Origin of the sequence: Kitasatospora sp. NPDC056138 (assembly GCF_042264695.1) — a bacterium.
Classification (GTDB): Bacteria; Actinomycetota; Actinomycetes; order Streptomycetales; family Streptomycetaceae; genus Kitasatospora.
On sequence record NZ_JBHJVK010000067.1, the window covers coordinates 1 to 46,621 of the forward strand.

Below are 46,621 nucleotides of genomic sequence, written 5' to 3' on the forward strand. Positions count from 1 at the left end.
CTTCGGCGCCGGGCCTTCGGTGCGTCCTGCGGACGGAAGCGATCGCGGGGGACGGCTACCCGTCGGCCAGGGTCCGGATCGGTGTCCCGGCGAGGAAGGCGGCGATGTCGGCCACGGCCTCGGTGAAGTACGTGCGGTAGTTGGACTGCGTCACGTAGCCGAGGTGGGGCGTGGCGAGCACGTTGGGCAGCGTGCGCAGCACGTCGTCGTCCGGCAGCGGCTCGGTCTCGAACACGTCCAGGCCCGCACCGGCGATCCGTCCCTGCGACAGCGCCGCGACCAGTGCGTTCCGGTCGACGATGGCCGCCCGCGAGGTGTTGACCAGATAGGCCGAACGCTTCATGAGGTCGAGCTCGGGTGCCGAGATCAGCCCCCTGGTCCGGTCGCCGAGCACCAGGTGGACCGAGACGAAGTCGCTGGTCGTCAGCAACTCTGGTAGCGAGGAGGCCAGTTGGACGCCGGCCTGGTCGCACCGGTCCGCGGTGAGGTTGCGGCTCCAGGCGACCACGTCCATCCCGAACGCCCGGCCGACGGCCGCCACCCTGCTGCCGATCTTGCCGAGCCCGAGCAGGCCGAGCCGGCGTCCGGACAGATCCGCGCCGATCGTGCTCTGCCAGGGGCCGCCGCTGCGCAGGGCGGCGTTCTCGGTGGTGAGGTTGCGGGCCAGACCGAGGATCAACGCCCAGGTGAGCTCGACCGGGGGCGTGGAGGAGCTCGCCGTGCCGCAGACCGTGACGCCGTGCGCCCTGGCTGCGGCGAGATCGATCGACGCGTTGCGCATGCCGCTGGTGATCAGCAGCCTCAAGCGGGGGAGCCGGGCGAACAGGGCGGCGGGGAAGGGCGTCCGCTCCCGCATGACGACCACGATCTCGCAGTCGCCGATGGCGGCCACCAGCTCGTCCTGGCTCCGGAAGTGCTGCTGATGACTCGTCACCTCGACCGCCTCCGCGATCGGGGACCAGTCCGCCGTGGTCAACGCCACGCCCTGGTAGTCGTCGAGCACCGCGCAGCGGATCGTCATCGCACTCCTCCGGCCCCGGCTCCGCGCCGACGGCCCCTCACCCGGACAACCGCCCGTCATCGTAACGGTTCGTCAGTCCGGGTGACGGATCGGGTTGCCGGCGCGGGGGCCGTGCGGCCGGTGGCCGTGACCACGGCCGAGGCGAGCAGCCGCCGGGCGGGTCAAGGTGTGGGATCGCCCGACGGCGGTGCCGGTGCGGGCCGGGAGTCGGTCCGTTCGGTGGCGGGGTGCCACTCTGCCAGGAGGATGGTGGCGTCGTCGGTCAGCCGGTCGTTCTGGTGCTCCAGAATGGCCCGGATGAGGCGGCGGAGCGCTTCCGGCGCCGCCTCGCCCGCGGCGGTGGCCCGGACGACCGTGTCGATCAGACGCGGCTCGCCGAACAGCTCGCCGAGACGGGAACGGGCTTCGGTGACACCGTCGGTGTGGATGAGGATCCGGTCGCCGGGCTCCAGCTGGATGCGGTGGATGGTGCTGGGCGGATGCTGGTAGTCCGGCCCGAGGCCCAGCGGGAGCCGCGCGGTACGGCTCAGGGCACCGGGGACGACGCGGTGGTGGCGGATCAGCAGGGGCGGTGGGTGGCCGCAGTTCACCCAGGTGAGTTCGCCGCGGGCCACGTCGAGATCGGCGAAGACGCCGGTGAGCAGCCGGTCGGGGATCCACTGGTCGAGGGCCGAGTCGATGGCGGCGGTGATGTCCGCGAGGTCGCCGCCCGACCGACGGGTGGCGCGGCAGCACGACAGCGCCAGGGCCGAGCACAGACCGGAGGCGACGTCGTGGCCCATGGCGTCGACGACGGCCAGACGCAGGCTGTCGTCGGTCAGGCTGTGGTCGAAGGCGTCCCCGCCGATCTCGTACGCCGGTTCCAGGACCGCGCTGCACGTCACGTCACGGGTGCCGAGGGTGCGCGGCGGCATGAACGCCCAGGCCAGCTCGGCCTGCAGGCTCATCCGACGGGTGCGCACGGCCTGCAGGATGACGTCACTGAAGGCGGCCTTGGCCGTCACGACCAGGGCGACCAGCGACGCGAGCGCCCGGCAGCGCTCCACGGTGGCCGCGTCCAGCACCGGCGCGGTGACCCGTAGGACGCCGATCCGCTCGACCCCGTCCACCAGCGGCAGCCACAGCACCAGCTCCGGTCCGGGGCTCAGCCGCATCGACTCGGTGCGGTAGGCCCAGCCCGCGAGGGTCCCTTCGACCGCGAGCGCCGCACCGGCCCCGTCTCCACCGCCGTCGCCACTGCGGCGGCCGTCGCTGCGGCCATTGCTGCGACCGTCGCCGCCGACGGCACTCGCGGCGGCGCCCGGCAGGGGAACGAGGTGGGACTGCTGCACGTCCGCCAGGAACACCGTCGCGTCCGTGAGGCCCATGGCCGAGCCGATCCGTCCGACCAGATCCGGCAGCTCGCCCGGAGCGCTCTTGTGGGACCGCTCCAGCAACTCCCCGAGCAACCGGCCGAAACCCGCGTCGTCCACTCTGCCGAAACCCGTGTCGTCCACAGCTACCACCATCGGCCGCGCGTCGCCCGGCCGCCAGCCCGGCCCGGCCGGCCGGACGCCGGGCCGGACGTCCGCCGGACGCTCAGGCGGCGGTCCTGTGGCGGGTGGTCCGCGAGTGCCGCCGGGAGCGCAGGGCGCGACGTTCCTCCACGGTGAGCCCGCCCCAGACGCCGTAGGGCTCGCGCGCCTCGAGCGCGTACTGCAGGCAGGCGGCGCGGACGGGACAGCGCGCACAGACCGTCTTGGCGGCCGCGTCCCGATCGTCGTGGGCGGGGCCGCGTTCGCCGGGCGGATGGAAGAAGAGGCCGGTGTCCGCGCTGCGGCAGGCCGCGTGGAACTGCCACTCCCAGCGGTGTTCGAAGGGACCGGGCAGACGGGATATGTCGGTCACGGAATCTCCTTGTCAGGGGCTGGTTCGGGGGCTGGTTCGGGGGCCCGGGCGCCGCGTGCACCGGGTCGGCCGACGGAACGGCGCGCTGCGGACCACGGTGCGCGGGACCCGGCCTCTGCACCTGCGCGCCATCGGCCACGCGGCGGTGGCTCGGCACGCTCACCCGGACTCCCGGGCGGACGTTCCGGGCAGCCGGCGTGCGTCTGCGGAGAGCCTCCCGACGGCGCACCAGCCGTCCGAAGAGCGGCCGTTCGGTGCCCCGGCTACCCCCGTCGGTCGAAGCTATGCGGATCTCCACCGGTCTTCTGCGGCCGACGGCCGGGGGCCGCGAGGGGGCGGGCCGGGCGCAGGTGGGAGCCGCGCACACCGGCGGTACGGACGGCCGTCACACGGCAGCCAGGTGGCCCCGACAACAGCGGGGCCACCGGGCTGTCGGACCCGCAACGTGCGGGGTAACGGCGCGCGGCCGGGGTAGACGGGCGCCGATTGAGCGGCCTGGCCGACCGGGCCGACCCGGACGGCCCGATCGGGAGGAGATACATGTCCCTGTGGAACCTGCTGACGCCGGTCGCGCTGGTCGGGGCGGTGGTCCTGGCAACCGCGGCCGCCGACCGTGCGGTGCTGCTGGTCGGCCGTCGGACCGCCGGGCGGCTGCCCGACCTGGCGATGAGGCGCATGCTGCGGAGCTGCCGGGTGCCGACGCTGCTGACCCTCGGATCGTTGCTGCTGCTGGTCGCGGAACCGGGGGCGGGCCTCCCGCCGCCGGCCCGGGAGCCGGTCCGGCACGGCCTGCTGCTGCTCGTCCTCGCCTCCGGCGGCTGGCTGCTCACCAGGGTCGTGACGCTGCTGATCGACACCTCGCTGGCCCGGTACGCGACCGAACGCCGGGATCCGGCCAGGATCCGCCGGGTCAGGACCCAGACCGTGATGCTGCGACGGCTGGCGGGTGCCGGAATCGCGGTCGTGACGCTGGCGGCCGCCCTGACGACCTTTCCCGCGGTCCGCTCGGTCGGTGCCAGCCTGCTGGCCTCGGCGGGCGTGGTCGGTCTGGTCGTGGGTGTCGCCGCGCAGAGCACGCTCGCCAACCTGTTCGCCGGGATCCAGGTGGCCTTCGGCGATGTCGTACGGCTCGGCGACGACGTGGTGGTGGCGGGCGACTGGGGCACGGTCGAGGAGATCACCCTGACCTACGTGGTGATCGCGACCTGGGACCAGCGGCGGATCGTGATGCCGGTGTCGTACTTCGTCGGCAAGCCCTTCGAGAACTGGTCCCGCCGGGATCCCGCGATCACCGGTACGGCGCTGCTGCACCTCGACCACCGTACGCCGATGGACGAGCTGCGAGCCGAGTTCGAGCGGCTGTTGAAGCAGTGCCCGCTGTGGGACGGGGTCGGCAGCGCGCTGCAACTCGTGGACACCACGCCCAGCACCATCGTGGTCCGTGCGCTGATGACGGCCCGCAACGCCTCGGACGCCTTCGAGCTGCGCTGCTGGATCCGGGAGCAGCTGATCGCGTACCTGCGGGAGCACGCTCCGGAGTCGCTGCCCAGGATCATTGTCGGCCAACAGCATTGAAACCCGGGAGAACTGACATTCCGTCAGATCCGCTCGCCGGCTCGGGCATGAAGTCGGGTTCCGGGGGCAGACGCCGGTAGCCCCGGGAGACCTTCCGGGCCTTCGTCGAGGATGAGGAGAGGGAGGAAGCATGGCGATCCTCTGGGCCCTTGTGGCCGGTCTGGTCGTGGGTCTGCTCGCCAAACTCGTTCTGCCGGGCCGCCAGCCCGTGCCGCTCTGGCTCACCGTCCTGCTCGGACTGATGGGCGCGCTGGTCGGCAATGCCCTGGCCTCCGCCTTCGGGGTCCGGCACACCGACGGCATCGACTGGATCAGGCATCTGCTCCAGGTGGGCGTCGCGGCCGTCCTGATCTCCGCCGTCACGCCCGCCTACCTCGGCCGCCGTCGTTGATCCCGGAGCACCCCTGTCCCCGCGAACCGACGGACCAGTGAACCGACGTCCCAGCGAACCGACGTCCCAGCGAACCGAGGAAAGGGTGCCATGAGCCGGAGCATCTGGACGCACGGCGAGAACAGCGGATACGAGCACGGCCAGGACCTGGTCGGCTATGCGGTGGAGGCCGTGGACGGTCGCATCGGCCACGTGGACCGGCACTCACCAGAGGTCGGCGCGGCCCACCTGGTGGTCGACACCGGTGCGTGGATCTTCGGCAAGCGGGTGCTGCTGCCCGCCGGCACCGTCGTGCGGATCGACCACCCGGAGAGGATCGTGCACGTCGACCGGTCGAAGGAGGAGATCAAGGCCGCGCCGGAGTACCGCAGTGGGGAGGACGCACTGGATCCCGGTTACTTCCAGCTGCTCGGCGGGTACTACGGGCCGATCCTCTGACCGCCGCCCGACCGTTCACCTGACTGCTCGCCTCGCCCGGGCCGGCCGCGATCTGCGGCCGGCCCGGGCGTCCGTCGTACGGCGTCCGGTGAGCGACGAGCGGGTCCTGCGTTCGCCGGACGGGCTCGGAGCGCCCCCCCTGGTCCTCGCCCTCAGGTGCGGGGGAGGTCGATCTCGGCCCACACGGCCTTGCCGGGGTGATCGGTGCGAGGGGTGTGGCCCCAGCGGCTGGCCAGCAGCGCGACGGTGTGCAGGCCGTGGCCGCCCGGGCGGCCCGGCGTGTGGGGCAGCCGGAGGTGCGGAGCGGTGGCCGCGCCGTCGTACACCTCGACCCGCAGCGTCCGGTCGGTCGCGTGCAGGACGAGCTGGTCCGCGCCTCCCGTGTGCTGGCAGGCGTTGGTGACCAGTTCGGAGACGACGAGCAGGACGTCCTCCGCGCGGGCCTCCTGGTCCGGGTCCTCGGTGGGCAGCCAGCCCCAGTCGTGCAGGGCCTGGCGGGTGTGGTCGCGGCAGCGGCCGACCGTGCCGACGACGCCGGTGAGGATCAGCTGACGACGCTGCCCCGACTCGGGCAGGCCGGACAGCACGGGCCGATCGGTGGTCCGAGAATCACTCGCGCTCATCTGTCCTCACTCTGACGGCTGGTGGACTGGCGGCGAGCCGACCGCCGCAGGCTCGTCTTCCCGCTACGCCCGGGCGAACACGTGCTGCGGGCCGGTCCGCCCGCCGTTGTCCGCTGCCGGAGCCCAGGAGCGTAGGGGTCATCCGGCGACCGCACTGTCGACGTCGGGGCGGATGTCGAACACCGCGTCGGTGCCGGTGAGCTCCAGCACTCTGGCGAATCTTGGCTGGACGTCGGCCAGGACCAGGGAGACCCGGGCCGCCTCCGCCTGGAGCCGTGTGACAAGCAGCACGTTCAGTCCGGTGGAGTCGCAGAACGAGAGGCCCCGGCAGTCCACCACGACGCGGTCGTCGGCGCGCCCGACCGCCTCGGCCAGGCGCTCCTTGAGCAGCGTGGCGCTGTCGTGATCCAGTTCTCCGGAGGGTGAGACGACGACCACACCGGCCTCGGTCCGGATTCCGGCCGTGAGCCGTGCCGGTTCGGGGCCGGTCGTCGGCGGGTTTGCCCCAGCTCCCTCGGGGACGCTGCTGTGCATGGTGCTCCTGTCTGTCGGGCGACGGTCCGGACCCGGGCCACCGGCGATCCGTGCGGGACGCTCGGCACCCCGCTACGACTTTATGGCGACGGATCCTCGGTGGGTAGGGACCCGTTCCCGCAGGGCCGGACGGGCCCGGCGGCCGGGCGAAACGGGCTCCGCCGGCGCCGAGCCGGTGAGGCCTGGTGGAGAATATGTGAACCTTCAGCGTCTTTGCGACTGCTCTGCGCTGGTCGGGGCACCCGAGTCGGTGCCGTGTCCGACCCGCGCGGTTTGTCGCCAGAGGAGAGAGAGCATGCCGGCCACCGTTTCCAGCCCCTCGCCCGCTGTCCGCTGCCCCGACGCCTCTTCGGCGGAGCCCGGAGCGGCGTCCGCGATCACCGGATCGGACGACCTCGCCGCCCTGGCGGCCGAGCTCGGAATCGAGACGGACGACCTGGCGCAGGTCTGCCCGACCGACGCCCGCGAACTGTCCAAGGTCCTCTTCGCCCGGCTGCGCGCGGCGGACGAGGGTACCGCCGAGTACTCGTACGTCCGCGGCACCCTGATCGAGCTGAACATGGCGCTCGTCAAGTTCGCGGCCGGCCGCTTCGGGCACCGCGCGGAACCGACCGAGGACATCGTCCAGGTCGGCACGATCGGCCTGATCAGGGCCATCGACCGGTTCGATCCGTCGTACCAGGTCGAGTTCTCGACCTTCGCGCTGCCGACCATCACCGGCGAGATCAAGCGCTTCTTCCGGGACACCGGCTGGATGGTGCACGTCCCCCGCCGGCTGCAGGAGCTGCGGCTGACCCTCGCCAAGACCGCCGACACGCTGGAACAGTCGCTGGACCGCGCACCGACCTCGGCCGAACTCGCCGAGCACCTCGACCTGAGCGAAGCCGAGGTCAACGAGGGGCTGACCGCCTCCCGCGCCCAGACGGCCCGCTCGCTGGACGCCCCGGCCGGCCCCGACGACCCCGCCGAGACCAGTCCTTCGCTGGCCGACCGGCTGGCGGTCGACGAACCGGCCTTCGACACCCTCCTCGACCTGCAGACGCTCAAACCGCTGATCGCCGACCTGCCCGAGCGTGACCGCAGGATCCTCTCCCTGCGCTTCGGCGGCGAGCTCACCCAGGCCGAGATCGGCCGCGAACTCGGCCTCTCCCAGATGCACATCTCCCGCCTGCTCAATCGCACGCTCACCGACCTGCGCAAGGCCCTGCTCGCCGAGCACTGAGCCGGAACCGGACGTGACCCGGAACCGAACGGCCCGGCCCCCCGACGGTCGCGTCCGGTTCGGCGTTCAGCGTCCGGTTCGGCGTTCAGCGTCCAGTGCCGGTGTCGTCACCGGTGTCACTGCCGGCGGTGGTCCCCGTGCCGGTGGGTTCGGGCTCGTCGAGGAGCAGTTCGAGCAACGGGACGGCCGCCTCCAGCTCCCGGCACTGCCGAGGGGTGAGCCGGCCGCTGCGGTGCGCCAGCAGCGCGGACCGTTCGCGGCGGATCCGGGTGATCGCGTCCAGGCCCGCCGCGGTGAGTTCCAGCAGCTGGGACCGCCCGTCCAAGGGGTCGGGCGTCTTGGCGACCAGTCCGGCGGCCGTCAGCGGGCCGACCGTGCGGATCATGGACGGGACGGCGACACGTTCGCGCGCGGCGAGCTCGCCCAGCCGCAGCGGGCCGTACTGCTCGACCCGGGCCAGCGCGGAGAGCTGGGCGAACGTGAGGTCCTTCCCGCTGGCGGCCTGCGCCATCTGCCGGTTGAGCCGGGCGATCACCAGGCGGAGCCGGACCACGGCGTCCTCGGAGAGGGTGCCGCCGCCCCCGGCCGGCGTCTCGGCCGACGTCCCGGCTGTGGTCTCGGGCCCGGCCGGGTGGCCGGGTTCGGGCACGGCGCCGGTCCGTGCCTCGGGCGTGGTGGCCGCGGGGACGCTGGCGGGCGGCGTGCTGCTGGGGTCGGTCATGATCCGCCGGACTGTCCTCGGTCGGGTCGGCAGGGCTGCACAGGCGGTGTGTCCTGCGCCTCTGCGGCAGCCTGCGTCACGGTGGTGGCCTGCGTCACGGCGGTTCCCCGTGCCGCGGCGGCTCCCCGTGCCGCGGTGGTGGCCTGGGCCACGGTGGCGGGAGCCGTCGGCGGACGCGGACCGCTGCCGGGCTTGCGCCCGCGCAGCAGCGATGCGGCCGCGGCCACCAGGGACATGCCGATCGCCAGCCAGAACACCACGACCAGTCCGTCGTGGAAGGGCCCGGAGATCAGCTCCGGGAAGAACTCGCGTCCGGTGAGCGTCCTGGCGTTGGCGGCCGGGAGCTGGGCGAGCGTTTGCGGGCCCAGGAGCTGCTGGATCGGGTTGTAGCCGAGGAAGGCGGCGAAGAGGGTGCCCACCGGCGGCAGCGACGCGATGGCGTGCGCGTCGGCCGCCGGCACGCCCTGCGCGGTGAGTCCGGAGCTCAGGGTGTGCGGCAGCGATCCGGCCAGCCCGGCCACCATCAGGGAGAAGAAGACCCCGATCGAGAGCACCATGCCGGCGTTCTGGAAGGTGGCGCGCATACCGGAGGCGGCGCCGCGTGCCTCGGCGGGCACGCTCGACATGATCAGCGAGGTGTTGGGCGCGGCGAACAGTCCGCCGCCCAGGCCGTTGAGGAACACCAGGACCGCGAACCACGGGTAGCCGAAGTCGGTCGGCAGCACCAGCAGTCCGGCGAAGGAGGCGGCCATGACCAGCAGCCCGCCGGAGGCGAACAGGTGGGCCCCGGCCCGGTCCGAGAGGTAGCCGGAGATCGGCCCGGCGGCGAGGAAGCCGACGGTCAGCGGCACCAGGTAGATACCGGCCCACAGCGGGGTGTCGGCGTAGTCGTAGCCGTGCAGTGGCAGCCAGATGCCCTGGAGCCAGATGATCAGCATGAACTGGAGGCCGCCCCGGGCGATCGAGCCCAGCAGGGTGGCGGCGTTGCCCCCGGTGAAGACCGGGTCACGGAAGAGCGCGAGCGGGAACATCGGCTCGGCGGCCCGTGCCTCGATCAGGCAGAACGCGATCAGGACCGCCACGCCGCCGATCAGTCCGGCCAGCACCCAGGGGTTGGTCCAGCCCATGGTGTGGCCGCCGTACGGCTGGATGCCGTAGGTGATCGCGGCCAGCAGCGCGGTCAGGCCGAACGCGAAGGTGACATTGCCCCACCAGTCGATCCGGGCCGGGCGGCGGATGCCGGTGTCGCGCAGGGACCGGTAGGCCCAGATGGTGCCGAGGATCCCGATCGGCACGTTGACCCAGAAGATCGACCGCCAGTTCCACTCGGCCAGCAGCCCGCCCAGCACCAGGCCGATGAACGAGCCGGCGATGCCGGCGACGATGTTCACACCCAGGGCCGTTCCGCGCCGGTCGGCCGGGAACGCGTCGGTGATGATCGCTGCCGAGTTCGCCATGAGCATCGATCCGCCGACCGCCTGGACCACCCGCCAGCCGATCAGCCAGAGGGCGCCGGTGCCGCCGTGCAGCGGGTCCAGCGAGAGGGCCACCGAGGTGACGGTGAAGATCAGGAAACCGGCGTTGTAGATCCGCACCCGGCCGTAGATGTCGCCGAGCCGTCCGAGGGTGACCACCAGCACGGCGGTGACCAGCATGTAGCCCATCAGCATCCACAGCAGGTAGCTGACGTTGCCGGGGCGGAGCGGGTCCAGGCCGATGCCGTTGAAGATGGCGGGGAGCGAGATCAGCACGATCGACGCGTTGATGGTGGCGATCAGCGTGCCGAGCGTGGTGTTGGAGAGTGCGACCCACTTGTAGTGCGGATGATCCGGTCCTGCGCTCCACCACGAGCGTCCCGTGCGTCCGGCTCTGTCCCCGAGCGCGTCCTTGGTCGTCACCGCCGCCTCCCGATGCGTGGCCGGTGTTCCGGTGCCCTCGTCCGGAGTGCTTTAGATAGCTCTCGTCAGCTAACGATAGTCCGATCATCGGGTTGGCAGTAGGTGTATTGGGGGTGCGGAAGGAGCTGCGGGTGGCGCTGCCCGCGCTGCCCGCGCGGTCGCGGCTGCTCGACGGGCCCGGGGTGGGGGAGAGCAGGGCCGTCCGGTCGGGTGCCCGCCGGAGCCAACCGGGCGACCGGGGTGCCTGGAGCGGTCAACGTTCGCTCCGGTGCGCGTACTTGGCTTGAAATGAGCGTTCCCCGGCGGTGGTGGCGGCGCGGCGACTCTGCCACGATCTCAGCTGAGACGAATGAGCGGAGTGATCATTTTCATATCCGCTGACCGAGTGAGCCCACGGCATTGCGAGAGCAGATCTGGAGGCAGGACTTGAGGACCATACGGAACCACGTCGCGCGGTTGGTGACGGTGATGGCAGTGCTGCTCGGCGGGATGGCCGTCGCGGCGGCCCAGGCCCAGGCGGCTCCGCAGCCGCTCTTCGGCAACCTCGCCATCTGCGGGAACTCCCCGATACCCAGCGGCTACGTCGTCACCAACGAGCAGAGCTCGAACTCCTGCGGCGGCTACCTGGAGTACCAGCTCACCCAGGTGACGACCCAGACCAGCCTCTCGGTCTGCGGCAACTCCCCGCTGCCGAACGGCTGGGTCATCACCGACGCCCACTCGTACAACACCTGCGGCGGCTACCTCCAGTACTTCCTCGCGAAGGTGACGACCCAGACCAGCCTGATGGTCTGCGGCAACTCCCCGCTGCCGAGCGGCTGGGTCATCACCGACGAGCACCCGTACAACACCTGCGGCGGCAAGCTCCAGTACTTCCTCGCCAAGGTGACGACCCAGACCAGCCTGATGGTCTGCGGCAACTCCCCGATCCCCGACGGCTGGGTCGTCGTCAACGAGCAGCCCTACAACACCTGCGGCGGCTACCAGCAGTACTCCCTCGCGAAGGTGACGACCCAGACCAGCCTGATGGTCTGCGGCAACTCTCCCATTCCGGCGGGCTGGGTCGTCGTCAGCCAGCGGCCCTACAACACCTGCGGCGGCTACCAGCAGTACTCCATCCAGAAGGTGGCCTGACCGCCTGCGGTCTCCCGCGGGGGAGAGGTCACGATCCTGTGGTGAGACGCAACGTCATGTCTCCTGTGAAACAGTGTTGTTGTCGAATCGTCAGCTGATTCCTTGGCTCGGACGCGGACGTCTGGACGGTGCGTGTCGACCGATGACCGGTCTCGGCGAAGTCCGGCGGGGCTCAGTGGAGTTCGACCGCCGGATTCAGTGGGTGTCGCCCCCGGGTCTTCGGATGATGAGGCCCGGGGGCGACGGGGTTCATGGACGTCTCAGTGCCGGTGCGCGGCCCGGTGCGGCCGGACGGCTTCGCGTGGTGGATGCCGGCGGACGGTCAGCATTGCGGTCGGGAGGGGGCGCTGAACAGGTCGGCCACCAGGGCGCGGGCGTAGGTTTCGTCGGTGTCCGGCACGGAGAAGACGACGCGGAAGTAGAGCGGGGCGACGATCCGGTCGAGCAGCCGCTCGGGTGGGGGCGGCCTTTCGCCCCGGCCGCGGGAGGCTTCGAGGACCACGTCGAGGCCGGCGGTGGCGCGTTGCAGGCATTCCCTCAGTCCGCTGCGGCGCTCGTCGATGTCGGGGGAGACCTCTGCCCGGAAGAACGCGATACCGCCGGGCCTGGTCAGATCGTCCAGTGTCCGGATCGCGTAGGCCTCCAGGTCGGTTCGGAGGTCGCCGCTGGAGGAGGGCGGGGCGTCCGTCCCGCGTAGGGCTGCGACCTCGGCCAGCAGGGCCTGCAGGGTGCCCCAGCGCCGGTAGATGGTGGTGGGGTTGACCCCGGCGCGCTCGGCCACCGCGGGGATCGTCAGCTGGGCCGCGTCGAGCTCGCCGGCCAGGTCGGTGAGGGCCTGGTGGACCGCCGCCTGGACGCGGGCGCTGCGGCCGCCGGGACGCTTGGCGGGGGGTTCGGCATTCATGCGTCCCAGGTTAACGCAGAGAGGATTGCTTTAGTGTCGGAGCGGCGCTAGTCTCACTAAAGCAAATTGGGCTGCTTTAGCAGGATTATCGCCGTCATTCCAAAGGGGACTGCCATGGCCACCACTGCCCGCGACCTCGGTCAGCGCTTCCACGCCGCACTCATCACCGGCGACTGGCCGGCCATCCGGTCCATGCTCCACGACGACGCCAGCTGGACCCTGCCGGGCGACAACACCATCAGCGGCACCGTCGTCGGCGCGGACGCCGTGGTCGACCGCGCCCGGAAGATCGCTTCCTACGGCCTGTCCTTCGAGCTGCTGCACGTCCTGGTCAGCCGCGAGAACATGGCCCTGTCCCTGCACAACACCGCCCAGCGCCCGGACGCGATCCTGGACGAGTACCTGACCACCGTCTGCCGTCTGCGCGACGGCAGGATCGCCGACATCGAGACCTACCTGTCCGACGTCCCCGGCATGAACGCCTTCTTCGTCTGACGGGAACCCGGATTCCGGACAACTCCTGCCGGGCGCCGGGCCACGGCCCTCGACCGATCTCACGGTCCCCCGCCGGATTCCCGCGCCGGTCGTGGCCGGTACGCCGGAGCAGCGGGTGCCGCGGCCCGTCTCGCGGAGCGCCGAGCGGTCGAACTCCGTTGGGAACGAACGGGATTCGTCGAGACGGGTCACCGTTCGAGCTGAGCGGGAAGCATCTTGTCCGACTGTGTGTGGCATGCCGCGTACGGCGTAATGGTCGGGGCGGGCTGTTCGGCCGCGTCAGGCTGTGGGTCTTGATCACGGCCGTCTCGGGAGCCCGTGTGCACAGGTCGCGTGAGCCGATCTTCGAAGAGGTCGGCCGGGGTCCGGCGGCGGGCCGGCAGGACGCCCGGTCGGTCGACCGTGCCGGCTCCGGCCGCCCAGAGCCGCGGACACCCCGGGCGGCGCCGCTCCGCCGGGATCCGCAGTGAGGTGGCCCGGCCGGGGCAGGGCCGGCCGCCGTGCGGCCCGGTTGAGCGCCGCCGGTCTGGAGATGCCCGCTCCGCCGGCCTGGATGCGCTGGCTGCCGGTCGCCTACGTCGCGGCAGTCCTGGCGCTCGAACCCGTGACTCCGGTGGAGTGGCCGGTGAGCTTCCTGCTCATCGCCCTGCCCGTGGTCACCGCCTACACCTTCGGACCTGTCGGCGTCATCGCTGCCACGGTCTTCGCCATCGGGCTCGAGGGAGTCCTGGCCGGCACCGTGTGCTGTGCGGGTCGCCCCGCGCACGTCCTGTGGGAGCGTCACTACGTCGGGGCCTACGTCTCCACCGCGCTGGTCGGCGTCCTCGGGACGGCCCTGGCCTTCCACCGCAAGCGCCAGGAGGCCCACCTCGTCAACGTCAACTCGGTTGCCGAGGCGCTGATGCGGACCCTGCTGCGGCCGGTGCCGCAGCGGGTCGGCCGGCTGCTGGCAGCCGGTCTCTACCGCCCCGCCGTGGTGGGCAGCATGGTCGGCGGCGACCTCTTCGACATCTGCGACACCGAGGGCCGCGAACGCGCGATCGTCGGCGATGTCCGGGGCAAGGGCCTGCAGGCCGTGCGCACCGTCGCCGACATCCTCGGCAGCTTCCGCCAGGTCGCCCACGAAACCGGTGACCTGGCGCAGATCGCCGACAGCATGGAACGCCGAATGGCCCGTGAGGCCGAAGCGCTCCTCGACAGCGAGCTGTTCGTCACCGCGGTCCTGATCGAGCACGACCACCAGGCCCAGCAGGTCACGATCATTAACCACGGTCACATCGAGCCCGTCCTGATCTCCGGCGGCGAGGTCGACGCCCTCATCGGACCGCCGGCCCTCCCACTCGGTCTCGGCGCCCTGGACTCCGAACCCCCGGTCGCCTACACCCACCGGCTCGCCCCCGGCGACGTCCTGCTGCTCTGCACCGACGGACTGATCGAGGCCCGTGACCCGGCCGGGGAGTTCTACCCACTGCTGGACCGGCTGCGCCACCGGTTCGCCGGCCGGCCGGCCCCGACACCCGGCGACGTCATCGACTTCCTCGACACCGACCTGCCCCGCCACGCCCGGGTCCTCAGCGACGACGTCGCCATCCTCGCGATCACCCCGGACGCCGGCGAGCCGCGCTCGCAGCCGTGATCCCTTTTTTGGCCCGGACCCGCCCGTGCGGGCCGGAGTGCGCCGCGTCCTCGTCCCGGTCCGTTCCGTAGCGGATCGACGGGGTGGCCCAAGTCGGCTACTGCCGGGCGTACTTGGACCGGTGGCCGAGCGGTTCGGCGATCCCGTCGACCCTCGGTTCGCCGAGGGGTTCGCCAGCGGTGCGCGGAGCTCATCGGCCCGGGGCGCGGAGCTCGACGGGTGGAGGCGGTTGTGCGCCGTGCTGGGGCCGAACGGCAGCTCGGTACGATCTGGGGGTTCACACGGGCGACGGATTCGGGAGGCAGAGTGTCGCTGCGCTTCGCCGTGCTGGGGTTGCTCTCGATCCGCCCGGCGAGCGGCTACGAACTCGCCAGGCACATCGAGACGACGCTGCCGCAGGTCTGGTACGCGCGCAACAACCAGCTCTACGCGGAGCTGGCCAAACTCGCGGACGACGGATTCGCCGAGATCGTCGAGGAGGGGCCGCGCGGACGGCGCGTCTACGCGGCCACCGAGGTCGGCCGGGCCGAGCTCTGGCGCTGGCTGGTCGAAGCGGAACCGGACCGGAAGCAGCGCAGCGAGGTCGCGCTGCGCGACTTCCTCCTGCCGGAACTCCGCAAGGACGACGCGCTGCGGGTGTTGGAGCGCGAGACGCGCCACCTCGCGGCGGAGTTGGGCGAAACCGAGGAACTGCTGCGTCGGATGGCCGAACTCGCGTCGCCCGACGACGTCCGGGTCCTGGCCACGGAGCACCGCAGGCTGCTGACCGAGGCCAGGCTGGAGTGGTCGCGGCTGGCGGCGCGACGGATCGCGGCCCGCCAGGACTGACGGTCCGCCAGGGCTGCCGGTGCGGTACCGGACGCCGGTACCGGACACCGGCGCCGGCCGCAGGGGCGGTGACCTGCTCGGCTCCGGCCCTGCGCCGGGATGCACGCCCGGGGGCGTCGAGAAGGTTGCCGAAGCCCGGGTGGGCGCGGCGCAGGCGAGCACGGCCGGCTCCGTCCCCGGCAGGCCGGTTCCGTCCCCGGTGGGTCGCTCTACCCTTGGCCGGCCGACTCCGCCTTCGGCCGGTCGGCCAAGTGTCTGCGGCCATCCGGCCGGAGCCCCCGGCTGGTTGCCGGGACGACGCCCAGGCCCGATCGCCCACCGGCGTTCGGTGACCACCGGGACATCCGGACCGACGATTCTGCGCCTCGCGTCTTGGCGGCCGCTCGGGGCGCCCCGCCGTCTCCCGGCCGGCCGCTCCCGCCGCCTCCCGGTCGCCCCGTCTGTGACGTTTCATCAACTTCCTTGCAGGCGCTGGTTCATACCGAAGTCCGCCCGGCAGCAGGTGCTCGACCTGGGATGACCGAGGTGGTGGGGCTGCGGCGGGGCCGTGCAGGAGATGGAGGCTTGCCACGCGCGCTCGAAGGCTCATAATTAACATGTCATTTTTGACATGTCGACGAGTGGAGCCCCATGCGACGCATGCCTTTCGAAGACGGAGCGTCGAGCGTCCCGGACAGTGGTCTGACCGGTTCGCCCGACCTCCCCGACGAACTGCCGGGCGAGGAGCGGCGCCCGAGCCGGACCGAGCGCCTGTCCCGGTGGTGGCGTACGGCGGGCGCCGTCGTCAGGACGCTGCCGCAGGTGCTGCGCCTGGCCTGGCAGGCCGGACCCTGGCTGACCGTCGGGATGGCGGCGGCCACGGTGGTCGGGGGTGCCCTCCCGGCGGCGGTCGCCTATCTGACCAAGCTGCTGCTGGACACCGTGGTCGAGGCGATCCGGCTGCATGCCCAGGGCGCCCCCGACCACGTCGTGCTGAGCCTGCCGTTCCTGACGACCCGCACCACCAGTGCGGGCAAGCTGGTCGGGCTGGCCGCCGTGCAGTTGCTCGTCTCCGTGGTCGGCACGGCGTTCGCCTCGCTGAGCCAGACCTGCCGTCAGCTGCTGCAGGAGCGCCTGTCACAGATCCTGCAGTACCGGATCATGGATCACGCCAGCCGGCTCGACCAGGTGTTCTTCGAGGGCTCCGCCTCCTACGACCTGTTGCGTCAGGCGCAGGAGGAGGCGCCCACCCGCCCGATGTTCCTGATCTCCGGGGTCTTCGACCTGCTCCAGGCCCTCGGGACCTTCGCGGGCATGATCGGCCTGCTGGCGCGGATGAACCCGTGGCTGGCACTGATCGCGCTGCTGGCCCCCGTCCCCGCGTTCGTCTCCCAGGCCAGGTACAGCGGGCGCGGCTTCCTGGTCGCCCTGTGGGGAGCGCCGGTCAAGCGCCGGATGCACTACCTGTCGACGCTGGTCACCACCGACACCCATGCCAAGGAGGTGAAGACCTTCGGGCTGGGCGGCTACTTCGTGGAGCGCTTCCGCCTGCTCGGTCTGGCCTGGTACGGGCGGCTGCGCAAGGTCATGGTCAGGCGCCAGCTGATGGCCGCCGGGTGGGGCTCGCTCACCGCCCTGACCGGCTCGCTGACCTACCTGTACACGGCCCTGCAGGCGGTGGCCGGACACCTCACCCTCGGCGACCTGACCCTCTACACCCAGGCTGCCGGTTCGGTCCAGGGCTCGGTCCAGGGCATGTTCAACAACTTCTCGGAGATGTACGAGAACAGCCTCTACCTGACCCGGGTGTACGAGCTGCTGGCCGTGCCCGCGACGATCCGGCGCCCGGCGAACCCCGTCCCGCTGCCCCGCCCGCTGCGCGGCGAGATCGTGTTCGAGCACGTCTCCTTCGCCTACCCTGGTTCGGCTGCGCCCGCGCTGGACGACGTCAGCTTCCGGATCGAGCCCGGCCGGACCGTCGCCGTGGTCGGTCGCAACGGTGCGGGCAAGTCGACCCTGCTCAAACTGCTGTGCCGGCTCTACGAGCCGACCGCCGGCCGCATCCTGGTGGACGGGATCGACATCAGGGAGGTGGATCCGGACGAACTCCGTTCCCGGATGGGCGCGATGTTCCAGGACTTCGTGACCTACCAGGCCACGGTGGCCGAGAACATCGGGCTCGGCGACCTCGACCACCTGGAGGACCTGCCGAGGATCGAGGAGTCCGCCCGGCAGGCCGGGGCCGCCGAGGTCATCGGCAGGCTCCCAGGGAAGTTCGGCACGCCGCTCGGCCGCTGGTTCGACGAGGGCGTGAACCTCTCCGGCGGCGAGTGGCAGAAGATCGCCCTGAGCCGCGCGTTCATGCGCGACGCCGCGATCCTGCTGCTCGACGAGCCGACCTCGGCGCTGGACGCCGAAGCCGAGTACGACCTGTTCGAGCGCCTGCACCGACTCGCCAGGGGGCGGACCACGCTGTACATCTCGCACCGGTTCTCCACCGTCCGCCAGGCCGACCGGATTCTGCTCCTGGACCACGGCCGGCTGGCCGAGGAGGGTTCCCACGAGGAGCTGATGGGCCGTGCGGGAGACTACGCCGAGCTGTTCTCCCTACAGGCGGCGGCATATCTGGACGACGGTGCCGACGGACGGCCCGGCGATCGGGTCGCGACGCCGGCGGCCGACCGGGGCTGACCGCGCGGATCCGGGTGAACGGCTGATCTTTCCGGGGGACGGGCCGGTTGCCCTATGTCTGTCCTTGCAGGCGTATACCAACCCATTTAGCGTTCCGAATGCCATGCAGCCGTGACAGTGAGGAGCGGGTCGATGGGAAACGGGTCGATGGGAAACGGGTCGATGGGAATCGGTACGGCCGATCCCGGGCAGGCACTCCCGCGGTTCGAGGAAGTCGAAGGGCTGGGTCCGCAGGATCACAAGTTCGTCGACGATCTTGTTGCCGTACTGGAGAAGCACGGAAATCTCGACCGGTTCGGCCTGTGCCTGCTGCACCACCACTTCGCCGTCGCCGCCGACGAGATCCTGGTCGAGACCCACGACGTGGCGGCGCGCACACTGCACGTCCAGGTGGCGAAGGCGGCCACGACCGAGCACACCAGGCCCTCGCAGTGGCGGTTCGTCAGGACCGCCGGGGGCGACGACGGCGAAGCGGCCGTCGGCCACGCCTACCAGGTGATCCTGCAGTGCAGTCCGGTCAGCGGGTGCCCGGGAAGCGGGAACAGCCGGCCTTGAAGGCCTCCCGCGCAACGAGCACGCCGCTGCCCTCGGGCACCCCGGCCGAGGGCAGCGGCACGAGGCGGGAGGCCCGGGCGGTGACGCGCCGGTGGAGGTGGTGCACCGCCCTGCTGCTGGCCGGTCTGGCCTGGTGGGCCCTGTGGCCCGGCCGGGCCGAGGCGGCGGCAGCCGCCGGCTGCCACGCGGAGCAGCTGGCCACGGCCAGGACCGAAGCCGTACTGCGACTCGTCAACCACGCCCAGACCGTGATCGAGGGCCAGGGGGACATGACGGTCCAGGTGCCCACCAGCTGGGCGTACGCCAACGACCTGATGCTGAGCGAGAGTTCCGACGCCTACCGGCTCGCGATGCGCTGCCTGCTGCGGGAGGAGCAGGGGAGTCCCCGGCTCCAGGACCTGCGGTTCGAGGAGTGGCGCCTGCACCGGCCGCAGGTGACCGCGGTGGACTCCTGGGTCAAGGTCCGGTACCGGACGGTCTTCTGGTTCAACCAGCGCGGCACCTTCACCGTGGGGCCGTGGGCGGTCGACATGCGCGCCGAGCGGTGGAAGCTGTCCCTCACCCCGCCGACAGCGCTCGCGGGCGCCCGCTGGGACCGGGTCCAGATCGGCCTGGGCGGCCTGGCCGCCTTCGAGGTCACCCCCACACCCTCGGCCGTCGACAGCGACGACCTGGTGTGGTCGGGGCTCGGACAGCCCGGGGGGCCGAACACCGCCGTGACCGTGCAGCTGGTGCCTCCGTGGCAGCGCGCCCTGGCGACGGCGAACACCAGCAGCGAGGGGTGGCGCGTCGTCAACGCGGCCGGGCAGACCACCTGGTGGGTGGGTACCTCGGCGGTGATCGTGGTGGCCGCCCTCCGCGCCCGCCGCCAGCCAGCCGGCGCCGTGGCCAGCGCGCTGGAGCGGAGCAGCAGCGGGGCCCTGCTGCGCTGGGGCCTGCTCAACGCCGTCATCGGCCTGATGATCCTGCTGCTCTACCGGCTGATCCCGGACGCGGCCAGGGCGGTGGACCTACCGGGCCCGTGGGGCTACGAGCAGCGCTGGCAGGTCCTGATCGGCGTGCTGGCCGGCTGGGCCCTCGCGATCTCGGCCCGGCCGAGGGCGTCGGTGCTGCTCGCGGTCTCGCTGGCGGCGGTGGCCGGGTCGCTGGTGGCCGTGCTGCCCGGCCTGTTCGGGCTTCCCGCGCAGCTCGTCCCCCGGCAGCCCCCGCCCGCCTCCGGCATCGCCGCTCTGGTGGTGCTGACCACGGCGGTGCTGTGGCTGTGGCTGACCGGGCTGGTGCTCTGGCTCCGGCTGTTCGCAGAGGACGGCGGCCTGCTCCGGGAACCGGCGAACCCCCTGCGACTGCGCGGGACCGGGGCGGGACTGGCCGCCCTCACCGTCCTGCTGCTCGGCTGGGCGCTCTGGGCCCGCGAGGGCTACTGGCAGCGGATCAGCTGGCTGACGGACCGCACCGCACCGGCGTACGGCTCGCTGCACCTGCTCGTGCTGAGCCGGGAGGCGGTGTCGCTGGCCGCCAGCGTCCCGTCGTGGTGCTACTCCCACACCTGGGTCCTGACGGGTGTCGCGGTCGTCGCCCTGCTGCGGGCCAGGGACACCGGGCTGCAGGTGCCCTACGCGAACCCCGCCGAGCTGGACCGCCTCCTGCTGGCCGTGTTCTTCGCCGTCGTGGTGGCCTGGCGCGAGGGCTCGTACGCGGGCAGCCAGGTGCTGGCCAGTCTCTGGCTGGTGCTGGACATCGCCGCGCTGTACGGCCTGCTGGCGGTGGGGCAGCGGTGGGCGGTCCTGAGCCAGCACCTGGAGGGCTGCGCCGCCGCTCCGACGCTGGGCGAGGCGATCACCGAGTCGGGCCACCGGGACCTCATCGACCGGGCCCGCCGCTACCGGGAGCTGATCATCGCGCTGCGCGGCCTGGACCAGGGGCACGGCGAGGGCGCCCTCAACAGGCACGCGGTGGAGAAGGAACTGAACCGGCTGCACCGCTGGCGGCCGGTGGCGCAGGGCGCCGTGGCACGGCCGTGGCTGCCCAGCCAGGTCACGGTCCTGGACATCGCCCTGAGCTGGGGTCCGCACGCAAGGTGGTGGTACAACGCCCGCCGGGCCGCCCTGCTGGCGACCGCGGTGGGCGTTCCCGGCAGCTTCGTCATGGTCTGGTCGGCCTACGCGCCGCAGGAGCAGTGGATGCTCGCCCTCCAGTCCGCCTTCGGAGCACCCGAGATGGTGTGGAAGTTCGTTTCCTGGGAGCTCGTCTGGGCCGGCGCGGGTCTGGTCCTGGGAGCGCTCTGGCGCCTGCTGCCCGGGCGCCGCGGCCCGGCGCGCGCCCTGTGGCTGGTGGCCGCCTACACCATGCTGATCGCCCTGGACATCATGGGCAACCTCATCACCGACCAGACGCTCGGCGCCGTGGCGCTGGCCGCCACCCTGATGCTCCTGGTGCTGACCCTCACCAGCCTCGCCATGGACGCGGACACCTTCCGCGCCGAACGGCGCTTCTGGCCCAGCCGGTTCCAGCTGCTGCTCTCGATCTACCAACTGCGCGGCCTCTCGGTGCAGATCGCGTACGTGATGGCGCAGCTCGCCGCGGTGGTGTCGATCTGGAAGTTCCTGGCCGGCCCCGACTTCCGCTCGATGAAGCCGTAGCGCCGTCGCCGCCCGCCCGGTCGGGACACCGGGCGGGCGGGGCGGAGCACGCGGACCGGGGCCCGGTTCAGGCCCTGGTGCTCTGCCAGGGGGTGAACGCGTTGGTCACCGAGGACATCGCCGGGCGCAGGTCCGGGAAGTGCCGCAGCAGCACGGAGGCCATGGTGTTGTTCTCGATCCAGTCCAGTCCGGTGCGGGTGTAGACCTGGAGGCTGTAGTCCTTGGTGAGGAACCGGTCGCTGTTCAGCCGGCGCGAGGCCATCAGGATGAAGATGCGGAAGGCGGTGTCGCTGAAGGCGAACCCCTCGGGCCGGCGCTCGGCGAACATCCCGACCATCAGGTCCACCCGCTCGATGTCGCCCTCGTAGATCCGGCTCAGCTCCCGGGCCCAGGTGCGGTCCGGGGTCAGCGACTCGAAGTCCGCGGCGGGTTTGAGGTGGAGCAGCCGCCGGAACTCGTTGTACCTGGGCACGCCCAGTTCGCGGATGCGCAGGATGTCGATGGCGCCCAGGTCGACGACCTTCCCGTCGGGTCGCTCGAACCGCTGGAGGAACTCGGGGTAGTTGTGCAGTGTCACCAGCCCCGGATGGGCGGTGCCGAACGAGTAGAAGAGGTCGGTCAGCGAGTGCTTCGCCAGCAGCTCGTAGGCGTGCGGGCCGGACAGCTCGGGGAACTTCGCCTCCTGCAGCAGAGTGTCGTCGGCGGCGGAGCGGAAGCTCCAGTCGTCGCGGATCAGCGGGTGCATCCGGTAGACCGCGGTGAACTCCTCGGTGAGCGCGTACGGGACGCCGAAGTGGTCCGTCGCGCCGCCGACGATGCCGCTGAGCACCTCGCTGCGGCTGAGCCGGCCCAGCAGCCGGCTCAGCCGCTCGCCGAGGACGCCGTACCAGTTGGCCCGCAGCGCGACGACCGTGGTCGGGTGGCTGATGACCGCCGGGGTCCACTCGACCGTGTGGATCTTCGCGATGAGCGCGGCGTTGATCAACCGGGCCCGCTGGAAGAGCTGTTCGTCCGTCCACTGCGGGTACTCGTCGTGCAGCCGGTCGCAGATGGCGTTGTGCTCCAGGATGAACAGCCGGTGCATCATGGCCAGACCGAGCCAGAAGCCCGGCGTGTTCGCCGGATCCTGCTCCGGGTCGCCGGTGGACATCGCGCCGTTGCGGGGCTCCCGCAGCCTGCCGCCCTCGCCGGCCCGCAGCTGCCGCTGCTCCTGCGGGCCGGCGCCGTAGATCTGGGACGCGTCCCACCAGTGCGTCTTCTCGTTGATGAAGGTGGGCGGCAGGCCGTCGCCCGGCTGCCTGGTCGGGTCGGGGATCGTCCGCGGCACCAGCATCGGGCGGGTCGGCCAGGGGTCGTCGTCGACCAGCTCGATCCGCCAGGGATCGGCCATGACGCCCTGTCCGTGGCTGAACCAGTCGCGGATCATGAACTGCAGCCAGGCGGAGACCAGCGAGTTGACCGTGGTGGCCGGGACGAACTCGTGCCGGGTCAGCAGTGCGCGGCTCACCTCGCGGGGGCTCGGCGAGAGGATCTCCGGTTCGGTCTCGGGGTAGGTCCGGTCCGGCGGGACGTTGCGGCCGAAGCGCGAGTTGGCCATGCCCATCCGGGCACTGCCGAGGTCGTTGTAGGTGCCGTCGGCCGAGCGCTCGGTGGTGTCGCGGGCCTGCCGCGGCTCGACCGGCGGCAGGTTCACCGCCGGGAAGGACGTGGTGTCGAAGAGGTTCTTGCGGCGCAGCAGGTTCCGCAGGCCCAGCAGGATCGCCAGGCCGAGCGGTGTGGGCAGCCTGTCCCAGCCGACCTTGTGGTCGACGGCCAGCGCCAGCCGCTCGTACGCCCGCATGAACGCGGGCGCCTGCTGGGAGGTCGATCCGGTCGGCGGCCGACTGTTTCGGGGGGTGGGCTGGTCGGCCATGACGGCCTCCTCGTGTCGGGTGTGCGGGTGGTCCGGGTGCGGGTCGGTGGCGCGGCCCGGTCGGCGGCGCCCGGCGGGGCCGGTGTCAGCCGGTACGGGCGGCCGCTGCCGGGCGGCGGCGGTTCGCGCGGACGGCGCGTCCGGTCCCGGCCGCCTCGCTGAGCAGCACGGCGCTCGCCTTCTCGGCGACCATGTAGACGGCCGTGACGATGAAGAATCCGGGGATCCGGGGGAAGACCGAGGCGTCGACGACCCGCAGGCCCTTTGTGCCGATCACCCGGAACCGGCTGTCGACCACGGCCAGCGGATCGTGCACGGCTCCGATCCGGGCGGTACCGCAGGCGTGGTGCCCCCAGGCCCGGTCCCGGACGAACTCGCGCAGCTCCTCGGGGGTCCGCACGTTCTCCCCCGGCAGCACCTCGTGCCTGACCACCGCTCCGGCCCGCCGCATCAGCTCGCGGGCCAGCCCGATGCCGTGCACCACCGCGTCGAGGTCCTCGCCGCGGCTGTCGGTGCCCTCCTCGAAGTACCGGAACGAGATCAGCGGCGTGTCACGCGGGTCCGCGCTGCGCAGACCCACCCGGCCACCGGTGTTGCGGGTGTGGGCCTTGAGCACCGCCCAGGTGAAGTAGCGCCTGTTGCGGAACAGTTGGTCCGAGTAGCCGGGGTAGTAGCCCTGGAAGTAGGCGGGCAGGCCGAAGAGGAACAGGTCGGGTGACTCCAGCTCCGGCTGTGACCTGGCCGTCACCGCGAGCACCGCCCCGTTCGAGGTGTACACCCCGCGGCCGCTCTCCCACTCGGTCAGGCAGCGGTCCGGCGGGGTTCCCGGTGCCCGGGGCGCGAAGGTGCAGTCCTCGATGAGGGTGAACGCCTCGTCCAGCTCCGAGACGACGCCGACCTCGTAGCGGTCCTGCAGGTTCGAGCCGACTCCGGGCAGGTCGAGGAGGACCGGCAGGCCGTGCCGCCGGAGTTCCGCGCCGGGCCCGATCCCGGAGAGCATCAGCAGCTGCGGCGTGTTGAAGGCGCCCCCCGACAGCACGACCTCGCGGCGGACCCGGACCCGGCGCAGCGGTGGCAGGGGATCGGCACCGGCACGCGGATCGGCGCGGTACGCGTGCGGTGCCGCCGCGTACTCGACCCCCACCGCGGCCAGGGCCTCGTCGAGGAGCACCCGGGTGACCAGCGTGCCGGTGCGCACGGTGAGCCGGTCCGGATGCCGCCGCCGCACGTCCCGGATCCGGTCGCGGACACTGACGCGGTGTCCGCCGGACGTGGCCAGCGGCACCAGCCACAGTCCACCGGGGGCGCCGCCCGCCACCCGCCGGTCGTTGGGGTCGAAGTAGGTGTCCAGGCCCTCGAACGCCGTGAGCGGGCGCCCCAGCGTGGCGGTCAGCGCGGACTCCGCGGCGGCGGCGACGACCTTGAGCAGCCGGTGGTCGCGCAGGACCAGACGGGGATCGGGGAGGGAAGTGGTCAGCCAGCCGTCGAAGCCGTGGCCGCCGCGGTTGACGAACCCGGCGGAGATCACGGGCAGGCGTTCCAGGACGGCGGAGAGCAGGCGGCTCCGCGGCAGGAACCGCGGCCGGTCGACGTAGGTGCAGCGCTCCAGCCGCCGGAACCAGCGCTCCATCCGCCGGGCGGCCCAGGAGGGGTCGCCGGTCAGGGCGGCGATGTGCTCCCAGTCCGCCGGGTGCGGGCGGACGGTGATCATCGCGTTGTGCGCGGTGCACCCGCCGAGGGTGCCGGCCCGGGGGTACCAGACCCCGTGGTGTCCGGGAACGTACTTGTCGTCGCGCCGCTGCCGGTCCTCGTCGTCCCAGTGCCGGACGTAGAAGTCCCACCGCAGATCCGGGTTCTCGGTCGCGTGGGCGTGGAAGGCCGGGACGGCGTAGTCCGCGCCCTCGTTCTCGCCGCCGGCCTCGAACAGCAGCACGCGGTACCCGGCTTCGGCCAGGTTCGCCGCCAACGGCCCGCCGCCCGCGCCCGATCCGACGACGACGTAGTCGAACTCCTCCTCCGCGTCGGGCGAGTCGGGAGCGGCCGAGGCGGACGGTCCGGGGGGCCGTCGCGCCGCGTTCACCGCGACGGCTCGCGAGCGAGGAAGGTCAGTGCGACGTTGACCGACGAGATGGCCGTGGCGATCGCGGCCGCCCGGGGCGGCAGGTCGCCGTTCCTCCCCGCCCGGGCGGCCGCGATCACGTCGCTCGCGTGGATCAGCGTCCCCAGGCGCAGCGAACGGTTCAGTGCCGCGCCGTCCTTGACGAACAGGAGCTCGGCGCCCAGCAGCACGGTGCGCACCCCGAACAGCGGAAGCGTGTAACTCGCGCCGCTGTCACGGCCGGTGGCGATGCCGAGTCGCTGCGCCAGGGTGTGCGGGGCCAGCAGTGCCACGGCCCCGTTGACGAGCCGGATGCCGGCGAGGCTGTATCGGGCGATCTCGTGCATGTCCACCACGTTCCCGGTCGGACGAAGGTTCGGAAGGCGCTCTCGGACGCGCTCCCGGTGGCTCTCTGGCCGCGCTCCCGACGGGTTCGTGGCCCACGGCGGGTTCCGAGCCCGTGGTGGGTCGGGGCCTGCGGTGGGTTCCGGGCCCGCGGTGGGGCGGTGCGGAATTCCGGTGAACCGGAGAGAGCGGGACGCCTCCGCCGGAAAACCGACGGACCGGCGCCCTGTCAACGTCATCATCGGCAGGCCCGGGATGCCACCGGAAAGAGCCGAAAGCGTGAATCGGTGAGCGGTTCGGATTCCTGTTACTTCGTCGACGATCTCTATTTGACGTTTTGCGCTCGCCGTCGGTCCCGGATCACACTTCTTGCGGCAGATCCGATGCGCGAGGCGCACGTAGCCGGGTGGAGACCTTGTGATGAACGCAGCGGACGGGCATGCGGATCCGGTGGGCGGCGCGGGGTCCGACACCGACTTCGACCGTCAGGAGATCCGCCTCGCCGTCGTGCTGAACGGCGGTGTGAGCCTGGCCGTGTGGATGAGCGGCGTCACGCTGGAGCTGCACCGGCTGGCGACGGTGCGCCGCCGGAGCGGGGTGGTCTACCGCCCCCTGCTCGATCTGCTGCAGGCCGAGGCGCGGGTGGACGTCATCGCCGGCACCTCGGCGGGCGGGATCAACGGCGCGTTCCTCGCCCTCGGCCTGGCGCGACCCCGGGATCTCGCCGGCCTGCGGGACCTGTGGTGCCGGGACGGCAGCCTGGAGAAGCTGCTGCGCAGCCCGCTCCGGAAGAACCCGCCCTCGCTCCTGATGGGGGACGAGTACTTCCTGCCGAAGCTCCGCTCCGCGCTCAGGATGGTGCTCGCTTCCCCGCCACTCGCGGACGGCGGCCGAGCGGCCCCGGATGCGGCGGCGCACCCGGTCGAACTCATCCTCACCGGCACCCTCTGGGAGGGCCGGACGACGACGTTCACCGACGACATGGGGACCGGGATCACCGAGGTGGACCACGACGCGACCTTCAGGTTCGCCACGCCCGTCGACGGCACGGACGTCCTCGGGGACCTGGCCGCCGACGAGGTCGTGGAGAAGCTGGCGGTCGCCGCACGGTGCACCTCCTCGTTCCCGGGCGCCTTCGAGCCGCACTGGGTCGCGGTGACGGACTCCTCCGCCGCCGGCGAGGGACCGTGGCCGTCCACCGCGGGGGGCGCCAACTTCCGCCAGTCGCAGTACGTCCTCGACGGCGGGGTGCTGCTCAACAAGCCCATCCGCCCGGCGCTGGAGGCGGTGTACCGCCAGCCCGGAGGCGTCCAGGTGCGGCGGGTGCTCGCCTACGTCGTACCCGACCCGGCCGAGACGACGGCCCTGCCGGCCGAGGTGCCGACCGCCGAGGACCTCCCGCACGCCCGGGACGCCGTGCTCGGTGTGCTCACCCGGTTGCGGACGACCGCCTCGGTGTCGCGCGAGCTCGCCGAGATCCGCACCCGCAACGAGGCGGTGCGACTCCGGCGGCGGGCCAGGGACCGGCTCGCGGCCGCGATGACGGGTGGCACCGAGGACCTCTCCGAGCGGGCGTGGAACGGGTACGTCGAGGTCCGCGTCGACTACGCCGCCCGGACCATCGGAGGACTCGTCGCCGCGGGCCAGCCGGTGGGGGAGCACCGCTGGAGCCAGAGCGAGCTGGTCGAGGTGCTGCGGGGGCTGATCCGGCAGAAGCGGGGCCGGGACGGGTCGTTCGTCCCCGCCGACCCGCTGGCCGCCGCCCTGACCCGGACGGACGGGGACTGGGACTGGGGGATGACGACCGTCGAGCGGTTGGCGGACATGGCCGTCGACGTCCTGCGGCGGGCACTCCAGCTGTCACCGATGGGATCCCCGGAGCGTCGGGAGATCGTCGAGGCCCGCCGCGGTCTCGGCGTCACGCTGGAGGACATCCACCGGGACCGGCGCCTGATGGACCTGTACTGGGCGGGCGCGCCCGGGCGGTTGTACCCGAGGGTTCCGGACGGTGCGGTGGACGAGTGCTCCGGGATGCCGATGCGCGAGTCCGACCGGTTCGGCAGGGTGACGAACCGGGACGGGCTCCAGGCGTGGCTCGGCCGGGTCGTCGACGGCTGGGTGGACAGCGCGCGCTCCGAGTACGGGGGAGCCGATCCCCGGCAGCGGCAGTACGAGCTGGTCCGGGCCGTGGCCGAGCAGGTGCGGACCTGCCGTCGGGCCATCGGCGCCGTGGTCAGGACCTCCCAACCGGTCGATACCGGAAGGGAGGAGAGCCAGTGGCTCGAAGCGCTCCACGACTACCTGTTCGGGCCGGCGGACGACGGGGCGGCGGACGATGGGCGGCCGGCGGGGGCGGGGGACGACGGATCGGTGGCGGGGGACGGGGCGGCGGACGATGGGCGGCCGGCGCGGGGGACGGACCACGGACCGGTGGCGGGGCAGGCTGTGGCCGGGGAGGTGCAGGTGCTGCAGCGCATGCTCCGGCTCGACGTCGTGCAGCTCGCCTTCTCCGGCGCGAGCCAGGACGTCGAGCAGGAGGTGGAGCTGGTCCAGTTCTCGTCGATGATGCCGCAACTGCTGACCGGGAAGCAGCTGCACCACTTCGGCGCGTTCTACCGTCCGTCGTGGCGGGTCAACGACTGGCTGCACGGGCGGATGGACGGTTCGGCGCACATCGTCCGGATGCTGCTCTCGCCCGACCGGCTCCGGCAGTGCGGAACGATTCCGGCGGACGGCGGGCCGAGCTCGGCCGCCCGGGCCGCCGACCGGAGCGCGGACCCCGCCCCCGAGCGGCGAGCGGACCTGACCGCCGAGCGGATTGCGGAGCTCCGACGGAGGCGGGTGGACGAACTGCTCGGCCTCGTCCGGGACTGCGCGCTCGCCACCGGGCCGAAGGGCGACCGCGACCGCGGCTGGCTGGCGGAGCATTGGGAGGCCGAGGACGAGGCGGAGTGCAGACGCTTCATCGAGAGCATCGTCACCGTCGTCCCCCCGGACTCATCGGGGCCGGCCGCGCCGGGGCCGAGCGTGCCGGGGCCGGCCGGAGCCGGTCGGGAGGACGGTCCGTCAGGACCGGACGGCGAGGTGAACGGGACGGCTGGCGACGGGAACGGGCCGGCCGGCCTGCGGGCGTGCATCCGGGCGGTCTGCCGAGCGGTCCAGACCGGCATCCTGCGGGAGGACCTCGACGCGCTGGCGGATTCGATCCGCGGCGAGGGCAGCAGCGACCACACCCGCGAGGGCAGGATCTGGCTGGAGCTCTACGACGCCAAGCGGAGCGCCGCCGGGGGCACGCTCAGGACGGAGGACCTCTGGCAGTTGTGGTGGGAGGCCGAGCGGATCGGCGGTGAGCGGATTCCGGACGACGCGGGCAGTGACACCTTCGCCCGTACGGTCGCGCACGCGGCGGCGACCGCCGCGAACACCGTGACCTCGCAGAAGCCGATTCGCGCTCGCATGGGCCACTCCGGCCTGCCACGGTTCAGGCCGGTCGGCATGATTCTCGCCGCCTTCCGGGGCTACACCCTGACGGTGTGGGGGATGGTCGCGTTCCTCACCCGCCGGAGCCGGTTCGGCACCCGTGCGGTGGAACTCGCCCTCGCCGCCAGCGGGGTACTCCTCGCCTGTGCGCTCCTGGTGCCCGGACTGCCGATGGCGTTCACACTGGCCGGGGTCGTCCTGTTGCTCGCCGGGTCCTCCGCAGCAGCCCTGTGGACGCCGGGAGCCCGTACTGTGGGACGGCGCCTGGTGGCCCTCGTCGTGCCGGTCGCCGCCGGGCTGGGCTACGTGGTCTGGGAGTGGGTGCACCGCTCGCCCAAGGACGCGGAGAGCGTGCTGATCAGGATCGGCGTCGGTCTGCTCGTCGTGCTGGCGGGGTGGTGGGTGGCCCGGTCCCAGCGGGAGCCCCGGGCAGACTCCGCAGCAGGGCCGCCGACCGGAGCCGGACAGCCGCGGCCTGCGGTGACGGTCGCCGGTGCCGCCGGGACGGAGGACGGGAGTTCGGCCGGCGGCGGTTCGGCCGACGGGGGCTCGGCCGACGGGGGCTCGGAGGAGGACCGGGAGGCCGCTGCCTAGCCTGCGGGAACCGTCGGGTGTCCGGGCGCCGATGTGACATAGCGCCAACTCGGTTCTGCCGTCAGCTCTTCGACTCTGGCTAGAGTCACGGCCGCTGCAGAAGGCTGCAGTCGGCGTGGAGACCGCTGCCGACCGGTCCGCCGGCGCACTCGGCACGCGTCCGGCTCGCCGGAGTCGGCTCACCGGAACCCACCGCGTGACCGTGGGATCGCGCGGGGCGGGACCGACCGGCATGGGCCCGGGCGGCGTGGGCCGGCCCGACCGTGGGACCGGTCGGTGCGGGAGTGCGCGAGGTCGGACCGCTCCACCGTGGAACCGCCAGAACCGTTCAACCAGGGGGAAGTTGTGCTGCACAGAAGACTGCTGCGGACCGCTGCGCCGCTGATCGTCGGCGCGCTGGCGCTGAGCGCCTGTTCGAAGAGCGACGACGACGCGGGCTCGGACGGCGGCAAGAAGGTCTACCGGATCGCCTACCAGGGGCCGCTGACCGGGGAGAGCTCGGCGCTCGGTGTCCACATGGAGAACGGCGTCAAACTCGCGATCAAGCAAGCCAACGCGCGTGGGGACCTGCCGTTCACGCTCTCGTACGTGGCCGGTGACGACGCCGGCAGCGCGGACCAGTCACCGGCCGCCGCACAGAAGATCATCGACGACGACAAGGTGATCGCGACCATCGGCCCGGCCTTCTCCGCCCCGACCAAGGCGGCCGGCCAACTCTACTCGCAGGCCGGTCTGGTGGCGCTGACCCCTTCGGCCAGCAGCCCCGCACTGACCACCCTGGGCTTCACCTCCTTCCTGCGCGGCATCCCCAACGACAACGCCCAGGGCGGCGGGATGGCCGCCTACCTCGCGCAGAAGGTCAAGGCGCGGAAGGTCTTCCTGGTCGACGACAAGACCGAGTACGGCGTCGGTCTGGCGGGTGTCGCCGAGGCGGACCTGAAGAAGGCCGGGGTGCAGGTGGTGCACGAGAGCGTCCCGCAGAAGACCCCGGACTACACCGCGGTGGCCACCGCCGTCAGGAACTCCGGTGCCGACGGCCTGATCTACGCCGGTTTCTACGCCGACGCCGCGCCGTTCGCCAAGAAGCTCAAGGAGGCGGGCTTCGACAAGCCGAAGATCGCCAGCGACGGCACCAACGACCGGAAGTTCATCGACCTGGCCGGCGACGCGTCCGAGGGCTGGCTGCTGACCTGCCCGTGCGTGGACGCCACCGTGGAGCCGGGGATCAAGAAGTTCACCGAGGACTACCGGGCCGAGTTCAAGGTGGACCCGGGCACCTACTCGGCGGAGGCCTTCGACGTCACCAACCTGGTGATCGAGCAGCTGCGGACGCTGGGCACCGACGCCACCCGGGAAGCCCTGCTCGACAAGGTCAGGCACGCCGACTACAAGGGCCTGACCAAGCGCTTCCGCTTCGACGACAAGGGCGAGTTCCCGGACCGGACCGCCTTCCTCTACCGGGTCGAGAGCGGCAGGATCGCCTATCAGGGCAACATCCTGACGCTGGCCGCGAGCTGAGCCGGGGGAGAGTGACTCGATGTCCCCGCACGAGTTCTGGGACTACCTGGTCCCCGGGGTCGCCCTGGGCGCCCTGTACGCCGTGATCGCGATCGGCTACACCCTGGTATACGGCGTGCTGCAGCTGATCAACTTCGCCCACAGCGAGGTGTTCATGCTCGGCGGTTTCGGCAGCCTGATCGTCCTGACCTCGCTCACCCCCGCGCACCCCTCCGCGCCGGTGTCCGTCCTGCTGGTGCTGGTCGGGCTCGTGGTGTCCGCACTCTGCGGCGGGGCCACCGCGTACGGCCTGGAGAAGGTCGCGTACCGGCCGCTGCGGCGCCGCGGCGCTCCGAAGCTGGTCTTCCTGATCAGCGCGATCGGCGCCTCCTTCTTCCTCTACAACCTGGCGGGCAAGCTCTTCGGGCGCGACCCGCTGCCGATGCCGCACCTGTACGACAACAACGTCGTCCTCACGGTCTTCGGCGCACGGGTGACGGTCACCCAACTCCTGCTGCTGGTCTGCGCACTGCTCATGATGGCCGGGCTCGACCTGCTGGTGAACCGGACCAGGCTGGGCGCGGGCATCCGGGCGCTGGCCCAGGACCCCGAGACGGCGAGCCTGATGGGCGTGGACACCGACCGGGTGATCTCGCGGACCTTCGTGATCGGCGGCCTGCTGGGCGGCGTCGCCGGATTCCTGTTCGGCCTCAACACCCAGGTCTCCTTCACCATGGGCTTCAACCCCGGCATCACCGCCTTCGCCGCCGCCGTCCTCGGCGGAGTCGGCAACATCCGCGGCGCGATGCTCGGCGGGCTGCTGCTCGGCCTGGTGGAGAGCTTCAACGTGCCGCTGTTCGGCGAGGAGTGGCGCTACGTCGCCGCGTTCGTCGTCCTGGTCGGGGTGCTGATGTTCCGTCCGACCGGCATCCTCGGCGTGAAGATCGGGAGGGCGGCGTGAGCAGGGGGTGCGGCATCGGGACGCCCGTGCTCGTCCCCGTCCCCGTCGGGACGGCCGGACGGCGCCCCCGGGCCGCAGACCGGGCGGAAGCCGCCAGGAGGCGCACGTTCCACGGCGCGGCTGACGGGAGGCGCACGTTCCACGGCGCGGCTGACGGGAGGCGCACGTTCCACGGCGTGGCTGACGGGAGGCGCACGTTCGCCGGCGCGGCCGACGAGCGGGGCATGGTCCACGGAAGGGTCGACGAGCGGCGGGGACACCCCCTGCCGGAGGCCGGCGGAGAGGAGGGCGCATGAGCGCCGTGATCGAGGAACGGACCGAGCAGCGGACCGAGCGTCCTGCGAGGGCCGCGTCCGCCGTGGCGGTGGCCGGGCTGCGCCGCGAACGCTGGTACCGGCAGCCCCGCCTGCGGCGCCTCGGCGCACTGCTGGCGGCGGGCCTCCTGCTCGCGGTGATGACCGGCGAGCAGGGCAACGGAAAGGACCTGCTGTACTCGCTGCGCGGCACCCTCGCCTCCGGCCGGCTCTGGGTCTGTCTCGGCCTCGGTGCGGCGGCCTGGGTACTCGCCGAGACCGGTGGACCCCTGCGGGCCGGCGCCGTACGGCTGCTGGCCCCCGTGACCGCGCCGGTCGTCCGCGGCGGAGGGCTCGCCGCCCGGCGGCGCGGCGTGCGGGTCACCGCCGTCCTGGTGGGGCTGGCCCTCGCGGTGTTCGTGCCGCTGGTGCTCACCCGGGCCACCAACCAGGTGCTGGTGGACTGGGTCGGCGTCTACGTCCTGCTGGCGCTCGGCCTCAACGTGGTGATCGGCTGGGCCGGGCTGCTGGACCTCGGCTTCGTCGCCTTCTTCGCCATCGGCGGGTACAGCGCGGCCTTCTGGACCGGTCACCTGCCGGTGAAGCCGCCCTTCGAGCTCAACCCCTTCCTGGTGATCCCGGTGGCGATGGCCACCTGCCTGATCGCCGGAGTCCTGCTCGGCGGGCCGACGCTGCGGCTGCGCGGCGACTACCTGGCCATCGTCACCCTCGGCTTCCACGAGATCATCTACCTGGTCGCCAAGAACTCCGACGGACTCACGGGCGGCTCGCTCGGCGTGTTCGGCATCCCGCACTTCTCGGTCGACCTCGGCCCGGTGCGGTACCGCTGGAAGCTGGACCCGCTGGACTACTGGTGGCTGCTGCTCGGCCTGATCGTGCTCGCCGTACTCGTGCTGCGCCGCCTCGAACACTCCAAGGTCGGCCGTACCTGGGCGGCGATCCGCGAGGACGAGGTGGCCGCCGCCGCTCACGGCGTGGACACCGTGAAGTACAAGCTGATGGCCTTCGCCATCGGTGCCTCCACCTCCGGCGCCGCCGGTGTCGTCTACGCGAGCAAGGTCGGCTTCATCAACCCGGAGAACTTCCCGCTGCTGTACTCCGTGCTGGTGCTCGCCTACGTCATCTTCGGCGGGATGGGCTCGATTCCCGGGGTGCTGCTCGGCGCCGGGTTGCTCGCCTGGCTGCCGCACGCGCTCAAGGACGTGGTGGACCAGAAGGACCGCTTCATGTACATGGGCGCGCTGCTGGTGGTCATGATGATCTACCGCCCGCAGGGGTTGCTGCCGGCCCGGCACCGCAGCCGCAGTGGCGCCCCGGCGCGGTCGTCGGAGCGGACACCGGCGCGGACAGGGGCACGGTCGTCGGAGCAGGCAGGGGCGCGGTCGTCGACGCAGACAGGGGCACGGTTGTCGGAGCAGGCAGGGGCGCGGTCGTCGGCGCAGACAGGGGACGCACAGTGACCACCACGGCAACCGGTACGGACGAGGTGGTGCTGGAGGCCAGCCGGGTCACCCTGCGGTTCGGCGGGCTCACCTCGCTCTCCGAGGTGAGCCTGCGGATGCGGCGCGGCGAGGTCCTGGCCGTGATCGGGCCCAACGGCGCGGGCAAGACCTCGCTGTTCAACTCGCTCACCGGCTTCTACCACCCGCAGGAGGGCCGGGTCACACTGCGCGACGAGTCGGGCGCGACCCACGAACTGATCGGCCGCAAGCCGCACTCGGTGAACCGGCTGGGTGTCGCGCGGACCTTCCAGAACATCCGCCTCTTCGGCGCGCTCACCGCCCTGGAGAACGTCAAGGTCGCGGCCGAGACCCGCGAACGCAGCGGGCCGCTCGGCATCGCCCTCGGCCTGCCGCACACCCGCCGGGCCGACCGGGTCAGTGGTGAACGGGCCGATCAGCTCCTGGAGTTCGTCGGCCTGGCGGCCCGCCGGTACGAGCACGCCGGATCGCTCTCCTACGGCGACCAGCGGCGCCTGGAGATCGCCCGTGCCCTCGCCACCGGCCCCCGCGTCCTGCTGCTGGACGAACCCGCTGCGGGCACCAACCCGACCGAGAAGCTCGAACTCACCACGCTGATCCGCCGGATCAACCGCGAACTCGGTGTCGGCATGCTGCTCATCGAGCACGACATGCGCCTGGTGATGTCGGTCGCGGACCGGGTCGCGGTGCTCAACTTCGGCCGGGTGATCGCCGAGGGCACCCCGGCCGAGGTCCAGCGCGATCCGGCGGTGGTCGAGGCGTACCTGGGCGCGGAGACCGCCCAACCGGACCTGGAGGAGGTCGAGCGGTGACCAGTGCGACAACCGGTGTGACGGCAGCGGAGGCGAGGGCCGGAGCGATGACGGAAGCGGGGGCCGGTGCGCCGGGCGCTGTGACGGCAGAGGCGGGGGCCGGTGTGACGGCCGGGGCGTCGGCCGAGCGGGGCACCGGTACGGGCACGCGTGTCGGGCGGACGGCGGTGGCGCAGACCGGCGCCCCCGCCCCCGCCCCTGCTCTGCTGGAACTGGCCCGGCTGCGCGTCGACCACGGTGCGATCACCGCGCTGAAGGGCATCGATCTGACGGTACGTCAGGGAGAGGTGGTCGCACTGCTCGGCGCCAACGGCGCCGGCAAGACCACGACCCTGCGCACGATCTCCGGACTGCTGCGCCCGGCCGCCGGCGAGGTGCGCTTCGCCGGAGAGCGGATCGACGGCGTACCGGCGCACCACGTGGTCGGCCTCGGTATCGGTCACTCGCCCGAGGGTCGCCGGGTCTTCGCCGGGATGTCGGTGCTGGAGAACCTGCAGATGGGCGCCTACCGCTTCGGACGGGCGGCCCCCGAGGACCTGGACCGCGTCTTCGGCCTCTTCCCCCGGCTGGCCGAGCGCCGCCGCCAGACCGCCGGGACGCTCTCCGGCGGTGAGCAGCAGATGCTGGCGATCGGCCGCGCCCTGATGGGCCGTCCGGAACTCCTGCTGCTGGACGAGCCCTCGATGGGCCTGGCGCCCATCATCGTCGCCCAGCTCTTCGACATCATCGGGGAGATCAACGCCCAGGGCACCACCGTCCTGCTGGTCGAGCAGAACGCCGCCCAGGCCCTCAGGCTGGCCGACCGCGGTTACGTCCTGGAGACCGGTGAGATCCGGATGTCCGGCCCGGCGGCCGAACTCCTTCACGACCCCCGCGTCCGCGAGGCCTATCTGGGCGAGAGCGCGGTCTGACTCCCGGTAGCCCCGTCCGCCGCCGGGTGCGCGCCCGAAGGCCCGGTCGCGCCCCGGCGGCGGACGGAGGGAGGCGCTCCCCCGCTCGGTGAACGTGGTGGAGCCCCGGTTGAGGTCGGCGGGGGCGGCGGACCGTGGGGGTGGTGCGGAGTGGGTCCGAAGATCGGCTAGTATCTAAGACATCACCGATGCGCGGGTGGCGGAATAGGCAGACGCGCTGGATTCAGGTTCCAGTGCCCGCAAGGGCGTGGGGGTTCAACTCCCCCCTCGCGCACCAGGGTCAACCGACCCAATGCGGCCGGTCAGCTCGACAGGATGTCGGGTTGACCGGCCGTTTTGCTGTCCGGGTATGTTTCCGGCCCCTCACGAGATCGTGAGGGGCCGGTGGCGTCACAGGTGGGCGCTGATCTCGCCGCCGGCGGTGAGCACGATGTAGACGCCGTTGGCCACGCCTCCGGCGTCGTGCTGGTTCGACTCCAGCGTGCCGTCCACGGAGTTGTCGTTGCCGATGATCTGCGCGCGGTACCGGAGGTCGCCGATCTTCGTGACCTTGGCCGTCCAGCCGCCCGCGAGCTTGAACGTGCCCGGTCCCTGGTTCCCGCCGCCCATCCAGGAGTGGACCTGGCCGTCCAGCGAGAGCACGACGAACATGTCGTTGGCGTCCAGCCCGGCGTCGGAGTCGTTCGTCTCCAGCGTGGCGAGGACGTCACCGTTGTGGACGATCTTGGCGACGTAGTGCTGCGCCCCGACCTCCTGGACCTCGGCCGTGCTGCCGTCCACCAGGGACTGGGTGCGGACCGGGGACTTCGGCTTGGCCGTGGCGGCCGGTGCGGTGGCCCGAGGCGAGGTGGGCGAAGTGGGCGGGGCCGCCGGTGCGGTGGTGCTGTGCGCGCCGGTCGTGGTGGCCGGAGCGGCGGTGCCCTGCGCGTCAGGTGCGGTGGGCGTGGTGGCGGCCGGTGCGGTGGCCGCGGTGGTGCCGTGCGCGTCGGACGTGGAGCTGCAAGCTGTCGCGGTGGGGACGATCAGGGCGGCTGCCAGGACGGTGCCGGCCAGCGTGCGGACGGTGGTCGCGCGGCGAGTCGTCAAGGGGGACATGCAGGTTCTCCTGAACGCAGTACGTGTGAGGGCGCGCGCATTGCCCGTTCCCTCTCGTGCGGGAACCGCGAGGCTGTGCGGCGGTGTGCATGATCGAACCTAGTGCGAACAGTCGACGGAATGGAGCATTCCGTGTCACCGGACCGCAACGCTCCGGGTCGCACCGTGCCGATCACAGCCGGAGCACCGCCGGTTGCCGGGGTTGAGTGGCTGTCAGCCGAATGAGCCGGGCGGCGACCCCGGCTCGACCGGATCCTCTCCCTGTCGGGGAGGCGACGGAACGTCAGGACAGGCCGGGGCCGGTCGGCAGGTCGGCGCCGCAGGGAGGCGGCGTAGCGGAAGCGCGCCGGGTGCGAGGCGCGTCGGGCCGCACCGCGTGTACGGACGGACAACCGCAGGTGAACGGGCTGATTGATCATCAGCATCACTCGGGCTAGAGTTCGATCGGCGGCGGATCTCCATCCGCGTCATTCGGCCGACAGAGATCGAGGGGGGTTTGCTGCCGACCCGTCAGGGCTTTCGTGTGGCCGCCCAAGTCGGCGGCGTTCGAAGGCTGTTGTCGCCGGTCTCGGAGTGTGCGGGACCCGAGGGCGTCCTGACGAGAGCGCCCTCAGTCGTGGCGGCTGGGCACTGCATCACGATGGGTCGACCGGCGCGGTGAAGGCAGCGGGCACCGCGATCGGCTGCGGCACCGCGAGCGGGGCCAGGGCCAGTGCCGGGCAGGGGCCGCTGGTCGCCGACTGACAGGCGAACGGTGCGCGATGTGCCGGTACGCCCGCAGAGGAGTGCCACAGCGCGCCGCCGGGTCACCGAATCGCCGCCGCCATGGCGGCTCCCGTCGGACGGCCGGAGAATCCGGCGTTCCGGGGCGGGGGCCAACCGAGCAGTTTTTTCCGTCAACCAAGACCGTTTCGTCATTCCGCCATGTGCTGCGCGCATGACGGCAAGGGGGAATTCTCATGGAGCGCCGTACTGTTCTACGGGGGCTGCTCGCGGTGCCGATCGGGGCCGCGGTGGCGGCTGCTGCGGCGGGCCCGGCCTGGGCCGACTACACCACCACCGTCAATCCCGGTAACAAGTGGGGGACCTGGGAGGGGTGGGGCACGTCCCTGGCGTGGTGGGCGAAGGCATTCGGTGACCAGGACGTACTGGCCGACCTGTTCTTCACCCGCAACTCCGTGTCGTACCAGGGGCAGCAGCTGCCGGGTCTGGGCATGAACATCGTCCGGTACAACGCCGGTGCCTCGCTCGCCAACAGCATCGGCACCAGGGCGATGAAGCCCGCTGCGGACATCAGCGGCTACACGCAGATCGAGGGGTACCAACTCGACTGGTACAGCGCTGATCCGTCCTCCTCGAGCTGGAACTGGTACGCGGACACCAACCAGCGCAACATGATGTGGAAGGCCCGGGACAGGGGCGCCAACATATTCGAGCTGTTCTCCAACTCGCCGGTCTGGTGGATGCTCAACAACGACGACCCGAACGGTGCGCCGGACGGCGGCAACAACCTGCAGGACCAGAACTACGGCCGGCACGCCGCCTACATGGCCACCATAGCCCGGTACGCGCACGACCACTGGGGCATCGACTTCAGCTCGGTCGAGCCGATGAACGAGCCCAGTGGTCAGTGGGGCGGGTCCTGGGGACGTCACCAGGAAGGCTGTCACTTCGACCGGGACAAGCAGGCGCAGCTGATCAACGCGCTGCGCGGTGAGCTCAATGCGCGCGACCTCGGGTGGATGCCGGTGGCCGGCTCGGACGAGAACACCTACTCCGCCGCCCTGGACACCTGGAACTCCTTCGACGGCACCACTCGGGGGAACGTGGGCCGGATCAACGTGCACGGCTACGAGGGCGGCGGCGGGCGGCGCGACCTGCTGTACAGCGCTGCCGCAGCCGCCGGCAAGAAGATCTGGAACTCCGAGTACGGCGACGGGGACGCCAGCGGCATGAGTGCGGCCGGCAACCTCAACCTCGACTTCCGCTGGCTGCACCCGACGGCATGGGTCTACTGGCAGGTGGTGGACCCGACCGCCGGCTGGGCACTGGTCCAGAACAACAACGGCACACTCGGGGCGGTCAATCCCAAGTACTTCGTCCTGGCGCAGTTCATGCGGCACATCCGTCCGGGCATGCAGATCATCGACAGCGGCGACGCCAACTCCGTTGCCGCGTACGACGCGACCAACCACAAGCTGGTGATCGTCGCCACCAACTACGGCACCGGACAGTGGATCAACTTCGACCTGTCCAGGTTCGGCGGCCCGTCCCGGGACGGCGCCCAGGTCGACCGCTGGTGCACCAACACGGGCGGCGGCGACCAGTACCAGTACCACCAGGACACCTCCATGCACGGCACCCGGTTCTGGTCGTGGTTCAACCCGAACACCGTGCAGACCTTCGAGGTTCCGGACGTGTACATCTGAGAGCCGTCCCGCACCGCCGTGCGGGACGGCCGGTGCGCGTCCTGTCGATCCGGTGCGGGCCGAGGACCGCACCGGGCCGGTCGGGTTTCGCCCGGGGCCGTGGCGGTCGGCGACGGGTCCGGTGGACGGCAGCCGGACCGGTGCACCGGGAAACGAGCTCCGGAGCGCCGGGAACAGCGCTCACCGGAGGCGGTTGCAGCCGCAGGTCAGACGGTTCCTGTCGGTTGACCACGTAGAAGTACCGACGAACGGTGCTTCCCGCAGTGACGGAAGTCGCTGGGGGAGGCACCGTTTCGCTTTTCGCGCCGGCGGGACGGGTGTGTCCCGCCGGTGCGGGGGAGCTGCGGCCGCTCGTGGGCGGTCCGGTGCGCGATGGGCGTTCCCTTCGGTGATTGATTGTGTTGACTCTTGTGCGCTATTGGTGGGTGCAATATCGTATTGCACTGCTGGCGAGATCCTGCGGTGCGCCCCACCATCCCCGTGCCGTGCCTCGTCGGCGGCGCGTCCGTACAGCGCGTCTGCCGTGTCCACCACCCTCCGTGCGCCACTCGGTCGTCCAGCAGGTCCGACTGCGTCCGGCCGCCTTGCAGTTCTCGACAGCTCTTGCGAGCGGACGCGACCAGGTTCTGCTGCGCCTCGGTCGCGCCGTGCTCGTGGACACCCAGGCGAGCCTCACCCCCACCCAGCCCCTGGCTCGGCGCGAGCCGTGAACCGCCCGGCCAGGCCCCCATGTTGGAGCCCCGCATGCGAACTCCCGTCCACCGCCGCCTCGCCGGCGCCTTGGTCACCATGGCGCTGGCCGCCTCCGGCCTCGGCGCCCTGACCCTCGGCGGCGCCACCCCGGCCGCCGCCCTGGCCAACGGCAACGCCCTCACCCCGCCGATGGGCTGGAACTCCTGGAACAGCCTGGGCACCCAGGTCGACGAGAACCAGGTCAAGCAGACCATCGACTTCATGTCCGCCAACGGCCTGGTGCAGGCCGGCTACAACACCGTCACCATCGACGACGGCTGGTCGATGCGCCACCGAGACGGCCAGACCACGGACTTCGCCAAGACCGCCGACAACGCGATGCAGTTGTACGACGCGCACGGCAACCCGGTCTCCGGCACCGACGGCACCGGCAACGACACCACCAGCGGACACCTGGTGCCGGACCCGGACAACTTCCCCTCGCAGAACGTCAACGGCCAGAGCGTGAACGGCATCCGGTACCTGGCCTGGTACGCGCACAGCAAGGGCATGAAGTTCGGCCTCTACGCCACCGACACCTACACCACCTGCCAGGGCCACCCCGGCAGCCTGGGCCACGAGACCACCGACGCCGACGACTTCGTCTCCTGGGGAGTCGACTTCGTCAAGTACGACGACTGCCCCTACGGCCCCACCATCACCGGCCCGGACGGCTACGCCTACTACCCGCAGGGCGAGGGCAAGGAACTCACCCAGTCCATCTATGCCCGCACCCGGACCTTCCAGCGTGCGCTGGACGCCGCCACCGCCGCCCAGGGCAGGCCGAAGGTCACCCTCAGCCTCTCCGCCCAGCCCGCCCACACCGGAATCCCCCACCTGCTCGACCCCGGCGACCCGGCCCGCACCGACCCGCTGATCGTCGCCGCCGGCACCCCGGCGCACCAGGCCCCCGGCTACTCGCCCACCGGCGTCTGGTGCGGTCAGGTCGCCAACATGTGCCGCATCGGCGGCGACCGCGACAGCGAACTCGACGGCGTGCTCTACAACGGCCAGCTGCAGACCGCCCTGAAGTACCCGGGCAACGTCCACCCCGGCAGCTGGAACGACCTGGACATGATGTTCACCGGCTGGCAGGACGTGTACGGCGTCTGGGGCGTCACCGACACCGACAGGGGCCACAAGCCGTTCACCGACGACGAGTCCCGCACCGAGATGTCCATCCTCTCGATGATGGCCGCTCCGCTGGTCTCCGGCGCCGACCTGCGCAACTCCGCCGACGCCCAGCACACCGCCGGCGGCTACACCTGGTCCACCGGCATCAACTCCTCCGCCCTGGCGGTCATGAAGAACCCCGACGTGATCGCCATCGACCAGGACTCACTGGCCAAGCCCGCCACCCTGGTCGGCAACCCGCCCGCCACCGCCACCGCCCCGGTCGTCCTCAAGCGCACGCTCGCCAACGGCGACATCGCCGTCGCCCTGGTCAACCAGGACCCGAACAACTGGGCCATGCCCAGCGTCACCCTGAGCCAGCTCGGCCTGACCGGCTCCAGCTACTCCTACAAGGACGTCTGGAGCGGCGCCACCAGCACCACCACCGGCTCCCTCGGCGGCAACTGGATCCCCGCCCACGGCACCGCGCTCTACCGGATCAGCGTCGGCAGCGGCGGCAACTCCGGCGGCACCCGGGCGAGCGTCGTCGGCGACGGCAGGTACCACGCGATCAGCGCGGGCGGCACCGGCGGCCAGGCCCTCGAAGTCCAGGGCGGCTGCTCCGCCAGCGTCGGCGGCAACTCCGCCATCGACGCCTACCAGAGCGGCAACGCCGCACAGCAGTGGCTCTTCACGCCCAACGCCGACGGGACCGTGCAGATCAGCGACAACTGCTACACCGCCGCGCAGAACCACACCGTCCTCGCCGGCGGCAGCGGGGTCGGCACCGCGTACCTGCTCAACCCCAGCGCGGGCAACCCCTGGCAGGAGTGGAAGGTGACCCAGAACAGCGCCGGCGCCCTCACCATCACCAACGTGGGCAACGGCCTGACCCTGGACGTCTCCGGCACCACCGCCGCCGCCAACGGCATGACCAACCCGGCCGACTCCACCGCCAAGGGGCAGAGCTGGACCGTCCTGTCCTGACCCGCCATCACAGGAGCCGAAGCGCCTGCGGTACGCCGCGGCGCTTCGGCGTCCCAGTGACGGTGGACGGGGCTGCCGTGACGGGAGGTCCACCGAAAGCGGTGGACGGGGATCGCGAGGGACGGGAACGGTGCCGAGTGCGGCGGGACGACACCGAGCGGGACGGGAACGAAACGGCATCCGGTCGTGGCGAAGCCGACGTGACGCAGTGCGGGAGGCAGGCCGCCGCAGTGTTCATCGACGCAGCGGTCGACGGCTGAGCCCTTCGCACCCTCCGTGGCGGGCCGACTGACGGGCTGCCAGGCCGGTGCGGCCCGTACCTCGGGCGGGTCCTCCGCTGGAAGACCCCGACGCGGCCCGTTCCGCTGCCGCCAGGCCCCCGCCCCCGGTGGCCTTGTGGATTTCACAGCCCCGGTGGCGAACCTCAGGGACCGAATACGCGTGTTACCAACCGCGTGATCTCTGAACACACCACGCACGGCACGGGAAAGCGGCCCCCGACGGTCCGCGGCATGCCCTGGCGCCGCGCGCCGCTCGACCGCGTTCCCCGGCAGGTCCATCCAATCTCTCAAAGGATCCCTTACCCATGGCAGTTCGCCAACAGATCCACATACGTCGGCCGTTCACCCGGCCGTTCGCCCGACTGGCTGTCGGCGCAGCGGCAGCGCTGCTGGTGTCCGCCGTACCCGTCGGCGCGCAGGCGGCACCCAAGCCCGCGCCGGGCACTCCGGGTTACTGCACCTCCGCACGCAACCCCCAGCTGGCCGACCAGCTCTCCAAGGACATCGCGAGTGCCCTGTCGGGCCGTCAGGACACCGTGGCCTTCGCGATATCCGACGCCAAGACCGGCGTCTCCTGCGCCTACCAGTCCACCACGCACTTCGACTCGGCGAGCGTCGTCAAGGCGACCATCATGGGCGCCGTACTGCGCCGGGCCGAGGACGAGAAGCGGTACCTGACCACCTGGGAGGACGACAACCTCCAGCAGATGATCACGGCGTCCGACAACACCGCGGCCACCAACCTGTGGAACAGCCTCGGCATGCCGCGCCTCCAGGCATTCCTGAAGCTCGCCGGGATGAACGACACCCAGCTGGGTACCGGCGGTTACTGGGGCCTCACCCAGATCACCGCCGCCGACGAGCTCAAGATGCTGGACGTCTACACCAGCAACCCGAGTGTGATCACGCCGGCGGCGAAGGCGTACGGGCTGGGGCTGATGAGCCAGGTGGAGGCCGACCAGCGTTGGGGGACCCCGTTCGGTGCGCCGGCGGCGATCTCCGTGCACGTGAAGAACGGCTGGCTGCCGCGGGCGACCCACGGCTGGCGGGTGCACAGCCTGGGCATCTTCACCGGCGCGGGCAAGGACTACCGGATGGCGGTCCTGACCCAGGACAACGCCACCGAGTCGTACGGGATCGACACCATCCAGGGGATCGCGTCGGCGGTGCACCACGACCTCAACAGCGCCGTCGGCAACGGAACGTCCAAGCTCGCTCCGCACGCCCGTGGCGCCGAGACGCCCGAGGTCTCCGACGGATCGGCGCCGTTCGGGTCCGTCGCGCACTGACGCACCCGACGCGGAAGCGGTGACGAGTCGCTGAGTCGACACGGCGTCATCCCGCTGAACCGGGCCTGTGGTGGACCCGGCTGAACTGTCCGGATCCACCACAGGCCCGCGCTGCCGCCGTCGTGCCGGTGGCCGCCCACTCGGAGGTGGCCCACGGGGACTGCGCGGGCAACGGCGACTCGGCCGGCCCTGTTGCGCTGCGCGCCGTTTGCCTGCCGCCGGTTGCCGGTTGCCGGATCGCAGGGGCAACAGGCTTTCCGGCGGCGGGTTTCGAGTCCGGGCTCGGCAGTCGCGGGCCGGAAGGATCCCGTCAGCCGGGCTCGTTGACGCGGACCTCCTGCAGAAGACCCCAGGTGAAGTCCGCCGTGCAGGAACGCGGCAGCCCGGACGGATCGGGAGCGGTGAAGTCGAGCTGCCACCGGGTGGGTGCGCTGCCCTCGCGCGGTACGGCAGACGGGAATGCCATGGCGACGTCCGAGACGACACAACTCCACGGTGTCAGGTCGGCGAGCGTACGCAGGGCGGGCGGCGGGGCGCCGGCGGCGCGCACCAGCCACTCGTTCCAGATGGGGCTGCCGTTCTCCTCGGGGCCGAGCAGTACCTCGAACGACAGCTCGGGCCAGAGCGGGAGCGCCCACTGCTGCGCCGTGCACGTGAGGTCGCCGATCCGGCGGGGGAACGTCGCCTGCGGTGGGCCGAGCACCGCGGTGTAGCGGTGGGCCCCGCGCGGGAACCGGGACGAGCGGACCATCGCCTGCCAGCGCTTGTTCGCCTCGCGCAGCTCGGCCCGGGAGGAGCCGAGCCGGTGCACCGCCTGCTCGACCAGCTCGGGCCGGAAGTCGGCCATCCGTCGTAGCAGAACGAGCTGGAACTCGGTGGTCGCAAAGCCGTGGAGTGCCATCCGGCCAGGTTACTGGGCGTCACGCATCGGATGAGCCGATCCCTGTCCGGTTCGCTCGCCGTCTCAGCTGGTTGGTCCGCAGGCGTGCGGCCGGCGCTGCCCGTGACGAAGAGTCGGCCCTGTTCACAAGTTCACAGAGGGCATCCAAGGGCAACGCACGCGGACCCCGAGCGTCGGGGGCCTCGTCCTGCCGACGCACGCGCCTACGGGTTCACCGGGCCGGGGCGGGCCAGTCGGCAGGCAGTGTGAAGTGCCAGCCCGGGCGCCAGGCGGGCGGTGCTTCGAGCAGGTCCTCCAACTGCGTTCCGGTGAGCAGGTGTTCCAGCGCCCATCGGTTGGCCGAGTGGGCGATGACCAGGATTCTGCTGCCGTCCCGTTCGGTGGCGAGGTCGTGGAGGAAGGCGTTGGTGGCCGCGACGACCTGGCGGTAGCTCTGACCGCCGGGGAAGGGTTCATCGATGCGTCGGGCTCGCTGAGCGGCGACGACGGAGAGCGGGCTTCCGTTGAGGTCGCCGTAGTTGCACTCGCGCAGCCGGATGTCCTGGAGGAGCGGGGGCAGGCCGTCAGGGAACGCGATCCGGGCTGTCTGGACGGCGCGGTGCAGGTCGGAGGTGAACACGGCCGCGAAGCCGTCGCCCGACCGGCGCTCGCCCAGCTCGTGCGCCTGTCGGTGGCCCAGTTCCGACAGCCGGCCCGGGAGCCAGCCGGTGGCGATGCCGGCCTCGTTGTCGGTGGTGGTGGCGTGCGTCTCGTAGACGATCTCTACTGCCATCAGGACTCCTTGAGGTCTGGGCCGGTAGGAAGGCGGCGCCGGTTGCCGAGGCCGAGCCGGAGCCCGTCCAGGGCCGGTCCACGGCTCGTCCACGGTGGCCGACACCGCGCCCCGTCTGCCTTCTGAGGCAGGCGGGGCCGACGGTTTCCGACGGCCGGCCATGGCCTAGCATGTCAACCCATGAGCATTGGCGGGGGCCTTCCCGGCGGTAACGGTGGCAGTGGCTGGGGCAGGCCGGAGCAGCTGCCCCCGGTGAGCGGGCAGCAGTGGCCGCAGAACGGGCCGGACTGGGAGGCGCTGGCCCGGCAGCACGAGACGGAGCAGAAGAAGCGCCGGATGCTCCAGATCGGCGGCGGTGCGGCGGCCGTGGTGGTGGTGGCCGGCATCGTGACCGCCGCCATCGCCCTGTCGAACCCCGCGCACCCGAAGCGGGTGGACGCCGGCGCCCCGGTCACGCCGTCCGCCTCTGGCGCCGGCTCGCCCGCCGCCTCCGCCTCGGCGAGCGGCTCTGCGTCGCCGTCCCCGGCGCAGCTGGTGGACAAGTACGGCAGCAACGCGATCGTGCTGAGCAAGACGGTGAAGCCGGGCCAGGCGGACGGCCACAACGGCCCGGTCGTGCCGATGACCGGCAAGGACGCCGACCACGGCGAGAGCAACGGACCCGTCGTCGACACCAGCAGGAGCTTCACCGTCTCCGCGTTGGTCGACAACAACGCCCCGAAGGGCGGCAAGTGCGTCCTCAGCCAGGGCAGCGGCGACTACTACACCTTCTATCTGGGCCGCGACGACTGGGGCACCCACAACCAGTGGGTCTTCAAGGTGCAGACCCTGCCGGGCGGTGAGGACAAGAACACTCGCCAGGCGTTCTCCAAACAGCCGTCCTGGACCGGGAAGTGGGTGCTGCTGACCGGCGTGTACGACGCCTCGGCGAAGGCCATCACGCTGTACGTCGACGGCGAGCCGCAGAGCACCGTCAAGATCGACGGAATCTGGAGCTCCGCGAGCCGGATGCAGCTCGGCCGGGCGAAGTACCACGGGGCGTGGGTCGACAACTGGGACGGCGCGATCTCCGACGTCCTGGTGTGGGACCGGGCGCTGTCGGCCTCGGACGTCGCCCAGCTGCAGAAGGGCGGCGGTACGAGCGCGGGTGCGGCGCCGACGGCCGGCTGGCTGCTGCCCTGAGGCGCGCGGTCCGGTCACCGTAGCCACCCGGGGGTGGCGGCGAGGGGAGCAGCAGGTCTCCGCCTGCCCCTGCTGCCCTCCGGGCCCGTTCAGAACGGTGGCGCTTCGGGCTCAGACCTCGGCCGGTTCCGGCTCGGTGGGCTGGGCCTTGACCGAGTCGAGCAGCAGTTGGGCGACGTCGACCACCTTCAGGTGTTCCTTGGCGGCGCCCTCGTTCTTCTTGCCGTTGACCGAGTCGGAGAGCATCACCAGGCAGAACGGGCA

Annotated in this window: 35 protein-coding genes and 1 tRNA gene; 22 read left to right on the plus strand and 14 right to left on the minus strand. The window is 71.7% G+C overall.

The features are described 5' to 3' along the window. Positions 1 to 55 precede the first annotated feature (55 nt). From ACFC1R_RS30715 to ACFC1R_RS30725, 3 genes are all read right to left on the minus strand, one after another. The gene (locus ACFC1R_RS30715) at positions 56 to 1,021 is read right to left on the minus strand and encodes a D-2-hydroxyacid dehydrogenase family protein (protein WP_375944153.1); all 966 of its coding nucleotides are present in this window, start codon (positions 1,019 to 1,021) and stop codon (positions 56 to 58) included. 161 nt (positions 1,022 to 1,182) lie between these two features. Continuing rightward, entirely contained in the window at positions 1,183 to 2,517 is a 1,335-nt protein-coding gene (locus ACFC1R_RS30720) for a PP2C family protein-serine/threonine phosphatase (RefSeq protein WP_375944155.1), read from the minus strand. Positions 2,518 to 2,599: 82 nt separating this feature from the next. Beyond that, on the minus strand, positions 2,600 to 2,908 hold the full coding sequence (locus ACFC1R_RS30725) for a WhiB family transcriptional regulator (RefSeq protein WP_375944157.1): 309 nt from the start codon (positions 2,906 to 2,908) through the stop codon (positions 2,600 to 2,602). Positions 2,909 to 3,448: 540 nt separating this feature from the next. Between ACFC1R_RS30725 and ACFC1R_RS30730 the strand changes: the two genes are divergently transcribed. From ACFC1R_RS30730 to ACFC1R_RS30740, 3 genes are all read left to right on the plus strand, one after another. Beyond that, positions 3,449 to 4,483, plus strand: coding sequence for a mechanosensitive ion channel family protein (locus tag ACFC1R_RS30730; protein ID WP_375944159.1), 1,035 nt, complete (start codon positions 3,449 to 3,451; stop codon positions 4,481 to 4,483). Between the two features lie 130 nt (positions 4,484 to 4,613). Continuing rightward, positions 4,614 to 4,874, plus strand: a complete 261-nt coding sequence (locus tag ACFC1R_RS30735; protein WP_375944161.1) for a GlsB/YeaQ/YmgE family stress response membrane protein — start codon at positions 4,614 to 4,616, stop codon at positions 4,872 to 4,874. A gap of 90 nt (positions 4,875 to 4,964) precedes the next feature. Beyond that, positions 4,965 to 5,312 carry a PRC-barrel domain containing protein gene (locus ACFC1R_RS30740; protein ID WP_375944163.1) on the plus strand — a complete coding sequence of 116 codons (348 nt, stop codon included), beginning with the start codon at positions 4,965 to 4,967 and terminating at the stop codon, positions 5,310 to 5,312. 152 nt (positions 5,313 to 5,464) lie between these two features. Here ACFC1R_RS30740 and ACFC1R_RS30745 read toward each other — a convergent pair whose 3' ends face one another. Beyond that, positions 5,465 to 5,935, minus strand: coding sequence for an ATP-binding protein (locus ACFC1R_RS30745; RefSeq protein ID WP_375944165.1), 471 nt, complete (start codon positions 5,933 to 5,935; stop codon positions 5,465 to 5,467). 138 nt (positions 5,936 to 6,073) lie between these two features. Beyond that, positions 6,074 to 6,469: an STAS domain-containing protein gene (locus ACFC1R_RS30750; RefSeq protein ID WP_375944167.1), complete on the minus strand. Its 396-nt coding sequence runs from the start codon at positions 6,467 to 6,469 to the stop codon at positions 6,074 to 6,076. Positions 6,470 to 6,764: 295 nt separating this feature from the next. Here ACFC1R_RS30750 and ACFC1R_RS30755 point away from each other — a divergent pair, with 295 nt between their 5' ends. Then, entirely contained in the window at positions 6,765 to 7,691 is a 927-nt protein-coding gene (locus ACFC1R_RS30755) for an RNA polymerase sigma factor SigF (RefSeq protein ID WP_375944169.1), read from the plus strand. Positions 7,692 to 7,776: 85 nt separating this feature from the next. On the opposite strand, the gene ACFC1R_RS30760 is transcribed toward ACFC1R_RS30755, so the two are convergent. Beyond that, the gene (locus tag ACFC1R_RS30760) at positions 7,777 to 8,412 is read right to left on the minus strand and encodes a MarR family winged helix-turn-helix transcriptional regulator (protein WP_375944171.1); all 636 of its coding nucleotides are present in this window, start codon (positions 8,410 to 8,412) and stop codon (positions 7,777 to 7,779) included. Beyond that, positions 8,409 to 10,310, minus strand: a complete 1,902-nt coding sequence (locus ACFC1R_RS30765; RefSeq protein WP_375944172.1) for an MFS transporter — start codon at positions 10,308 to 10,310, stop codon at positions 8,409 to 8,411. Before ACFC1R_RS30765 ends, ACFC1R_RS30760 begins: the two co-directional genes overlap by 4 nt. Positions 10,311 to 10,736: 426 nt before the next feature. Between ACFC1R_RS30765 and ACFC1R_RS30770 the strand changes: the two genes are divergently transcribed. Next, positions 10,737 to 11,444: a hypothetical protein gene (locus ACFC1R_RS30770; protein ID WP_375944174.1), complete on the plus strand. Its 708-nt coding sequence runs from the start codon at positions 10,737 to 10,739 to the stop codon at positions 11,442 to 11,444. A 322-nt stretch (positions 11,445 to 11,766) separates the two neighbouring features. On the opposite strand, the gene ACFC1R_RS30775 is transcribed toward ACFC1R_RS30770, so the two are convergent. Then, positions 11,767 to 12,348 (minus strand): TetR/AcrR family transcriptional regulator, encoded by a 582-nt coding sequence (locus tag ACFC1R_RS30775; RefSeq protein ID WP_375944176.1) that lies wholly within the window; start codon positions 12,346 to 12,348, stop codon positions 11,767 to 11,769. A 114-nt stretch (positions 12,349 to 12,462) separates the two neighbouring features. Between ACFC1R_RS30775 and ACFC1R_RS30780 the strand changes: the two genes are divergently transcribed. The 6 genes from ACFC1R_RS30780 (at position 12,463) to ACFC1R_RS30805 (ending at position 21,171) form a co-directional block, all read left to right on the plus strand. Next, positions 12,463 to 12,843 (plus strand): nuclear transport factor 2 family protein, encoded by a 381-nt coding sequence (locus tag ACFC1R_RS30780; protein WP_375944178.1) that lies wholly within the window; start codon positions 12,463 to 12,465, stop codon positions 12,841 to 12,843. Between the two features lie 532 nt (positions 12,844 to 13,375). Next, entirely contained in the window at positions 13,376 to 14,479 is a 1,104-nt protein-coding gene (locus tag ACFC1R_RS30785) for a PP2C family protein-serine/threonine phosphatase (RefSeq protein WP_375944180.1), read from the plus strand. A gap of 306 nt (positions 14,480 to 14,785) precedes the next feature. Further along, the gene (locus ACFC1R_RS30790; protein WP_375944182.1) at positions 14,786 to 15,307 is read left to right on the plus strand and encodes a PadR family transcriptional regulator; all 522 of its coding nucleotides are present in this window, start codon (positions 14,786 to 14,788) and stop codon (positions 15,305 to 15,307) included. Between the two features lie 639 nt (positions 15,308 to 15,946). After that, on the plus strand, positions 15,947 to 17,977 hold the full coding sequence (locus ACFC1R_RS30795) for an ABC transporter ATP-binding protein (RefSeq protein WP_375944184.1): 2,031 nt from the start codon (positions 15,947 to 15,949) through the stop codon (positions 17,975 to 17,977). Positions 17,978 to 18,139: 162 nt separating this feature from the next. Next, positions 18,140 to 18,532, plus strand: a complete 393-nt coding sequence (locus ACFC1R_RS30800; protein ID WP_375944186.1) for a hypothetical protein — start codon at positions 18,140 to 18,142, stop codon at positions 18,530 to 18,532. Further along, a complete protein-coding gene (locus tag ACFC1R_RS30805) occupies positions 18,529 to 21,171 on the plus strand; it encodes a DUF6185 family protein (RefSeq protein ID WP_375944188.1) in 2,643 nt (880 codons plus the stop codon). The genes ACFC1R_RS30800 and ACFC1R_RS30805 overlap by 4 nt, the downstream gene beginning before the upstream one ends. 67 nt (positions 21,172 to 21,238) lie before the next feature. Here ACFC1R_RS30805 and ACFC1R_RS30810 read toward each other — a convergent pair whose 3' ends face one another. The 3 genes from ACFC1R_RS30810 to ACFC1R_RS30820 all read right to left on the minus strand — a co-directional run bounded on the left by ACFC1R_RS30810 (position 21,239) and on the right by ACFC1R_RS30820 (position 25,528). Continuing rightward, positions 21,239 to 23,083 (minus strand): peroxidase family protein, encoded by a 1,845-nt coding sequence (locus ACFC1R_RS30810; protein ID WP_375944190.1) that lies wholly within the window; start codon positions 23,081 to 23,083, stop codon positions 21,239 to 21,241. An 85-nt stretch (positions 23,084 to 23,168) separates the two neighbouring features. Then, a complete protein-coding gene (locus tag ACFC1R_RS30815) occupies positions 23,169 to 25,163 on the minus strand; it encodes a GMC family oxidoreductase (protein ID WP_375944192.1) in 1,995 nt (664 codons plus the stop codon). Beyond that, a complete protein-coding gene (locus ACFC1R_RS30820) occupies positions 25,160 to 25,528 on the minus strand; it encodes a hypothetical protein (protein ID WP_375944194.1) in 369 nt (122 codons plus the stop codon). The genes ACFC1R_RS30815 and ACFC1R_RS30820 overlap by 4 nt, the downstream gene beginning before the upstream one ends. Positions 25,529 to 25,946: 418 nt before the next feature. On the opposite strand from ACFC1R_RS30820, the gene ACFC1R_RS30825 reads away from it, so the two are divergent. The 7 genes from ACFC1R_RS30825 to ACFC1R_RS30855 all read left to right on the plus strand — a co-directional run bounded on the left by ACFC1R_RS30825 (position 25,947) and on the right by ACFC1R_RS30855 (position 35,853). Next, positions 25,947 to 29,600 carry a patatin-like protein gene (locus tag ACFC1R_RS30825; RefSeq protein ID WP_375944196.1) on the plus strand — a complete coding sequence of 1,218 codons (3,654 nt, stop codon included), beginning with the start codon at positions 25,947 to 25,949 and terminating at the stop codon, positions 29,598 to 29,600. Positions 29,601 to 29,945: 345 nt separating this feature from the next. Next, a complete protein-coding gene (locus ACFC1R_RS30830; RefSeq protein WP_375944198.1) occupies positions 29,946 to 31,118 on the plus strand; it encodes a branched-chain amino acid ABC transporter substrate-binding protein in 1,173 nt (390 codons plus the stop codon). A 19-nt stretch (positions 31,119 to 31,137) separates the two neighbouring features. Beyond that, complete coding sequence (locus tag ACFC1R_RS30835; RefSeq protein WP_375944200.1) at positions 31,138 to 32,058, plus strand: branched-chain amino acid ABC transporter permease; 921 nt, start codon at positions 31,138 to 31,140, stop codon at positions 32,056 to 32,058. A 292-nt stretch (positions 32,059 to 32,350) separates the two neighbouring features. Next, positions 32,351 to 33,832 carry a branched-chain amino acid ABC transporter permease gene (locus ACFC1R_RS30840; protein ID WP_375944202.1) on the plus strand — a complete coding sequence of 494 codons (1,482 nt, stop codon included), beginning with the start codon at positions 32,351 to 32,353 and terminating at the stop codon, positions 33,830 to 33,832. Further along, positions 33,829 to 34,665, plus strand: a complete 837-nt coding sequence (locus ACFC1R_RS30845; protein WP_375944204.1) for an ABC transporter ATP-binding protein — start codon at positions 33,829 to 33,831, stop codon at positions 34,663 to 34,665. The genes ACFC1R_RS30840 and ACFC1R_RS30845 overlap by 4 nt, the downstream gene beginning before the upstream one ends. Before the next feature lie 167 nt (positions 34,666 to 34,832). Continuing rightward, entirely contained in the window at positions 34,833 to 35,576 is a 744-nt protein-coding gene (locus tag ACFC1R_RS30850; RefSeq protein WP_375944220.1) for an ABC transporter ATP-binding protein, read from the plus strand. 190 nt (positions 35,577 to 35,766) lie between these two features. Then, a tRNA-Leu gene (locus ACFC1R_RS30855) sits at positions 35,767 to 35,853 on the plus strand. Between the two features lie 113 nt (positions 35,854 to 35,966). Here the strand turns inward: ACFC1R_RS30855 and ACFC1R_RS30860 are convergent. Continuing rightward, complete coding sequence (locus ACFC1R_RS30860; RefSeq protein ID WP_375944206.1) at positions 35,967 to 36,671, minus strand: hypothetical protein; 705 nt, start codon at positions 36,669 to 36,671, stop codon at positions 35,967 to 35,969. A gap of 959 nt (positions 36,672 to 37,630) precedes the next feature. Here ACFC1R_RS30860 and ACFC1R_RS30865 point away from each other — a divergent pair. From ACFC1R_RS30865 to ACFC1R_RS30875, 3 genes are all read left to right on the plus strand, one after another. After that, the gene (locus ACFC1R_RS30865) at positions 37,631 to 39,100 is read left to right on the plus strand and encodes a glycoside hydrolase (RefSeq protein ID WP_375944208.1); all 1,470 of its coding nucleotides are present in this window, start codon (positions 37,631 to 37,633) and stop codon (positions 39,098 to 39,100) included. A 744-nt stretch (positions 39,101 to 39,844) separates the two neighbouring features. Beyond that, the gene (locus ACFC1R_RS30870; protein ID WP_375944210.1) at positions 39,845 to 41,932 is read left to right on the plus strand and encodes an alpha-galactosidase; all 2,088 of its coding nucleotides are present in this window, start codon (positions 39,845 to 39,847) and stop codon (positions 41,930 to 41,932) included. Between the two features lie 586 nt (positions 41,933 to 42,518). Next, positions 42,519 to 43,502, plus strand: coding sequence for a serine hydrolase (locus ACFC1R_RS30875; protein WP_375944212.1), 984 nt, complete (start codon positions 42,519 to 42,521; stop codon positions 43,500 to 43,502). Positions 43,503 to 43,812: 310 nt separating this feature from the next. Here the strand turns inward: ACFC1R_RS30875 and ACFC1R_RS30880 are convergent, their stop codons facing one another. Further along, on the minus strand, positions 43,813 to 44,403 hold the full coding sequence (locus tag ACFC1R_RS30880) for a hypothetical protein (protein WP_375944214.1): 591 nt from the start codon (positions 44,401 to 44,403) through the stop codon (positions 43,813 to 43,815). Between the two features lie 211 nt (positions 44,404 to 44,614). Further along, the gene (locus tag ACFC1R_RS30885) at positions 44,615 to 45,175 is read right to left on the minus strand and encodes a histidine phosphatase family protein (RefSeq protein ID WP_375944216.1); all 561 of its coding nucleotides are present in this window, start codon (positions 45,173 to 45,175) and stop codon (positions 44,615 to 44,617) included. A gap of 180 nt (positions 45,176 to 45,355) precedes the next feature. Here ACFC1R_RS30885 and ACFC1R_RS30890 point away from each other — a divergent pair, with 180 nt between their 5' ends. Next, on the plus strand, positions 45,356 to 46,357 hold the full coding sequence (locus ACFC1R_RS30890; protein ID WP_375944218.1) for a LamG domain-containing protein: 1,002 nt from the start codon (positions 45,356 to 45,358) through the stop codon (positions 46,355 to 46,357). The last annotated feature ends 264 nt before the right edge of the window (positions 46,358 to 46,621 follow it).

Excerpts from the sequence above, each read along its gene's own strand:
- ACFC1R_RS30780 (WP_375944178.1), top strand. The coding sequence starts at position 12,463 with ATGGCCACCACTGCCCGCGACCTCGGTCAGCGCTTCCACGCCGCACTC.
- ACFC1R_RS30820 (WP_375944194.1), bottom strand. The coding sequence starts at position 25,528 with ATGCACGAGATCGCCCGATACAGCCTCGCCGGCATCCGGCTCGTCAAC.
- ACFC1R_RS30880 (WP_375944214.1), bottom strand. The coding sequence starts at position 44,403 with ATGGCACTCCACGGCTTTGCGACCACCGAGTTCCAGCTCGTTCTGCTA.
- ACFC1R_RS30775 (WP_375944176.1), bottom strand. The coding sequence starts at position 12,348 with ATGAATGCCGAACCCCCCGCCAAGCGTCCCGGCGGCCGCAGCGCCCGC.
- ACFC1R_RS30890 (WP_375944218.1), top strand. The coding sequence starts at position 45,356 with ATGAGCATTGGCGGGGGCCTTCCCGGCGGTAACGGTGGCAGTGGCTGG.
- ACFC1R_RS30785 (WP_375944180.1), top strand. The coding sequence starts at position 13,376 with ATGCCCGCTCCGCCGGCCTGGATGCGCTGGCTGCCGGTCGCCTACGTC.
- ACFC1R_RS30735 (WP_375944161.1), top strand. The coding sequence starts at position 4,614 with ATGGCGATCCTCTGGGCCCTTGTGGCCGGTCTGGTCGTGGGTCTGCTC.
- ACFC1R_RS30870 (WP_375944210.1), top strand. The coding sequence starts at position 39,845 with ATGCGAACTCCCGTCCACCGCCGCCTCGCCGGCGCCTTGGTCACCATG.
- ACFC1R_RS30750 (WP_375944167.1), bottom strand. The coding sequence starts at position 6,469 with ATGCACAGCAGCGTCCCCGAGGGAGCTGGGGCAAACCCGCCGACGACC.
- ACFC1R_RS30755 (WP_375944169.1), top strand. The coding sequence starts at position 6,765 with ATGCCGGCCACCGTTTCCAGCCCCTCGCCCGCTGTCCGCTGCCCCGAC.
- ACFC1R_RS30825 (WP_375944196.1), top strand. The coding sequence starts at position 25,947 with ATGAACGCAGCGGACGGGCATGCGGATCCGGTGGGCGGCGCGGGGTCC.
- ACFC1R_RS30800 (WP_375944186.1), top strand. The coding sequence starts at position 18,140 with ATGGGAATCGGTACGGCCGATCCCGGGCAGGCACTCCCGCGGTTCGAG.
- ACFC1R_RS30795 (WP_375944184.1), top strand. The coding sequence starts at position 15,947 with ATGCCTTTCGAAGACGGAGCGTCGAGCGTCCCGGACAGTGGTCTGACC.
- ACFC1R_RS30730 (WP_375944159.1), top strand. The coding sequence starts at position 3,449 with ATGTCCCTGTGGAACCTGCTGACGCCGGTCGCGCTGGTCGGGGCGGTG.
- ACFC1R_RS30715 (WP_375944153.1), bottom strand. The coding sequence starts at position 1,021 with ATGACGATCCGCTGCGCGGTGCTCGACGACTACCAGGGCGTGGCGTTG.
- ACFC1R_RS30810 (WP_375944190.1), bottom strand. The coding sequence starts at position 23,083 with ATGGCCGACCAGCCCACCCCCCGAAACAGTCGGCCGCCGACCGGATCG.
- ACFC1R_RS30860 (WP_375944206.1), bottom strand. The coding sequence starts at position 36,671 with ATGTCCCCCTTGACGACTCGCCGCGCGACCACCGTCCGCACGCTGGCC.
- ACFC1R_RS30740 (WP_375944163.1), top strand. The coding sequence starts at position 4,965 with ATGAGCCGGAGCATCTGGACGCACGGCGAGAACAGCGGATACGAGCAC.
- ACFC1R_RS30760 (WP_375944171.1), bottom strand. The coding sequence starts at position 8,412 with ATGACCGACCCCAGCAGCACGCCGCCCGCCAGCGTCCCCGCGGCCACC.
- ACFC1R_RS30745 (WP_375944165.1), bottom strand. The coding sequence starts at position 5,935 with ATGAGCGCGAGTGATTCTCGGACCACCGATCGGCCCGTGCTGTCCGGC.
- ACFC1R_RS30840 (WP_375944202.1), top strand. The coding sequence starts at position 32,351 with ATGAGCGCCGTGATCGAGGAACGGACCGAGCAGCGGACCGAGCGTCCT.
- ACFC1R_RS30875 (WP_375944212.1), top strand. The coding sequence starts at position 42,519 with ATGGCAGTTCGCCAACAGATCCACATACGTCGGCCGTTCACCCGGCCG.
- ACFC1R_RS30885 (WP_375944216.1), bottom strand. The coding sequence starts at position 45,175 with ATGGCAGTAGAGATCGTCTACGAGACGCACGCCACCACCACCGACAAC.
- ACFC1R_RS30835 (WP_375944200.1), top strand. The coding sequence starts at position 31,138 with ATGTCCCCGCACGAGTTCTGGGACTACCTGGTCCCCGGGGTCGCCCTG.
- ACFC1R_RS30865 (WP_375944208.1), top strand. The coding sequence starts at position 37,631 with ATGGAGCGCCGTACTGTTCTACGGGGGCTGCTCGCGGTGCCGATCGGG.